The following is a 57,671-nucleotide window of genomic DNA, read 5'->3' as shown; positions in this document are numbered from 1 at the left end:
TGTCGGGCACCGAGAACATGGGGCTGGTCGGGCCGATCTGTGGGGATGCGCATTTGATGAATTTCGGTGGGTTTGCCACGCCGGAGCGCAATCTGCTGTTCAGCGTCAATGATTTCGACGAAGCGCATCCGGGCCCTTGGGAGTGGGATCTGAAGCGGCTGGCGGCAAGTTTTGTGGTGGCGGCGCGGGATTTGCGCCATGGAGAGTCGGTGGAGGAAGACGTTTGTCGGCAGATGGTCGGCGCCTATCAGGCGACGATGCTGGAGTGTGCCGAGCAGAGTGCGTTGGCAACCTGGTACGACTCGATCAAGTACGAAGACTTGCTCGATCAGGCACGCAAGAGTGCGCTGGAACATGTGCAGCGTGCGGTCGACAAAGCCGAGCGGCGTACCCATGCCGAGTTGCTGCCGAAAATCAGCGAGCGCGACGCCAACGGGCGGCTGGTCATTCGCGATGACTTGCCGGAGATCTTTCACCTGCACAACACCACCACGCTGCTCGACGCCGATGATGACTGGTTGCGGCTGGCGGACTGGCGGCCGTTGTTCGACACGTTCATGCGTGACTACCGGACCACGCTGCAAGCGGATCGCCGGGAATTGCTCTCGCGGTTTCAGGTGCAGGATCTGGCGTTCAAGGTGGTCGGCGTCGGCAGCGTTGGCACTCGCTGTCTGGTGGCGCTGCTGACCGACGATCAGGAGTCGCCGCTGTTCCTGCAATTCAAGGAAGCGCGGCGCTCGGTGTTGGCCGATTACGTGAAAGCCAAGTCTCGCATCCGTCATGAAGGTCAGCGCGTGGTCGAGGGTCAGCGCCTGATGCAATCGGCCAGCGATCTGTTCCTGGGCTGGGCCAGCGGTCCCAGCGGTCGGCATTTTTATGTGCGGCAACTGCGCGACATGAAGATCTCCGCCGAGCTGGAAAACTTCGACGCCGAGACCTTCGCCGCCTACGCGCGGGTCTGCGGTCGCGCATTGGCCCGCGCTCACGCCAAGGCCTCGGGCAATGCGGCGGTGATCAGCGGCTATATCGGCAAGGGCGATGCCTTGGCTGACGCCCTGTTCAAATACGCCCGCAGTTACACCGCGCAGAACGAGCGTGACTTCGAGCGTTTTCAGGAGGCCTGCCGCAAGGGTCGCTTGAGAGCACGGTCGGAAGCCGATTTCGCCGCCGACCACCTGCCCTGACGCATTGCAGAGCAGTCGCCGCCGAGATGAATTTTTCTTCACTGCCCCCGTTCGTACAACACGGTACAGTCCGCTCGCTCATTCAAGAAACTACGGTTCGCCCGCGCTCTCCCGCGGGCTTTTTTTTGTCTGGCGTTTGGTGTCGGGGCAACTCACCTGCGTGCGATGAGCCCGGCAACACGGTTTGTTTTTTTCGATCCCGTGGGCAATCCTGTCTTTCGACCCTGCCCATGGAGCGCCCGAATGTCACTGCTGAGCCTGCCCTGCGAACGTCTGACACTCGCGATCCTGACCCCGGAGCAGGCCGAGCTGGAAAGTGATTTCTACCTCCGCAACCAGCGCCATCTCGCGCCGTGGTCGCCGATTCGCACCCGCGAATACTTTTCCACCGAGCAGATTCGTCGCCGTCTGGGGATTCAGGCCAGTGCCTATGAGGCCGGGCTGGCTATGCATTTCGCCCTGCTGACGCCGGACGGCCAGCAGATGATCGGCGCGTGCAATTTCAGCGGGATCATTCGCGGTGCGTTCCAGGCCTGTTATCTGGGTTATCACATTGATCATGCGCATCAGGGCCAAGGGCTGATGCAGGAAGCTCTGGAGGCCGGTATCGGTTACATGTTCGATACGCAGAACCTGCACCGGATCATGGCCAACTACATGCCGGGTAACGAGCGCAGTGCGCGCTTGCTGGAGCGCCTGGGGTTCGAGCGCGAAGGTTACGCCAAGGCTTATCTGAATATCGCCGGGCGCTGGCAGGATCATGTGCTGACGGCGCTGGTCAATCCGCTGTTCGAGACGCCGGACAAGCGTTGGTCGCGACAACTGGCGTGAGTTTCACAATTTGTTAAGCATTGGCGAAGTATGCTCAGGGCTCCTGCCCTTTCCGGTTGCCTGAAAGCCATGCCGCGTGCCGCCACTTCGCTGTTTCTGCTTGCCGCCCTGCTGTTTTTTTTCGCTCTGGGTAATCACCAGTTGCAAGGCTCCACCGAGGCCCGGGTCGCCGGGATCGCCATGGAGATGCATCTGGACGATGACTGGGTGACGCCGCGTCTGTTTGGCGAGCCGTTTCTGGAAAAACCGCCGCTGAGCCTGTGGCTGGACGCCGGCGCCATGCGCGTGTTCGGTGTTTCGCCGTGGGCGGTGCGGCTGGCGTCGGCGGTGGCCGGGTTGCTCAGCGTGATGCTGCTGTATGGCATGTTGCGCCGTTTCGGACGGCCGAAAGCTGTGGCCTGGACGGCGGGGATTCTGCTGGCGACCATGGCCAGTTACTGGAGCAACGTGCGCGGGGTCGGTGAAGATGCGCTGCTGGCGCTTGGCGTGACCACGGCGCTGCTGGCGTTCTTTCAGGCGCAACGCACGCCGAGCACGGGTAACGCGCTGCTGTTTATTGTCGGGATCGCCATCGCCACGTTGAGCAAAGGCGTACTCGGACTGGCGATGCCGGGGGTGGTGATTTTCGCCTATCTGCTGGCGGATAACCTGCTCGACAGACGCCTGAAGCTCGGCGCCTGGCTGCGTCCCGGCCTGCTCACGGCGGTGGGGCTGATTCCGCTGTTGATCTGGCTTGCCGTGCTCTATCAGCGCGGTGGCTCGTCCGCTGTCGCCGAGGTGCTGCTGACCAACAGCGTCGGCCGGTTCAGCGGCTCGTTCGTCGAGGCCGGGCACTACGAGCCGTTCTATTACTATCTGGCCAAACTGCCGGAAGCCTTCCTGCCGTGGAATATTCTGGTGTATCTGGGGCTGTGGCATTTCCGCAAGCAACTGATAGCCAACCGTTACTTGCTGTTTTTCAGTCTGTGGATCGTCGCGCAGTTCATCATGCTGACATTGGCTTCCAGCAAGCGCACGGTGTACCTGATGTCGATGACCCCGGCTGCGGCGGTGATCGCCGCCGAGTATGCGCGGGTGCTGTTCGAACGCTTGCAGGCGCGGGAAACATCCAGTCGCCTGATCGGCAAAGTCGCTCGTCAGCGTCGGGCGCTTGCCGCCGGTCTGCTCACGGTGGTGATCGCCAGCTACCTCGGCGCGGCACAATGGGCTTTGCCCAACGCCGATAAGGAATTGTCGTTCCTGCCGCTGACCGAACACATTCAGACCCTGCAAGCCAACGGGCAGCAGGTCGCGCTGTTCCAGGCCAACGAACGCGTCGGCGGCGCCAGCGTGTTTTACACCCAGCGTGTGCTCAAGGGGCTGGATACCGATGCGCAACTACACGACTTCCTCAGCGCCTCGCCCGCCAACGTCGCGGTGATCTCGGCAGACAGCGAACCGCTCGCGCCGCTCAAAGTGCTGAAGACCATGATGGTTGGGCGGCAGGCGTACTACTTTGTGAGCTACTGAAGCCCTTGGTGCCAGACGAACAAAACCCGCCAGTACTGGTAATGCTGTTCACTTACTCTGTGGCGAGGGGATTTAGCGAACCGTCGCACCGCCCCGATCGGCTGCGAAGCAGTCGCCGCTTTTGACAGCTTTAGGGCCGCTTCGCGACCCATCGGGGATAAATCCCCTCGCCACAAGGTTCTGTAAAACTTAAGTGAACAGCATTAGCCATCACTGGCGGTTTTTGTTTGTGTGCAACTAGCGGGCATCAACTCAGCGGCTGGGCACCGAGCGCCAGTCCGAGGCTTCGATAAAGCCCAGCACCTGCGGGTCCGCCTTGTTCGTCGCTGACACGAACAGCGAAGAGCCATAGCCAGGGTCCGAAACCGGTGCATTCAAGTCCTTCTCCAGCTCCGCCACGCATTCACTGTGGGTCACCAGAATCAGATTGCGCCCCGGCATCTTGTGCGCCAGCGCTTCCTGCAAAATGTGGCCCCTGCAGCTGATCAGCCAGTCTTCACCAGTAGTCGCGCGGCTGAACATGTAACCGGCGGTCTGCACGGTGCGCAGCATTGGGCTGTTGTAGATATCGGCGTTCTTCAGGCCCAGATGCTCGAATTGCGCACCAACACTGACCGCGACACTGCGCGAGCGGTCGGTGATACCGTCATCGCCACTCAGGCACGGCGCCGGCGAGTGGTCGCAGCGCTCGACGTGACGCACCAGCACAATCATGTCGCCCTTGGCCCATCCGGCCGCCAGCGCCCGCGCGCCGGACACATTGCCGTGGGCCAGATCCGGCACCGTCGCCGGCGCAAGCAGCCACAGGGTCAGTGGAACCACCAGCAGCAAGGCGCCGAGCACCACCCAGGTGTTGCGATAGCGGGCCAGTCCGCCCAGAGCAATGGAGCGTTTGACCCCAAACAGACTCAGTCTCAATTCCACATCAGGCCGCCTCGTCGGCATGCATCACAGTCAATTCAATGCGACGAGGGTAAGCAAGCGGGCGTAAGTGGCGGGTGAAACGCATGTGAAAAAAGTCTTGAAGCGGCCCTTGTTACAAATTCCGTCGGACAAAATCCTTTCAGCTCTCGTGTTTGCGGCCGATACAACTCTGCTTACACCCTTGCTGGCTCAAAAGAACAACAATCTTCCAGCCTGACCGACGATCAAGTAGCTCTACGTTCCTGGAGGAATTGTGATGAATAGCTGGTTCGGCAACATCAGCGTGAACATGAAATTGGGCCTGGGCTTCGGCCTGGTCCTGGCCCTGACCTGCGTACTGGCCGTGACCGGCTGGACCAGCCTCGGCGGTCTGATCGACCGCAGCAACTGGATGAGCGACATCACCCAGCTCAACGCCGGCCTGACCAAGCTGCGCGTGGTTCGCCTGCAGTACATGCTGACCAACGGCGACGAAACCGCCGCGCAGAATGTGCAGACCACCCTCGAAAGCTTCGCCGCGCAACAACAGGCGTTGATCAACAAGTTCAAGAGCCCGGAAAACGTCAAACTGCTCAAGGAGCAGGCGGCGACCATCGCTGAATACCAGACCTCGCTGAACAAGATGCGCAACGCTTACCGCACCGGTAACAGCGCCCGCGACGTCATGGCCAGCAACGCCGAAACCGCTTACAACCTGATTCAGGCCATCAGCAAGCGCGTGCAGCAGATGGACATGAGCGAGCAGCGTTTCGAGCAGTTCCAGGCCATCACCGAAGCCAAGGAAGCGTTCATCCTGGCGCGCTACGAAGTGCGCGGCTACACCGCCAGCAGCAATGCCGAAACCGAGCAGAAAGCCGTCGGCCAACTGGACGTGGCGATTGCCAGCCTCAAGCAGTTGAACGTGCATTTCGCCGCGACCCAGCAAGATGCCCTGCGTCAGCTGGAAACCGCCCTGACCAATTACCGCAGCGCGTTGCAGGCGTACAAGAACGCCAACAGCGACGCGGTGCAGGCGCGTAAGGAAATGACCGATCAAGGCACCGCGATCGTCAACACCAGCGAGCAGCTGTACCAGATCCAGCTCGACCGTCGCGACATCGAAAGCGCCCAGGCCCGTACCTTCCAGCTGATCAGCACCCTGCTGGCGCTGTTGGTCGGTGTGATCGCCGCGGTGATCATCACCCGTCAGATCACCCGTCCGTTGCAGGAAACCCTGGCCGTGGTCGAGCGCATCGCCAGCGGCGACCTGACCCAGAACGTCACCGTGACCCGCCGCGACGAACTCGGCGTGCTGCAACAAGGCATCGCACGCATGGGCGTCACCCTGCGCGAGCTGATCAGCGGCATCCGCGACGGCGTCACCCAGATCGCCAGCGCCGCCGAAGAACTCTCGGCGGTGACCGAGCAGACCAGCGCCGGTGTGAACAGCCAGAAGGTCGAGACCGATCAGGTCGCCACCGCCATGCACGAGATGACTGCCACGGTGCAGGAAGTCGCGCGCAACGCCGAACAAGCCTCGCAAGCCGCTGCCGCCGCTGATGGCGAAGCCCGTGAAGGCGACAAGGTGGTCAACGAAGCCATCACCCAGATCGAGCGTCTGGCCAGCGAAGTGGTGCGTTCCACCGAAGCGATGAGCGTGCTGCAGCAGGAAAGCGACAAGATCGGCAGCGTCATGGACGTGATCAAGGCCGTGGCCGAACAGACCAACCTGCTCGCGCTCAACGCCGCAATTGAAGCGGCACGTGCCGGTGAAGCCGGTCGTGGTTTTGCCGTAGTTGCCGACGAAGTTCGTGGCCTGGCTCAGCGCACGCAGAAGTCCACCGAGGAAATCGAAGGCCTGGTCGCCGGTCTACAGAACGGCACCCAGCAAGTGGCGGCGGTGATGAACAACAGCCGCGCCCTGACCGACAGCAGCGTGGCCCTGACCCGCAAGGCTGGCGACTCCCTGGAAAACATCACCCGCACGGTGTCGAACATCCAGTCGATGAACCAGCAAATCGCCGCTGCCGCCGAACAGCAAAGCGCCGTGGCCGAAGAGATCAGCCGCAGCATCATCAACGTGCGCGACGTCTCGGAACAAACCGCCGCCGCCAGCGACGAGACCGCCGCGTCCAGCGTTGAACTGGCGCGCCTGGGTGGTCAGCTGCAGCAGATGGTCAGCCACTTCCGGGTCTGATCTTCGGTCAGCGCCAAAGCGTAAATCCAATCGCGGGCAAGCCCGCTCCCACAGGTAACGAGTCGAACACAACATTGTGAACGGCTCAAAAAACTGTGGGAGCGGGCTTGCCCGCGATGGCGTCAGCCCGAACACCTCGACGCCACTGCCCCCCGCCTCTTGTAGGAGCTGCCGCAGGCTGCGATCTTTTGACGTTGATTTTCAAAAACAGGATCAAAAGATCGCAGCCTGCGGCAGCTCCTACAGGGGATTTGTGGTGTCTGGTCAGGCGGGGTAACCGGTGATTTTGCGGATGCTCTGGTACAGCGGTTTGAGCTGGCGATACATGCGCAGGTACACCTCTTTGTATAAGCGTTCGTAGACTTGCTGCGCCTCGGGTTGTGGGGTGAATACCGTTCCGACGCGGGTCATTGCGGCGATTGCGCTGGGAAAGTCCGCATGCAATCCCAAGCCCACCGCACAGCAAATCGCCGCGCCCAGGCCGGATGCTTCGTACACATGCGGACGCTCCGCCGGCAGACCGAAAATATTCGCCGTGAGCTGCATCGCCGCATCGCTCTGCGAGCCACCGCCGGCCACACGCAGTCGCTTGATCGAAACCTTCGAGCGCTTCTCGATGTTCTCCATGCCCTGGCGCAAGGCATACGCCAGCCCTTCCAGAATCGCCCGGTAAATGTGCGCGCGGGTGTGCACATCGCCGAAGCCGATCATCGCGCCTTTGGCCTCGACGCCCGGCTCGCGAATCCCCGGTGACCAGTACGGTTGCAGCATCAGCCCCATCGACCCCGGCGGCACCGCGTTGACCAGTGCATCGAACAGTTGCTCCGGCTCGATGCCCTGCGCTTGCGCCTGCTGCATCTCACGCAGGCCGAATTCGTTCTTGAACCAGCTGACCATCCAGTAACCGCGATAAATCATCACCTCGCAGTTGTATTGATCCGGCACGGCTGAGGGGTATGGTGGAATCAACGGGACGATTTCCAGATAGCGCGCGCGGGTGCTGGTGATCGTCGCCGTGGTGCCGTAAGACAGGCACACCGTACTCGCATCGACCACGCCAGAACCGATCACCTCGCAGGCCTTGTCAGCCCCGGCAGCAATCAGCGGCAAGCCCTCGGGAATGCCGGTGTGGCGGCTCGCTTCAGCACTGATGTAGCCGAGGGTTTCACCGGGTTTGCGCAAGGTCGGCAATTGCTCGGGACGCACCGCCAGTGCCTGCCATTTCCAGTCACTGGACGCAGCCCATTGCAGTCGTTTGAAATCGAACGGCAGGTAGCCGACGCAGCAGCCGACCGAGTCGACAAAACGCCCGCACAAACGATGGGTGAGAAACCCCGAGAGCAGCAAAAACTTGTCGGTCGCCGCCCACACCTCAGGCTGGTGGCGGGCGATCCAGTTGGCCTCGGCCTGGGCGCGAAAATACGCCACGGTGGGCTGCGCGCCGACCAGTTTGAACAGCCAGCCCCACGGCCCCTTGATGCCGCCTTCGACTTCGCTCTGACGCTGGTCGAGCCACAGAATCGCCGGGCGCAGCGGCTTGCCCTCGGCATCGACGTTGATCACCGTGCCGCGCTGGGTGGTCAGTGAGACGCCCGCAATCTGCGAGCGATCAATCCCGGTTTGCGCCCACAGTTGCTGGCAGGCCTCGCCGAGTTTTGCCCAGTAATATTCCGGATCCTGCTCGGCCCAGCCTGGTTGCGTCGAGAAATAGGCCTGCAACTCGATCTTGCCTTTGCCGAGCAGATTGCCCTGCAGATCAAAGAGCAATGCGCGCACGCTCTGGGTGCCGTTGTCGATTGCCAACAGGTAACGCTTGCTCGATTGGTTATCCATGGCGCGCTCTTCAAGGGGCATCAGATGTGGCCTGCGGCAAACCATGATCGCGTTGCCACAATGCTTGGTAGCGCTGCAATTCTTGCTGCCAGTGGGCATCGTCCCAGCCCAGTCGCGATTGGCAGAGTTGGCGGATCGCGGTGAAATGTTCTTCACCACCGCGCGCCAACAGCAGGCCCACACGAGTGCGACGCAGCAGCAGATCATCGAGGTGCAGAACCATTTCCGCTTCACAGGCGAAAGCCAGTTCTGCCCACAGCGTGTCGGTGTTGCCGACGCTGCCGTGGCCCGACTCGGCGATCAGTTGCGCCAGCCTCGGCAGGTCGCGGCCATGGCGCCCGGCCAGACGTCGCCACTGCTGCGGGCTGAGACCGGGAATGCTCAGCGCCGGTACGCCAGCGAACACCGGCGCGGCGTCATCCTCGAAAGGGCGACCGAGCATGGCGGCACACGCCTTGAGCACTTCGATGGCTTGCGGGCGAAAAGTCGTCAGTTTGCCACCGGCCAGGGTCACGCAACCCGGCTCCTGCCACAGCACATGTTCACGGGTTTCATTCGACGGTTTGCCCTGATGCGCACTGGTGCTGCTCACCACCGGACGCACGCCCGACCAGGTCGACAGCACATCGTTCGCCGTCACGTCGGCAGCGGGAAATTGTTGCCCGCAAGCCGCCAGCAGATAGTCCAATTCTTCGCCGCTGATGCTCGCGCTCTGATCCAGATCCTCGCGATGATCAAGGTCGGTGGTGCCCACCACTGTCGCGCCCTCCCACGGGAAAACGAACACCGGGCGCCGATCCTGTTCATGCAGAAAAGTGAACGCCTGCGCCACCGGCAAACGCCAGCCCGGCAGCAATAAATGACTGCCACGCAGCGGGCGCAATTGCCTTGGTGCTTCTGTCGGTCGCAAGCGCTCCGCCCAGGCACCGGTCGCCACCGCCAGCACGCCGCAGCGCAATTGCAGCGACCCGCCCGCCTCGCAATCTTCCACCTGCACCCCACACACCCTGCCGTTTTCGCGCAGCAGATGCTCGATGCGCACCCCGTTCAGCGCCAGTGCGCCATCGGCCCTCGCTTCGCTTAACACGCGCATCACCAACCGTGCGTCATCGGTCAGTGCATCGACAAAACAGCTGCCGCCGAGCAGGTCCTTTTCCTTCAGCCCCGGCGCCAGAAAGCGCAGTTGCTGCGCGTCATGAAAACCATGACTGCGGCGTCCGGCCAGGGCGTCATAAACCGACAACAACCCACCGAACACGCGCGGTCCGGGAAAGCCGCCGCGATAGTGCGGCATCATGAAACTCATCGGCTCCACCAGCCCCGGCGCTTCGTCGAGCAGCCGCTGGCGCTCGCGCACCGAGTCGCGGGTCAGGCGCCATTGGCCCTTGGCGATGTAACGCAGTCCGCCGTGGACCATTTTCGACGATCGGCTGGAAGTGCCCCAGGCGAAATCCCGTTGCTCCAGCAGCAGGCAACGCCAGCCCCGCCGCGCCGCTTCGCGCAGAATTCCGGCACCACTGATGCCGCCGCCGATGACGATCAGGTCCCATGTTTCACCTGCCAACGTCGGCAGCACTTGCCGGCGCCATTCGGCGTTCCAGTGCGCGCTCATGGTCGTCACTCCGGCAACAACGTGCCGGGGTTGAGGCGCCCGGCCGGATCGAAGTGTTTGCTCAGCGCCTGCAAGGTGTCCATCGCCAGCGCGCCCTTTTCGCGCAACAGGTACGGCGCGTGGTCTTTGCCGACGCCGTGCTGGTGGCTGATGGTGCCGTGGTTGTCGACGATGGTCTGGCTGGCGGCGTGCTTGAGTCGCTGCCAGCGCGCCAGCGTCGCCGGGTAATCCGCCGCCGGACGAAATACGTAGGTGGTGTAGATGCTCGAACCTTCGCCGTAAACGTGGGACAGATGAGTGAACACATGCACCCGCTCGCCCTCCGCCGCCAGGGCATCGCGCAGGCTGGTTTCGATCAGGTTGAGCAGGTGATCGACGTTGCTCCAGTCGGTGGCGGTTTCCAGGGTGTCGACCACATAACCGGCGTTCCACAGGTTCTCGCGCAGGTAAGGGAAACGGAAGCGGTTCTGCGCCCACTTCTTGCCCAGCAGGGTCCCGGTGAACACCCCGCCGAAAGCTTTCAGATGCTGCCGCGCCTGGCTCAATGACAAGGCGTTCTGCCGACGATTGCCGGTCACGCCGAAGGTCAGCAGGCACTTGCCCTCGCCCGCCCCGCGCAGGCTCAGGTATTTTTCCAGCCAGGCGATCTGCTGCGGATGCCCGGCCAGCGCCAATTGCGTTTCGGTCTCCACTGCATTGGATAAGCGCAGCATCGACAGCGGTATCCGCGCCTGCGCCAACTGGCGGATCGCTTGCAGCGCCTTGCTCCAACTGGGCAGGAACACGCCGTAAAAACGCTCGTCGGCCGGTAGCGGACTGACCCGCACCTGGACTTCGGAAATGATCCCGAAACGGCCCTCGCAACCGAGCACCACTTCACGCAAATCCGGCCCCGCCGCCGAGGCTGGGAAAGTCGGAATCGCCAACGGTCCGGCAAAGGTTTCCAGAGTGCCGCCGGCGAACAACTGCTCGATGCGCCCGTAGCGTAACGACTGCTGACCGCTGGAACGACTGGCGACCCAACCGCCCAGCGTCGACAGCTCCCACGACTGCGGAAAATGCCCCAGTGTGTAGCCTCGGGCGCGCAGCTGACTTTCCACCTGCGGGCCACTGGCGCCGGGGCCGAAGGTCGCCAATTGGCTGGCCTCGTCGAGGTCGCTCAGACGATTCATCCGCGCCAGCGACACCGTCAGCACCGGCCGCGCCGAGTCCGGCGGGTTGATGTGCCCGGCCACCGAGGTGCCGCCGCCGTAGGCAATCAGGCACAGCTCCTGTTCATCGGCCAGCGCCAGCAATTGGCGAATCTGCTGCGCGGTTTCGGGAAACGCCACGGCGTCGGGATAGTTGCCCAAGGTGCCTTCGCGCAGCGCCAGCCAGTCCGGCAGGCTCTGGCCCCGCGCGTGCAGCAAACGATCATGCGTGTCGACGCTGTACAACGCGTGCGGCGCCAGTCGCGAGACCGGCACCCGCGCCAATGCCGACTCCAGCGTGGCATCCGGCAGCACGCGCCCGGCGCCCAGCCGTTCATGGAGAAAACTCGCGCCCTGGGCCGGCAGTTCGACCACCGTGCCTGCCTCTCCCCAGCCGTTCCAGCGTCGCATGCGTGTGTCCTTTTTCTGCAGTCTGATCGGTGATGTGCCAAGCCTCCATACTAGCCAGCAACCGAAAAGTGTCACGGTCGCATCCGGCCAGTTCGAGTAGCCAATTGAGTCAAACGTCGCGCAACGGCCAGTCATTTACTTTAGCCGGGGTTTCAAACTACCTTGCAGGCACTCATTCGCCCACGCAGACCTTGATCAAGGGTTCCGGCTCATGCAATCGCTCGGCTTCACCTCCGTTCCGCCGCTGCTCAAATACGTGCGCCATGCCGAGCAACTGGGCATGGCCATCGAGCCGGCGTTGGCGGCGGCCGGGTTGCAGGCGCAGCAATTGAGCGACAACAGCCTGCGCCTGCCGGGTGAGGTGCATGAGCGTCTGCTGGATTACTTTTGCGCACATTCGGGCGATCCGCTGTTCGGCCTCAACGCGGCGAAGTTCGTCCTGCCCAACTCCTGGAGCGTGCTGGGTTACATCACCATGAACTGCGCGACGCTGGGCGAGGCGATGAGCCGGATCATGCCGTTCGAAAAACTGGTGGGCGACATGGGCGTCAGCCGCGCTGAGGTGCAGGACGGCCATGTACATCTGATCTGGAACTGCCGCTACGAGCGCCCACGAATTCGTCGGCATCTGGTGGAAAACGTCCTCGGTTCTTGGCTGCACTACGCGCGCTGGATCGCCGACACGCAGCTGTCACCGGCCGCCGTGTGGCTGGAACATCCGCGCCCGGCGGACACCACGCAAGCGCAGTACGAGCAGTTCTTCGCCTGCCCGGTGTTGTTCGATAAGCCCTATTCAGCGCTGATCGTGCCGCTACCGTATCTGCAATTACCGTTGCGCCAGGCCGACGCGCAACTGCTGCGAACCCTGGAAGAACATGCGCTGGGGCTGATGGCGACGCTGGAGGATGCGACGCTTGCGCAGCAGGTCAAAAGCATCCTGCGCCAGTTGCTCAAGGAAGGTCTGCCGCGCAAGGAACAAGTGGCCGAGCAACTGGCGGTGTCGGTGCGCACGTTGCAGCGTCAATTGCAACAGGCGGGGACGTCGTATCAGCAGATTCTCGATGAGCTGCGCCAGGAGCTGGCCGAGCATTATTTGCTCAACAGCACATTGCCGATTCAGGACATCGCGCAGTACCTGGGGTTTACCGAGCCGCGCTCGTTTCACCGCACGTTCAAGAGCTGGCGCGGGATGCCGCCGGGGGAGTTTCGGCAAATGCATCGGGGGTGATTGGCCGGCCCTCATCGCTGGCAAGCCAGCTCCCACAGGTTTTGCGCAAGTCAGCGATTTTATGCACGACACGGATATTGTGGGAGCTGGCTTGCCAGCGAAGGCGGCAGCGGCAACACCAAAAAACCTACAGACAAATCCTCAATGTCCGCAGCCCGATAAACCCACCGCAACCACCGTGTTTAAAGACACTCAGTGTTACGCCCCGCTGCCTACAAATCCTTGCGCCACTGCCTACGGCTACGCCAGAATCCGCCGGCTTGTGCGCCCTGGAGCCCATCGGTAACTTGATTCCGTCACTGATTTCCAGTGATCGAGCTTAGCGGCTCGGCCACATTCGCTCCCGATTGCACATGCACATCCAGTCAGGCATTTGCCTGCGCTTGATGGTGGCTGTGCGCATGGCACCTTCGGGTGCGCCGGGGTGGGATGCGACCGGTCCGCTAACTTGCGCACAGCTGCCTCCCTTTTGCTTAGCGGCGAAATGGATGCGGCCTTGAAAGGTACGCTCCCATGTTCAAAGTTACGCCAAACCCACCGGACACCGATCCGGCCTCCCCCTACACATCCCCCGAATCAAAGAAATTCCACGAAGCCGCCGAGCGCGCCCTCGACCACTATCTGGGCCCACCGACACCCGCGATCATGGCCGCCCCCTGCCAGGCCAATCGCCTCTACATGGCCCGTCCTGACAGCGGCACCGAACCGTTGCTGGCCGACGCCTGCGAGACGCTGGGCTCGGCCACCGTCATGCTCAACGACTTCGCCGGTCTGCTTGAAGGCTCGCATCGCAAAACCCTGCAAGGCATCGCGCAAGTGGTGATGGTGGCGGAAATCGCCGTCAATCGTGTGCTGGATCAGTTAGTGCCGACCGAATAACGCAAAAGCCCGCGACTCCAACTGTGATGGTTGGGTGGCGGGCTTCTTTTTGCGGTGTGCCATCTCCCCTCACCCCAGCCCTCTCCCGGAGGGAGAGGGGGCCGATCGTGGTGTCTGGCGTCAGACATCGACCTGAAAGACCGAGTCGATTATGGATTCGGCCGAGCAGGCTCAGGTCGGTGATCTCTCAAGCATCCCCGGATCGGTTCCCTCTCCCCGAGGGAGAGAGGCCGACCGAGGTGTCTGGCGCTATACATCGACCTGAATGACCGAGTCGATTATGGATTCGACCGAGCAGGTTCAGGTCGGTGTATCTCTCAAGCATCCCCGGATCGGTCCCCTCTCCCTCCGGGAGAGGGCTAGGGTGAGGGGCTTTTGGTTTTTGGCGTTTCCGCCTCAAACACTGATCGCATTGGTAAACACCAACCGATTGCCAAACGGATCGGCAATCGTCATGTCCTGACTGCCCCACGGCATCGCCTGAATCTGTGGGTGCGAGAACTTGTAATCCTTGGCCAGCAACTGCTGCTGAAACGCCTCCAGCTCATCGGTCTCGATACGCAGCGCAGCACCCGGCGTCGCATCGCCATGGTGTTCGGACAGGTGCAGCACGCACTCGCCACGGGACACCTGCAGATACAACGGGAAGTTGGCCTCGAAACGGTGCTGCCAGTCGATCTTGAAGCCGAGGAAGTTGACGTAGAACTCGATGGCCCTGGCTTCATCGAAAATCCGCAGGATCGGGGTGGTTTTGCCGAAGCTCATGGGCATGCTCTCGCGTGTAGGGTGCGCCCGCGTGTGGCGGGCGAGTAGGACTCAAACCGCTGGCTCAGCGCACGGTCTTGAGCGTGAGGTCATGGTAGTAGAAGCGGTTCTTGTCGGTTCGGGCAAAGAAGAAGTACCCGTAGTCCTGCAAGTAATAATACGTATCGACTCGCTCATACTCGTCATTGTCCCGCCGGCAGGACAGCTCTTTGGCCCCGCCGCTCAACGTGGCATTGAGTTCACTGGCGAAAAGGTCTCGCACGACCGTGCATTCGTTGCTGCGGCTGATCTCGCTGGACTTGCCGATCAGCGAGTTGAACGAGGTTGACCGAGTGGTGTAACCGAGTTTGCCGTTGACCGGCATGTGCCGCCAGTCGCCAGTAAAGGTGAGCGCTTCCAGGCTGGAGCTGTCCTTCATCGACGAAGCCTGGCCCGCACCGTACTGGCTTTGTCGAACCAGATCGAACAGTCCTCGGAAAGTCACGCTATTGCCCTCGTAACTCTTGCCCGTCAGGCGCTGGGAAGACTGACCGCTGGCAGCGTCGACACTCAGGAAACGCTCTTCGCGCATATCCGAGGTGGTGGATTTGAACGTGGATTTGCCCACAACCTCCACGTAGCTCAGGGGTTTGCTGACCGAGGGCATGTTCAGGCTCTTGATGGCAGAGAGTGCCGCCTCGGAGACCTTCGGCAGGGTCACCGGCAGAGTCTTCTTGGCACGCGGTACGAATACCGGTAGTTGTGCGATGGATTGCGGGTTTTCGCACGCCAGTTTGAACAGCATTTCGTAATCGGCATTGCTGCCGGCGATTGCTGTGGATGTCAGGGAAATACGGTCCTGACCATCGGTCACGCTATTGTCGGCATTGAGGTCATACCCGGCGACCTGACGGAAAACCTGCTTCGCGCAATTGACTGCGTAGTGCTCACGCTTCTGTGCGTAAGGTGCGTCGTAGGGCATATCGAAGGCTACAAACGGATTGTCGTAGGCCGCCCAGAACTTTAATTCGCCACCCTCGTTCTTGAAGCTGTTGCGATCAATCAATACCCACTGCTCTTCGCCACTGCCCTTGACCACCCGCCAGTCCGGCTGCGGTGTTTGTGCGCAGGCACGGACAAAGTCCGGGTTGCGCTTGAGCGCTGGATAAGCTGCGGCAGGTATCGGCAGGCCCACACTGTACTGGCGGCCATTGGCACCCAGATAGCGACGAACAGTACTGGTCAGGTAAAGCAGTTTTCCCTGATCCGCCGTGCACGACGCTTCAAGTTGCGCGAGCATCCCCGAACCCGCCTGATTTTCGCCTGATTCACTGACTTGAAAGCTCAGGACATCGCCTTCGCGAACAATCGAATCCGTCACGATCGGGCGCTGAAGCATCCCGGTGGTTTCAGCCCGGGCAGCAGTCCGATTGGCCTGAGGACCGACGCAGCCCGTCAACAGCGTGGCGGCTACAAACAAACAAACGCGGTACATGAAACTCCCTGGGCGACAGACGCCAAATCCACTGAATGTCAGCGATTCGGCTTGGCTGAAGGAATCTTTAATTCCAATGTGCCATCACTGCACCAAAATCCAGATCACGTCGCAAACTCGCAGCTGCAGTTATACAAAACCTTTGCGCAGGTCATCTTCACGGGCGAGGAACCGTCCGGCGTGACGTCCTGAAGCCTGCCCCTCCTGGTAGCTCAACACCCCGTTGATCCACACTCCATCAATGCCTTGGGCAGCCCGCTGCGGGTCATGGAAATCCGCGACATCGCGCACCGTCGCCGGATCGAACAACACCAGATCCGCCCAATAGCCTTCACGAATCTCGCCGCGCTCGTGCAAACCAAACCGTGCCGCCGACAGGCCGGTCATCTTGTGTACCGCGGTGTGCAGCGGAAACAGCCCGACATCGCGACTGAAATGGCCGAGCACCCGTGGGAAAGCGCCCCACAGGCGTGGGTGCGGGAATGGGTCTTCCGGCAGGCCGTCAGAACCGACCATCGACATCGGATGAGCAAGGATTTTTCGTACGTCCGCCTCATCCATCCCGTAGTACACAGCGCCCGCCGGTTGCAGACGCTTGGCCGTGTCGAGCAGCGGCACGTTCCATTCGGCGGCGATGTCGATCAGGTCGCGACCGCTGACTTCAGGATGCGGCGTCGACCAGGTGATGGTGATGCGATGGGCATCGGTCACCTGCTTCAGATCCAGCGTCGAAGAACTCGCCGCGTAGGGATAGCAATCGCAGCCTACGTGCTGGGTTTTCGCCGCGTCTTCCAGCGCCGCGAGCAACTGCGGACTGCGCCCCCAGTTACCGACGCCAGCGCACTTGAGGTGAGAAATGATCACCGGTGATTGCGAGTGACGGCCGATGCCGAACGCTTCCTCCATCGCCTCCAGCACCGGCTCGAATTCGCTGCGCAGGTGCGTGGTGTACACCGCGCCGAAGGCCGTCAGTTCTTCGCTCAGTTGCTGCACTTCATCAGTCGAGGCGTTGAAGGCACTGGCGTAGGCCAGGCCTGTGGATAAGCCCAAAGCGCCATGCTCCAGACTGTCGCGCAGTTGCTCGCGCATGGCGCTGATTTCTGCTGGTGTCGCGCTGCGGAACAGGTCGTCGAGGTGATTGCTGCGCAACGCGGTGTGTCCGACCAGTGCGGCGACGTTCAGCGTGGTGTTCGCCGCTTCGACAGCGGCGCGGTAGTCGCTGAAACGCGGGTAAACGAACGCGGCTGCCGTCCCCAGCAGGTTCATCGGATCGGGTGGATTGCCCTTGAGGCTGACCGGCGCCGCGCTGATCCCGCAGTTGCCGACGATCACCGTGGTCACACCCTGGCTGAGTTTGGGCAGCATGTCCGGTTGGCGAATGACCACGGTGTCGTCGTGGGTGTGCACGTCGATGAAACCCGGTGCGAGCACGCGGCCAGCGGCGTCGATTTGTTCGCTGGCGCGGGCGTCGTGCAGGTCGCCAATGCGTTCGATGCGGCCGTTGAGAATCGCCACATCGGCGCGATAGCCAGGCGTGTTGCTGCCATCGATAACCAAGGCGTTGCGAATCAGCGTGTCGTACTGCATGTCAGTCTCCCAGCGGCAGGTGATCGTCGCCGCCACGGTATTCGTCGAGGGCCAGTTTGATCCGCCGCAGACGTTCTTGATTGTCTTCAGGGCTGGCCAGCGCCAGCTCGGTGGCGAGCACGTCGATGGCCAGCAGCATGCCGTAGCGCGCCGCCGTCGGTTTGTAGATAAATGAAGTTTCCGCGCCTTGCAGCGGCAGGACAACGTCAGCCAGTTCGGCCAGCGCCGAGTCGGCGCGGGTGATGGCGAGGATGCGTGCGCCGTAGTTGCGCGCCAGCTCGACGGTTTCCAGCAACTCCGGGGTGATGCCGGTCAGCGAGCAGACGATCAGCACCTGTTCGGGATTCAGGCTGGCGGCGGTGACGCGCATCATCACCGCGTCATGACACACCGCAATCGGGTAGCCGAGACGCACGAGGCGCACCTGCAATTCATCGCTGCACAGGGTCGAGCAACCGCCCATGCCGAACGCATGAATCATCCGCGCCCGGCCGAGCATGTTCACCGCATCGGCGAAGCGTGATTCATCGAATCCGGCCAGATGCTGGCGCAGGGTGGTTTCGATATCGCCAACGATCTGCCCGTAGAACGCCGACTGTTCAGGCGTGCCTGCCGGGTCGAGAAAACGACTGCCAACGCCGCTGGCCTGAGCCAGTTGCAGGCGCAGATCACGCAGGTCGCGGCAACCCACCGTGCGGGCGAAACGCGACAGCGTCGCGGTGCTGACTTCGGCAAGTTGCGCCAGGTCTTCGAGGCTGGCGCTCGCGGCAAAGCCGACGTCGTCGAGCATCAGCCGGGCGATGCGGCCCTCGCCGGCACTGAAGGAATCCTGACGGGCGCGGATCTGGTAAAGGATGTCCATGACGGCTGGCTCCGGTTACAGCAGGTAGGAAAGGCCGACGGTCAGAGCGAAAGCGACCAGCGAGATCAGGGTCTCGAGCACGGTCCAGGTCTTGAACGTCTGCGCGACCGTCATGTTGAAGTATTCCTTGATCAACCAGAAGCCGCCGTCGTTGACGTGGGAAAAGATCACCGAGCCAGCGCCGGTCGCCAGCACCAACAACTCCGGGTGTGGATAACCCAGGCCGATGGCCACCGGCGCGACCACGCCGGACGCGGTGGTCATGGCCACGGTCGCCGAGCCGGTGGCGACCCTCATCAACGCGGCGAACAGCCAGCCCATGATCAACGGCGACAGATGGAATTCGTGAGCCAGACCGACGATCTGATCGGTGACGCCGGCGTCGACCAGAATCCGGTTCAAGCCGCCGCCAGCGCCGACCAGCAAGGTAATGCTGGCAGTCGGCGCCAGGCACTCGTTGGTGAATCTGAGGATCGATTCACGGTTGAAACCCTGAGCGATGCCCAGCGTCCAGAAACTCAGCAAGGTCGCCAGCAACAACGCGATTACCGAGTTACCGATGAACAACAGGAACTGATTGAAGCTGCTTCCCGGTGTGGAAATCAGGTTGGCCCAGCCACCGATCAGCATCAGCACCACCGGCAACAGAATAGTCGCCATGGTGATGCCGAACCCCGGCAGTTTGTCGCGCGGTTCGCGGTCGAGGAATTGCCGCTCCAGCGGGTTATTCGCCGGCAGTTGAATGCGCGGCACGATGAACTTGGCGTACAGCGGGCCGGCGATGATCGCGGTCGGAATGCCGATGGCAATCGCGTACAGCAAGGTCTGCCCGACCGACGCCTGATACGCCTGTACCGCCAGCATCGCCGCCGGGTGCGGCGGCACCAGGGCATGCACCACCGACAGGCCGGCAACCATCGGCAGACCGACCATCAAAATCGACACACCGACCCGCCGCGCCACGGTGAAGGCGATCGGTACCAGCAAGACAAAACCGACCTCGAAGAACAGCGGCAAACCAACCAGAAACGCGATACAAACCATCGCCCAGTGCGCATTCTTCTCGCCGAACCTTGCGATCAGCGTACGGGCCATCTGCTCCGCACCGCCGGACTCGGCCATCATCTTGCCGAGCATCGTCCCCAGCGCCACCACCAGCGCAATGTGCCCCAGCGTCTTGCCCACCCCGGCCTCATACGCCCCCACCACAGCCGACGGCGGCATCCCCGCCACCAGCGCCAGGCCGATGGAGATCAGGGTGATGACAATGAACGGATTGAGCCGGTAACGCGCGATCAACACGATCAACGCGATGATGGCGACGGCGGCATAGATCAGCAGCCAATAGCCGAAGGAAGGCGTCATGCGGTACTCCTCGAAAGGGTCACGTTCGAATGGGTTGTGAAACTCATAAATCATTTCGAGATCGAGTTTTCAAACCGCATGAAAGTAATTTTCGTGGAGAGGTAAGGGGTGTCGCTGGAAGGTACGTATTGTCGCGATGAATGAAAATTCCGGGGTGGGATTTACATCATCTCCAAAGGAACACAAGGTCCTGTGGGAGCTGGCTTGCCAGCGATGATGGCTGCACATTCAATATAGATGCTGACTGGTCGAGCGCTATCGCTGGCAAGCCAGCTCCCACAGGGTTGGCGGCGTTTACACCACCTCGTGACGAATCCATTCCACCACCGACGTACGCTTCGGCGCCCAGCCCAGCATTTCGCGCGCGTGTTTGCCGCGTACCCGGCTGTTGGAGCCCAGGCCGTAGTTGGCCATTTCGTAACCCCATTCAGCCTCGGCGTCTTTCAGCGGCCAGTCCTGTGGCTCGCCGAGGTTCAGGGCCTGGGCCATGGCAGTGGTCATGTCGCGGAACGAGGCTTCGCCGCTTTCGACGAAGTAGAAGGTGCCCGGTACGTTCTTGGTCAGCGCCAGCAGGTACAGGTCGACGACGTCTTCGATGTGCACGTTGGACCAGATGTTCTGCCCGGTGCCGACATGGCGCACCACACCGCTTTTGCGGGCCTGTTTGAGCAGTCGCGGCAATTGCACGCTGTCGCGTTTGACGCCCAGGCTGTGGCCGTAGATCAGCGTGTTGCAGATTACCGCCGAGTTCACGCCATCGTTGGCTGCCGCGAGGATCAGGTTGTCGATGGCCACACGCGCCGCTTTGTCGACAGTCGGCTCCGGCAGGTTGTCTTCGTAGTAGATAACGTCGCTGGATTTGCCGCCCGAAGCATCGCCGACGATGCTCGAACCGCTGGTGTGCAGGAACACTTTGTTCGACCCGCGCAAAGCATCGAGCAAGGCTTCGACGGCGCCGCGATGGTCGCTGCTGGCGGCGTTGATCACCGCATCGGCGGCGCGGGCCTGTTCGGCGAGCAACGCGCTGTCTTCGAGGGTGCCGATCACCGGGGTGATGCCCAGTGCTTTCAGTTCATCGGCCTGCTCGGCGCTGCGCACCAGACCGGTGACTTGATGCCCGGCCTGGACCAGACCGGTAGCGATGGAGCCGCCGATAAAACCGGCGGCGCCGGTGATGAATACGTTCATGGAGAAACTCCCTGCGTGAATAAGTGATGCAGCGAGTATCGACCGGTCTACCTGATGGAAAAACCCGCCCTCGGCCAAATCACTGTTGCGCAGAGGTCACGAATCAGCCTTGAAGTCGGCGCTGGCGTACGCAGCAAGTTTGCTCTGGATAAAGTCGAGGAAGCACTGAATGCGCAGCGCCAGTTGCGAGTTGCGGTAGTACACCGCGTTGATTGGCTGGCGATAACCGCTGTTGAACTCACCGAGCAAGACTTTCAAGCGCCCGGCGCGGATGTCGTCGATGGTCATGAAGTGCGACAGGCAGGCGATGCCCTGCCCTTCCAGCGCCAGCTGGCGCACGGTCTCGCCGCTGGAGGCGCTGATCGCCGGGGTGATTGGCCAGCGGTCGCCGTGCACGTAGCGCAGCGGCCACTGGTTGAGGCCTTCGTTGTGGGTGAAGCCGAGCAGGCTGTGCTCGCTCAAGTCGGCGACTTGCAGCGGCGCGCCGTGCTGCTCCAGGTACGCCGGACTGGCAACGATCAACAGCGGACTGCAGCCCAGCGAACGCGCATGCAAGGTGGAATCGGCCAAGGTGCCGATGCGGATGGCGACGTCGGTGCTTTGTTCCAGCAGGTCAATGATCAGGTCATTGCTGTTGAGTTCGAGCTGGATGTCCGGGTACAGCCGGCGGAACTCGTCGATGTACGGCACGATGGCGTGCAGCATGAACGGCGATGCGGCATTGATCCGCAGGCGTCCGGACGGGGTTTGCTGGCGGGACGACAGGCGCTCTTCGAGGGCGTCCATCTGGTCGAGAATCAGCTTGGCCTGTTCGAAGAAATACTTGCCCTCTTCGGTCAGATCCATGCGCCGCGTGGTGCGGTTGATCAGCGTGGTGTCGAGTTTGGCTTCCAGCCGCGACAAGGTGCGGCTGACCGCCGACGGCGTCTGCCCGACCTGCTCGGCAGCGGCGGAAATCGAACCGCACTCGATCACGCAGACGAAAATCTGCAACTCATCGGATCTGGCTTTCACGGGGGTCCCTTTGAATAGTCCTCACCTTCGTATTGTGGTGAAGGTCACCGATTGTGGCGAGGGGATTTATCCCCGATGGGCGCGTAGCGCCCACGCTTTTCTAGAAAGGCGGGGCTGCTGCGCAGCCCATCGGGGATAAATCCCCTCGCCACAGATAAATCCCCTCACCACAGATAAATCCCCCAACACAGATACCCCCCCCCGAACACAGACAATCTCCTCACCACAGTTGAAGTCGCTTTCGCCGCAAAGCACTTCAAGCCTTGAGACCAAACACTTCCTTCAAATGCTGCTCATAACGCGCCACATCATTCTCGATGTTCGGCCGCTTCATCACGTCCACACAAAGGAACGTCGGCAAAGCTGTCATGCCGAGGAACTGGTTAGCCTTGTGGAACGGGAAATACACCGCGTCGACACCCTTGGCTTCGAAGAAATCAGTCGGGTCATCGAACGCCTGTTGCGGTGCATTCCAGGTCAGCGACAACATGTATTGCTTGCCCTGGATCAGGCCGCCGCTGCCGTACTTCTGCGAGGCATCGGAACGGGTGCGACCGTCACTGGCATACAGGCTGCCGTGGCCTTCGGTGAAGACTTCATCGAGGTACTTTTTCACGGTCCACGGCGCGCCCATCCACCAGCCCGGCATCTGATAAATGATCACGTCGGCCCAGAGGAATTTGGCCACTTCTTCGGCGATGTCGTAGCCCTCGTCGATGAACGTGGTTTTGACATCCAGACCGCCGCGATCCAGCACGCTGATCGCGGTTTCGTGCAGGGTGGCGTTGTAACGACCGTCGGAGTGGGCGAATTTCTTGCCGCCATTGAGCAACAACACTTTTTTCATCAGAACGCCTCGCGCAGCCCATGGGCTGGAGAAAGATGGGAAAACCAATGGCGGCAGGTTAACCATCCCTCTCGCGCGGAATAAGCCGCGTTGGCGCAAAATACATTTGATCAAAAAGCACGAATCGAGCGCCGATTGTTGCAATAGCATTTGCAGCCATCAGCCTTTGAGGAGTTGTTTCGATGAGTGAACACCACGGTTTCATCCTGCATGCCAAGACCCGCCCGGAAAAAGCCGAGGCCTTCGAAGCGCTGTTTCGCGCCTATGTCGAACCGAGCCGCGCCGAGCCCGGTTGCATCGAATACCACATGCTGCGCGACCAGCAGGACCCGACGCTGTTCATCTTCTACGAGATTTGGGAGAGCCAGGCGCACCTCGACGTGCACTCGAACCTGCCGCACATGCGCGAGTTTTTCGACAATCGCATGCAGTACCTGGAGCGCGACTTCGAGATCCGCCGGATCGACATGCTCAGCGCCTCGTCGGCTAAGCGCTGATCAGCAGATGGGCGCCGAGCGCGCCCATCCCGAGAAAAAATACCCGCTTGAACACCGCAGCGCTGATCCGCTGGCGCAGCCATTGGCCGAGCCACATGCCCAGCAGCGCCGGAATCAGCGCCAGCAGCGAGGCGCTCAACTCGCCTGCGCCCAGCGCGCCGCGCCAGAACAATCCGGCGGCTAGTGCCAGGGTCGACACGGTAAACGACAGGCCCAGCGCCTGCACCAGTTGATCGCGGTTCAAGCCCAGCGCCTGCAGATACGGCACCGCCGGGATCACGAACACCCCGGTGGCCGCAGTGATGACGCCGGTGATCAGCCCGCAGACTGGGCCGAGCCAGCACTCATGCCGGCGATGGACCTGCAGCGTCGGTAGCAGCAACCCGCTCAACGCATACAGCAACAACGCCGCGCCCAGCCCGCGCACCACCCAATGCCCACCCGCCATGCCGATCCACAATGTGCCGATAGCGGTGCCGAGAACGATCATCAGCAGCATCGGCCACAGGCGTTTGATCAGCGCTTGCAAGTGCCCGCCGAATGCCAGTTGCCAGACATTGGTCAGCGTCGCCGGAATGATCAGCAATGCGGCAGCCTGCGCTGGTACCATAGCCAGACCGAGCAGGCCCATGGCGACCGTGGGCAGGCCGAGGCCGATCACGCCTTTGACCAGACCGGCGAGGATGAAAGTGGCGAGGACCAGCAAAGACAAGGCCGGGCCGAGGTTTTGGTAGAAGTCTGTGAGTGTGATCATGGCGCTACTGTGCGCCTCGGGTGAAGGGTTGAAAATCTGCCATATACTGAGGGTGCCTCTGGCCATGCAAGAGGCTGAGAATTTGTTTTGCGGCTGATGGCCTCTTCGCTGGCAAGCCAGCTCCCACAGGTTTCAGCGTGGATCACAGAATTTGTGCACAACACAAATCCTGTGGGAGCTGGCTTGCCAGCGATAGGGCCAGTCCAGACACCACAAAAACCACAGGCTACCCATGCACTTCGACCTCACCGACCTGCGCCTCTACCTGCACACCCTCGACAGCGGCAACATCACCGCCGGCGCCGCCCGCAGCCATCTGTCGCTCGCCGCCGCCAGCGCGCGGATCCGCGCCATGGAAGCCTCGCTGGGCATTGAGCTGCTGCAACGCGGGCGACGTGGCATCACCCCGACGCCTGCCGGCAAGGCGCTGGCCCGGCATGCGCGGATCCTTCTGCAACAGGCCGAACGCCTGCAGCAGGATCTGGCCGACTACGCCAACGGCGCCAAAGGTCAGGTACGGCTGTTGTGCAACACCACGGCGATCAGCGAATACCTGCCGGAAGTGCTCGCCGACTTTTTGCGCGATCACCCCAACCTCGACATCGATCTGCAGGAATTGCCCAGCGCCCGCATCACCCACGCCCTGCGCCAAGGCACGGCCGACTTGGGGATCGTCTCCGACGCGGTCGATACCCACGACTTGCAGACCCTGGCGTTTCGCGCCGATCCGCTGCTGCTGATCATGCCCCATGGTCATCCGCTGGCAAACAAAGCCTCGCTGAGCTTCGCCGAAACCCTGGCCCATGACTACGTGGCCCTGGGCAGCACCAGTGCGCTGGCGATTCATCTGGAAGAACAGGCGCTGCATGTCGGCCAGCGCATGGCCATTCGGATTCGCGCCGACGGCTTCGACGGCCTCACGCGCATGGTCGCGCGCGGGGCGGGACTGGCGATCGTGCCCAAGATCGCCGTCGAGCGCTGGCCCTCGGCGGACTCGTTTGCCTGTGTACCGCTGGAAGACGCCTGGGCCAATCGCACCTTGCATCTGTGCGCACGCAATTTTGCGCAACTGCCGGCCTATGCCCAGGCCCTTTTGCAGGCGTTGACGCCTTGACTCTACCGCTAGGGGCAGACTCTATGCTGTGAGCTTCTTTTCAGGAGTACACACGATGAGCAAACGAATGCTCGTGATTCTCGGTCACCCCTCCAACGACAGTTTTTGCGGAGCATTGAGCGATACCTACGTCCAGGCGGCCAAGGACGCCGGGCATGAAGTGCGCCTGATGCGTCTGGATGCGCTGGAGTTCGATCCGGTCCTGCACGAGGGCTACAACAAGATCCAGCCGCTGGAGCCGGATCTGCTGCAGGCGCAGGCCGACATCACTTGGGCCGAGCACCTGACTTTCGTTTATCCGATCTGGTGGGGCGGGATTCCGGCGCTGATGAAGGGCTTTCTCGACCGCATCTTCCTGCCCGGCTTCGCCTTCAAGTACCGCGAGGGCAAAGCCTTCCCGGACAAGCTGCTCAAGGGCCGCACCGCGCATTTGCTGGTGACCATGGACACGCCGTTCTGGTATTACAAATGGGTCTACGGCATGCCGGGACTGCATCAGGTGCGCAAGACCACCCTGGAGTTCTGCGGGGTCAAGCCGATCAAGACCCTGACCTTCGGCCCGATGCTCGGCTCCAAGCCGAACCAGCGCGACACCTGGCTGCAACAGGCCCGGGCCTGCGCCGCGTTCTGAGCCTGTATCCGCTGCTCAACTGACGGCGCAGTCGCCGCCGTCAGTCCCCCTTTCCCGGGCCCCTGCCGAGTCCGTCCGTCAGCTGCGCGCGTCATTTGCGCACAGTTGCAACCTGCCGATGGTATTCCCCCTATAATCGCCCGCCGATCAGGCCCCAACCTGGTCGCGCTACGCCTTTGTTTTGCTCATCGAGACGGATCTTTATGTATATCGGCAAAGCCGCCCAGCTGTCGGGCACCACAGTCAAAAGCATTCGCCATTACGAGGAAATCGGCCTGCTGCCGCAGCCCAAGCGTGAAGGCAAATACCGGATCTACAGCCAGGAAAGCGTCGAAGTACTGACGTTTATCAAGTGCGCCCAGCAACTGGGTTTCAAGCTCAAAGAGCTGCAGGTCATCCTCAACAACTACCGCGGCGAAGAATTCCCTTGGGACATGGCCGAGCATGCCATCGCCCGGAAAAAAGCCGAGCTGGTGGCCCAGATCGGCGATTTGCAGCAGTTGTACGATGGTCTGGAAGCGTTCGAAAAAAATCTTCACGAAGCGCGGCTGGAATGTCAGTTCGAGCGCAACGCCCGGCAGGGGGAAAAAACCCCAGGCGCTACGCTGAACTGAAAACCCTGTTGCGACGCCTGACCCGCTTTGCCTGGCGTATCAGGGCAAGCGAACCCGGCGGATCGACACTCAGCCCGCCACAGCCTCGCCGACTACAGGTTGCCCCGGAGCAGGTCGGGCAACCGGCGCAATCGCCGCAAAGAACCACGGCGACACCAGCGTCACCAGAACAATGGTCATGACGCCGCTGGAGAACAGGGCCATGGCCACCAGCGCGCCGAGGTCGACAATCGGCTTGAAGTCGGAAAACAGCAGCGCCATGAAACCGACGGAAAAGATCACCACGTTGATCACCGTAGAGCGACCGACGCTGTGCATGGCTTGCAGGATTGCCGCATCGATCTCGATGCCCTGCTGCACCAGCAGCTTGATCCGCGACAGCAGGTGCACCGCGTAATCGACCACGCCGACCACCAGGAACGTCACCAGCGTGGTGCCGATGTTCAGCTCGATGTTGAACAGGAACATGAAGCCGTAGACCGTCACCGAAGTGGTCAGCAGGGTCAACATGCCGAGGATGCCGAGGCGCACCGACTTGAGCCAGTACATCATCATCAGCGTGACGACCAGCAGCGCCAGGGAAAAGCTCAGCACCTGGCCCTGAGTGATTTCCTGCAACACGCCGGTCCAGATCAACGGCGTGCCGGCGTGGGTCACTTCGAGGTTGGCCGGTTTGTTCACCAGCAGCCAGGCATCGAGGCGATCGAGCATGCCCTGATAGTCGCTGGCGACCGACGAGGTCATGGTGTACAGGGTCAAGGCCTTGGAGAAGTCGGCGTTGAGTACGTTGTTCAGGTCTGAACCGCCGCCGTTTTCGAACAGCATCACATGCTGCTCGATCAACGAATTGCCCGGCACTTCAAAGCGCTCGACCTGACCCTCGTCATTGACTGAGGTGACCTGTTCCATGGCGTTGGGCACGCGCAGGTAATCAGGGTTCATGTCGTTAAGCACCAGGTTCATGCGCTTGACGTAGGTCGCCAGCGAGTAGCCGTAACTGACGTTCGGCTGCTGCTTGATGAAGTGGTCGAGCTTGTCGATGAACTGCACCACTTCGGTGGTCAGCACCCCGCGCGGTTCCTTGCTGTCGATGGCGATCCAGCCCGGCGCCGTGCCCGCGACTTTGGCGTGGTTGATGAACTGGTCCGACACGCGGATATGGCTTTCCGGTTTGAAGTAGGCGATGCCCGAATCTTCGATATCGACGCGGAAGGTGAACACCGTGGCCAGCGCCAGCAACGGCAGCACGACCAGCAGAATCGGTTTGCGAAAGCGGATCATCCACGCGCAGAACGCCACCAGATAACGCGAGATGATCGATTCCTTGTGCGCCTCGACCTTGGCCTGCGGCGCCTGATCCTTGCCCCAGATGGAGATCCACGCCGGAATCAGCAGCAGCGAAATGATCAGCGCCGCCGTCAGGCCGATGGACATGAACACGCCGAAATTGCGGATGCTGACGATGTTGTTGGTAGTGGAAATCATGAACGTGGCAATGGTCGTCACCGTGGTCAGCACCACCGGCACCACCATCAGACGCTGGGTTTCGCGGTTGGCTTCGCGGTTGCTCTTGCCGGCGTTTTTCTGCTCGTAATATTCGGCCATCACATGGATCGCGTCCGAACAGCAGATGGTGAACAGGAACACCGGCAACACGCTGGTCAACAGGTCGAACGGCACCCGCAACAGCGCCATCAGACCCAGGGTCCAAATGGTGCAGAACAGGATGTTGAACAGCGGCAACAGCACGCCCAGCGGTTTGCGGAAGAAGAACATCAGCAACAGCGTGATCAGCGCAAACACGATCGGAAACAGCACCGCCAGGTCATGGTCGATGATTTCCTGCTGGGCGGCGATGAAGATCGGCATGCCGGCAATGAAGATCTCGTCCTTGTACTCCGGATGCTCGGCCTGATACTGCGCGACGATGCCGCGCACGATCTGATAGGCACGCAATTGCGCCTGCGCGTCGTCCTGTTTGGTGCCGAGTTCGGCCACCAGCATCGCGACTTTCTTGTCCTTCGACACCACGCCGTCGACCATCAACTCGTTGCCCATGATCTGTGACTCGACCACGGCCGGGTCCATGTCGTAGGCGTTGAGAGTCTTGTGGATCAACAGTTCGCCGTCGTCGGTGAGGACGATGTTTTCCAGGTCGCCCATCGAGGCCATTTCGCGGATCGGGTTGATCCGCTCGGCGAGGAAGGTCAGGAACAGTTGATCGTGCGAATCCCAGTTCTGACTCTGCGCATGGTCACGCAGGGCCTTGGCCTGGGCGTAGTCGTTCTGGGAAAAACCGTCTTGCAGAATGTCGCGGGTCAACAGTTGCGCGCGACTGTCATTCGGGTACTTGGCGACGATTTGCGCCAGTTGCTCCTTGTCGGCGTCGTTGGCCAGAATCATCTTGCGCACCGACTGCGACATCGAAAACAGCGCATTCAGCGTCTGCTTGTTGAACACCGTCTGCGGGTTGTTCAGCGCCACCATCACCGAGTCGAAGGTGCCGGTGAATTCACCCTGCAGATCGATGATGGTCTTGCGCGCCGGGTGGCTTTCCTTGAGCAGATAAGGGTTGGTGTCCGAGACCAGCGCGCCCAGCGTATAGGTGAAATACGCGGTAATCGCCACCAGCAGGAAAACAATCGCCCGCGCATGGCGCTCGACGAAATTCAGATATCTTTCCATGATCATGTGTTCCAGGGTCGTCGGGGGCGGCGCTTAGCGGGCAGACACGGAAAATTCCGGCAGGTCGCCGGTTTTCAGGCCGCGCTTGATCGCGGTCTGGGTAAACAGGCGGTCTTCCAGCGCAACGTTGTACTGCAACTGGTTGAAACGCATTTCCGAGCGGGTGCCGTCGATGAAGTGCTCGGTTTCACTGAGCACGATGCTGTCGATCGAATCGATGGTCTCGACCTTCTGCGTGCGCATCTGCTTGATCAGCACACCTTTGACGTCGAAGAAGTCCTGACGCATGACCAGGAAATTCTGCTTGTCGATCCACACCTTGAGTTTGTTGTAGCCGGTCTTGGCCAGCACTTCCGGAGACGCCGGTTCACGCTCGATCACGTAGCAGTCGCGGCCCTTGATCTGCTCTTCGCCCACCAGCTTCTGCGAGTAATCCTTGACCCGGATCTTGTCCAGATCGGCATAGGAATATTCACTGCCCATGAACGAGCCGCGCTTGTCGGTGGTGGAGATGCGGCGGGTCTGGCGGCTGACCGGCAGGTACATCCACTGGCTGTCTTCCAGACCGAGGGTTTCGTGGGGGTTTTCGATGTGGAACGCAACATCGCGCACGTCGGTCGGCGCGGAGAAATACATGCTGAATTTGTCGCTGTCCGGGTAATCCTTTTGCAGGTAGGTGAATTCACGAACACGGGTATTGCCCTTCTTGTCGTGAAGAATCAGCGAGACCTGGGACATGAAGCTTTTCCCGTCATTGCGATCGCGCACCTGACGGATGATTTCATCGGCGTTGCTGCCGTCGGCAGCATGGGCGCTGACGCCACTGAGGATCAACGCGGTGACGGTCAGACTTTTCAAAAGCGGCAACATCGCAATTCCCTTTTCGTTGGATAAATACTTGGATTGGCGCCCGCGCCACCGGCGGCAGGCAGGCGTCACGGGTTAAAACAGATAGCCGGCGGACAGCCGCACTTGATCGCGTTTGCTGTACTCGCCGAAGGCCCGGTCGGGTTTGCCGAAGAACACGTCCACTTCCAGCCCCAGCTTGATGTAGTCCACCGGTTTGTAGGTGAAGATGCCCTGCAACAAGGCGTTGTCCTTGAGCGGCGGCGAAGCGGCCGCCACCAGTCGGCTCTTGAGTCGATCCTGCAAATGGGTGCCCTCGGCCGACAGGGTGAACAGCGGCTCGCGCTTGTCCTGCAGCATCCCTTCCTGCCAGTCGAGCAACACTTGCTCCTGCCATTGCGCGGAGATCAGCCAGTCACGCCACAGGTAATCGACGCCCAGCAACGACTTGACCATCGAGGTGCTGTCGGCGCCGTAGGCGCGGGTCGGGTTGGTCACGCGCCAGTTGTCGAACCAGGCCACCTCGCTGCGCACCACGATGCTGTGTCCGGCATCGATCGCCAGCCCGGCACCGCCCATGGTGTAGCGCGGAAACTGCCTTTCGAGGCGCGTGCGACCGTCATCGGCCAGGCCTTCGACGGCGTACACCGGGTCCTGCTGACGCGCACTCAGCGCGACGAAACTGGTGTCCACCGCGCCGATCCGGCCATTGGCACTCAAGCCGTAGCCATAGCCGTCGTCGCCGTCGTAACCGGGTTTCGAGTCGAGCAGGAAATACTCCGGATCCGGTGCCGCAAACAGCGGCGCGGCAAACTCGCTGCCCGCCACCGGAGGCTGGTTCTTGACGAAATCGGTGATCCACAGCGCTTCCAGTTCCCACTCGCCCACCGGCTGCGCCACGCGCACCATCGGCACGGCGATGCGGCTGTCTTCGAGCAGCGGGGTCAGGCCGTCGCGGTAGTCCAGCGGGTTGATCTGGTCGAGCACGCGCAACTCGTCGGCACGGCCCCAGACCACTTGTTGCCAGCCGACCGTCACTTCACCGTCGCCCAACGAATGGCCGACATACAGATGCCGCCAATCGGCGTCGAAGCGGTACTTTTCCCGGGCGCGCTCGCTGTACGGATTGTTGCCGTCGTAGCGCGCGTCGTAACGCACCCGGCCCTTGGCCTTGTAATAGCCGCCGTCCCAGTTGTCCTCCAGATTGGCCTTGAAATACATGGCCTGCTGCGTGACCTGATCGTCACCGTGCAGGCGCAGGGCGGTGGCCACGCCGATTTCGGCGTCGGCGTAATCGGGCTTGAGGTCGTCGATTTCCAGTGCCGCGAGGGCCGCCGGCGCGGCCATGCAGGCCCACACCGTGCAGGCGATGCGCTTGAGAGATCCTGGCATCGCTACATTCCCAACCCGACGCCGCCATCGATCACCAGGCTCTGGGCCGTGACCCCTCCTGCTTCAGGACTGGCCAGATAACGCACCATCGCCGCCACCTCTTCGCTCTGGATGAAGCGGCGCATCGGCAGTTTTTTCTTCGCGTTGCGCACGATCTGTTCCTGGGTCAGCCCGGCTATCGCCGCCTGCGTCGCCAGTTCGCCCTGAAGCATCGGCGTGTCGATCCACGCCGGCAGAATCGCGTTGACCGTGATCTGCCGCGGCGCCAGGTCCAGCGCCAGCGCCTTGGTCATGCCGACGATGCCGTGCTTGGAGGCACAATACGCGGTATTGCGCACCTTGCCGGCCCGCCCGAGGATCGAGGACATGTTGATGATCCGTCCGCGATCCGGCATCAGCGCCAGACACAACGAGGTGACATAGAACGTGCCGTGGAGGTTGACCGAAATCACCTTGTGCCAGTTCTGCAGATCCTCGGGCTCGTTTTCGTTGCAGATGCCAGCGCTGTTGACCAGCACATCGACCTGCCGAACCTGGGTGCTGAGCTGCTTGAAGAACGCCTGCATGGCCGGCAGGTCTGCGATGTTCGCCGCGTGGGTCTCGACCCGTGCCTTGATCCGCTCCTGCTGCTCATCGACCCAGGCCTGCAATTGCGGCAAGTCGAGGTCGAGCAGGATCAGGTGATTGTCGCCATTGGCCGCGAAGTCCTCAGCCACAGCACGCCCGATGCCCTTGGCCGCACCGGTAATCAGAATGGTGCGGCTCATGGCATTTTCAACCCGCCGTTCACCGGCAGGACCTCCCCGGTCAGGTACAGGCCACGGTCAGCGAGGTACAACACCGCTTCGGCGATTTCCTCAGGTTCGGCGTAACGCTTGATCAGCAGCCGCGACTGAATCTGCTCCTCCTGACTGCCGATCAGCGCGGTACTCATCTCGGTCTTGACGATGCCCGGGGCCACCGCATTGACGCGGATGTTGCGCGGTGCCAGTTCGACCGCCAGCGCGCGGGTCATGGCCTCGACCCCGCCCTTGGCAGCGGCATAGTTGCTCTGGCCCTTGCCGGGCTTTTGCGCCGCCACCGAGCTGATGTTGACGATGCAGCCACTGCGCTGGCGCAACATGCCCGGCAGCACCTGCTGACAGCAGAGCAAGGTGCCGATCAGGTTGGTCTGGATCACCTCGACGATGTCACGGGCCGGCATCGTCGCCAGCAAACCGTCACGGGTAATGCCGGCGTTGTTGACCAGCAGGTCGATACGCTGGAAATGCGCCTCGGCCCGGCCGAAGAACGACTGGATGCTGTCGCCGCTGCTGATGTCGCATTGCAGCGCCAGGCAATCCACACCCGACGCCTGCACCTCATCACGCAAGGCCATCGCCGCCACTTCATCGCGCACATAACTGAACGCGAGGTGATAACCCGCCCCCGCCAACGCCAGGACAATTGCCCGGCCGATGCCACGGCTGCCGCCGGTGACTACTGCTACTTTGTTCGGCATGAGCGTTCCTTACAGCGAGTTGGCGGTTTTGAACTGAGCGAGGCTGAAGCCATGGGTCGCGGCCAGCGCACGGATCTGCTGCACCTGCTCGCGGCTGATGTCGCCGAACGAGTAGTGCTGCTTCATCCCGGACAGGCCCATCAACACCGACTCCGCCATGCAGGCATACAACTGCCCTTGTTTGAGGTAGGCGCGCACGTTGGTCGCCAGACCGTCGCCCAGCGGCGTCTGGACAATCCCGCCGTGCATGTACAGCACGTCGGAACGCTGACTCGCGAGGTTCTGGTCGACGTTCAGCGGTACCGCGATGTCGCAGATCACGCTGTTTTCGGCGAAGTGTTCGGCGCCCAGAAACGCCTGCGGCGCATTCGCTGCGCAGAGCACGATGCGCGCCTGTTTCAGCACATCGAGATCATTGCTGACGGTGATGAATGCGTTTGCGCCCAGGCGTTCTTCAACCAGTTTCGCCACGCGCTGACCGAGATCGGCACTGCTGCCATGGCTCTGCAACAGCGCATCGATGCCGTCGATCTGCTGCAGGCGACGGGCGAGACGATCGTGTTCGGCGACACCCTTGAGAATCGCGCGGGCGGCTTCGGCGTAGATCTGCTGCGCGGTTTTCTCCAGGCGGCGCAGCGAGCCGTCGCGGCCACTGCCGATCAGGATCAGATGCGCGACGCTGGTCGACAGCAATGAGGCGTAGGTCGAGGCAATGTTGCCGGCAGCGCCGACCACGGCGGCGGTCTGCTCGCTCAACTCCAGGCCCTGCTGTTTGCAGCCCTGCTCGATGGCTTCCAGGCCCATGCCGATGGTCAGGGCGTTGCCCGAGGTCAGCGCCATGTCCGGAATTTTCAGCGCCTGGCAGTTGTTGGTGACGATCGAGGTGTACATGCCCAGGCCGGCCACGCTGTAGCCATCGGCGCGGGCGTCCTTGATGCGATTGCCGACTTCCTCGCGGATGGTGTCCAGATCGCCGCTGGCGATATAGGCCGCCATCGCATCGGAATCCATGCACAGCGGATACAGGGTGAACTCCACGGCAGTGCCCAGTTTCGAGCGGATCTGCACCGGGCCGATTGGCGCGGCGCGGCGCTCCGGGGCCATGCGCTTGATGAACTCGCGCTTCTGCTCGGCGCTGAGGCTCGACAGCGAAGGATCGACGTCGCTGAGCATGTCTGCGTCAATCAGGTGGTTGATGAACGCCACGCGGGCCACCACGCGCACGTTCTCGTCAGACTTTGGGAGGCTTTCGCTCCCCTTGAAGCTGACCTCGCGCGCCGGCACTTGGGGGATGCTGTCGGCACACACACCGGCGGCCAGCGGGAACGCATCGCGACGGCGCAGCATGTCGCAGACCTTTTGCAGCGACGCGATCAGGCCATCGATTTCCGCAAAGGTGATGCACACCGGTGGCTCCAGACGAATCACATTGGCGTTGCTGCCCGACGGCGCGACGCGCAGCGATTCGAACTGCAACAGGTAGCCGGCGATGATGTAGCCCAGCGCATCGTTGTACTGCGCCGACGCCTGCACCAGCGAACTGCTGCCGGTCAGATCGTGCAGTTCGAAACCCAGCAGCAGACCGCGCCCGCGCACATCGGCGATCACGTCCGGATACGCCGCCTTGAGTTCCAGCAGCGAGGCCTTGAGGTATTCGCCCTTCTTGTTTACGTCCTTGAGCATCGCGCTGTCGTTTTCGAACAGCCGGCGCAGGGCCGCCAGGGCGATATGGCAGGAGGCATCGTCTTCGGCGAAGGTCGAGCTGTGGATGTAGCTGAAATCGTTTTCGTAATGGCTGGCGCGAATCACCGTGGCGGCGATTTTCATCAGGCCGCCGCCCAGCGCTTTCGACAGGCAGTAGTAGTCGCCCTGCAGATTGAAATGGCTGGCGCCGAGCAAGGTGCCGGTGCGGCCGAAACCCGATTGCACTTCGTCGATGACCAACGGGCATTGCTGCTCGTTGCACAGGCGACGCAGGCCCAGGTAGAACTCCTTGGCAAACTCGTTGATCCCGCCTTCGCCCTGGATCGGCTCCAGCAGCACGGCGGTGATGGCGCTGAACGCTTCACGACGCACCTGCAGGGTTTCACCGCTCCATTCCAGGCTCAGCCAATGATGCTGATGACGGGCCGGCAGGTCTTGCAGCTGTTGCGGTTGCTGCGGGTCGATGAACTCGACATTCAGCCCGAACCGGGCAAACGGCTTGCGGTATTGCTTGCCGTAAGTCAGCTGCACGGTGTTCACCAACTTGCCGTGAAAGCTGCCGCGCACGGCGAGGAACACCGGCTCGACATGCAGCAGCGCCAGGTTGTGCTGACGCACGGCTTCGACCAGTTGGCGCACGGTTACGCAGGACAGGTTCGGCGGTAGCAGCCCGGCCGGCAGGTCGAGATCATCGATCTCCAGTTCGACATACGCCTTGTCGCTGGCGACCAGATTGGCCAGCTCGAAATCACGCTCGTCGAACTGCTTCTGCAGGTTTTTCTGACGACGGTATTCGGCGTGCTTGACGGCGACTTCCACCGACTCGGCGCCGCTATTGGAGAAGGTGGAAATGTAGCGCTCGGTGTTGTTCAGCTCGCGGTTGAACGCTTCACTCAGCTCGCGCCCCAGCTGCCCCGCCGCGCCGCGCACCGACATCTGCGCGTTGAACGGCACGTCGGCACGCAACAGGCCGCAGAGCTGATCGACAAATTGCGGATCGTTGTGACCGTACAGCGCGGCACCGTAGCCACCGAGAAAATCGGTCACGGTAACTTCATCACCCTGCTGGTCGCGGTAAAACAGTTTGCTGCCCTGCGCCCGGTGGAACTGGCACTCGAGGCCGAGGGCCTGCATCAGCTCAACGAATTTCGGCCGAACGTAATCGCGGTAATCCATGACAGTCATATCCTTGAGAAAAAAATCAGAAGCGATGGGGTGCTTTCAGGCGGTCAGTCGGCCGCCTGAAAGTCGAGTTGGTAACAGGCGCTGAAGCCGTTGTCGTCGCGGTTGATCACCAGGCAATCGTGCAGCACAGCATCCCGTGGCTCGCCCAGGACAAACGGCAGGTGCGTATCCACCGGCTGCGCCAGTCCGGCGATCGGCGGGATGCTTTGCGCCTGCAAGGTTTGCCGGGCCAGAATTAGATCGACCAGGCTTGGCGCGCCGCTGAGGATCCCGGTCAGTGCGGTGCTGCTGGTGATGTGCGCGGCGCCGGTGCGGGCCAGCGTGCGCGCCAGATCGGCGTCCTTGTGCGGATCGCCGCTGGCGCTGCCGATCAGCAGATCGGTCTGTTGATCCGGCAGGCTCAGCGAGTCCAGCCGCGGGTGGGCGAACAGCGCCGATAGACAAGTCTGCGGTCCTGACGGCAGGTCATCGGCACGCCGCAGCACCAGCGCGGCGGCGCCTTCGCCGGCAATCCCGCCGGTGCCCTGACGATCGAAGGCGCGCATCTGCTGCGAACCATCGCTGCTGATCACCCCCGCTTCAGCCAGGGTGGCCAACGCCAGCGGATCGAGTTCACTGCCGGCGCCGACCACAATCGCCACATCGATGCGCCCGCTCTGCAGCGCGCTGTGCGCCTGACGCAATGCCGCCAGATTGCCGGCCACGCCTTGCATGTAGGCGTTGCACTCACACTCCAGTTTCAGCGCCAGACTGACCACGCCGAGCAACCCGTTGCTCAGGCTTTTGAGCACCAGAAACGGGTCGAGCGCCCGCTCCTGCAGCACCCGCTGGGCGAGGCGACGCATGTCGGCGCCGTTGTCGGTCTGGCACTCATGCAGCAGTTCGCCATAAGACGCCACCGACGGATGGGTGTACCCGCCCTGGCAGCAATAGAGGCCATAACGCAAGCCGTCCTGACCCGGGGTCACCCCGGCTTCTGCCAGTGCCTGCCGCGCCGCACTCACACCCCAGATCACCGCCGGCGGGCAGTAACGCTGCAGGTTTTGCGCAACGTCCTGACGGCTGCGCTGATGCGTGGCGTCATCGATCTGGCCGAACGCGGCGATGCGTTCACTGCGAAACAGCTGCGATTGCAGAGGCGCAATCGCGCTGCGACCTTCACGGGCCGCCGACCAGAAACGCTCGACGCCCCAACCGCTGGGCAACACACAACCACTGCCAACAATGGCTATCCGCACGTTGGCATTGGTCATTGTCCGTGCTCCCGATATTTGCCAAGGGCCAGCGAGGTGTTCAAGCCACCGAAGCCGAAAGAGTTGCTGAGGGCGTAATCCACACGCCGGCTGACCGCCTGACCGGGGCAATAATTCAGGTCGCAGCGCTCATCGGCTTCGTGCAGATTCACCGTCGGCGTGACCAGATCATTCAGGCAGGCCAGCGCCGTGACGATGCACTCCGGTGCGCCGGCGGCGGCAATCAGATGGCCGAATTGCGATTTGTTGGCACTGACCGCCAGCGCCTGACAATGCTTGTGCTGCGCGAACACCTGCTTGATCGCCAGGGTCTCCGCCACATCATTGAGCGGGGTCGAGGTGCCGTGGGCATTGATCAGGTCGATCTGCTGCGGTTGCAGGCCGGCATCGTCGAGCGCCGCTTGCATGGCGAGCGCGGCGCCTCGGCCTTCAGGCTGCGGCGCGGTGACCTTGTAGGCATCCAGACTGCTGCCATAGCCGAGCACTTCGGCATACGGCGTCGCGCCGCGCGCCAAGGCGTGTTCAAGACTTTCCAGGACTACGAAACCACCGCCCTCGCCGGCGATCAGACCGCTGCGATCGCGATCGAACGGGCGGCACAGATCGGCGCCCCAACGCTGCTCGCCGGAAGCGGCACCCAGCAGATACAACGCGGCCATGGTGTCGAGGTTGAGCACCGAGTCGGCGCCACCGGCCACGGCGACACTGACTTCGCCGCGACGGATCATCTGGAACGCATTGCCGATCGCCTGCGAGGCGCCGGCACAGGCGCTGCTGATATTGATCACCGGCCCCTCACAACCGAGGTCATCGGCAATCACCCGCGCCAGCCGATCATTACCCTGACGCAGCGAACCTTCGGCGCTGACCTGCGCAGCACGCGCCATCAGGTGCTGCCAGTCCGGTGCGCCGCCGTCAGGTGCCTGAGTCAGCAGCATGTCGGCGAGCATGTGTTGCGGTGCCCCGGAGGCACACAGCACGGCGGCATCACGCAGTTGCTCAGGCGCCAGACCACTGTCGGCGACGGCCTGAGTGGCCGCCACCCAGCCGAAACGACTGCGCTTTTCCAGCGGCACAGTCCAGGCCGGATGGCCCTGCAACTGCGCGGGCAACAGCGCCATGTCCACCGGCGCCGCGTAGCGCACCGGGAACGCTGCGTCCTGCAGGTCTTCCGGTTGCCACGGGCGCACGCAATGTTCGCCGCCAAGCATCTTTTCCCAGAGGGTCTGCCATTCGAAACCGAAGCCGGTGACCGCGCCCATGCCGGTGATTACAATCCGTGTCGCACTCATGCGTACTTCTCCTGGGTTTCACTGGCCAACAGCAAGGCGCCCCAGTGACCGGCGCGGGCGTGGCTGACGAGCAGCGTGTAACCGGGCAGCGCGTCCACTTCACGAATGTGGTGCAAGCTCAGCGCGACCTCGGTCAGCAAGGCGCTGGCGCCCAGTTCGCCGGTCAGCGCGCGGACGCTGCGCAGGCTGTGCGACGTCGATGCAAACAGGCTGGTCAGTTGCGGGTCGGCGGGATTACCCAGCACTTGCGCGACATCACCCACCTGCAGTTTTTCCTGGCTCAGCGCCTGGTCAATCACGCGTTGGCCGACGGCCAGCGAGCGCTGCGGATCGGCGCTGTAACCGCGGGCAAACCCGGCGATACGCAACACCTGCGCAGCGTCCGGAGCCGCTGTAGAGCTGAGCAACAACGCGGCGGCGCCTTCACCGTAGACCGGCTCGTCGGCCAGCTCAGGTTCACGCAGGTACAGGGCCGGCGTCAGGTTCGGACTGCTGCTGACCACCAGCGCCGCGTCGGCGTGCTGTTCAGCGATTTGCTGACAGGCTTCGATCAGCGCGTCGAGCCCGGCGTTGTCCTGAGAGCAGAAGCCGCCCATCGGTCCGTGGCAGTTCAGCGCTTCGGCCACGTAAGCCATGACGCTGCTGTTGAGCAACGTCAGCGCGTGCAGCGGCGGCGTGTTGGCCAGCAGTTGCGCGAGCTGTTTTTGCGGCTGTTCGAGGATCGCCTGCACCGCATCCCAACACGGGCTGGGGGCGTCGACTTCCGGAATCGCCGCAGTCAAAGCGATGCGTGCGGCGGGTAATTGCAGTGCCGCCAAGGCAGGCGCCAGACGCGCAGCGCAGTGCAGCAGACGCAACCCCTGCGGTTCGACGCTGCGCTGGATCTTGCGATCGAACAGATCGCTGGTCAGGCGCGGCGTTGGCAGTGCGAAGGCCTTACGGGTCGGGTCGAATGCCAACGCAGAAGGCGACGATGGCGTACCGAGCAGGTCGGCACATTCACTGCCGGCGGCGTTCAGCACGGCAGCGGCATTGATGTAGATGGCTCTGTTCATCTCATGCCCTCCCCAGAACCAGCGAGCTGTTGACGCCGCCAAAGCCGAAGGAGTTGGACATCACCACATTGACCGACTGCCGCAAGGGTTCGCTGAGGAATTTCAGCGACGGGTATTCGGCGCGCTCGGGGTCATAATTCAAGGTCGGCAACAGTACGCCGTCGCGCAAGGTCATCAACGACAACACCGCTTCAATCGCGCCGCTGCCCGCCAGCGAATGGCCGATGGCCGACTTGTTGGCGGTGAAGGTCATGAAGTCCTGGCATTCGCCGAACAGCCGTTGCAGGGCCAGGGCCTCGCAACTGTCATTGGCTTGGGTGGAAGTCCCGTGGGTGTTCACATGTTGCACGGCACTGCGCAGCAGTCCGGCATCTTCGATGGCAGCGTCCATGCATTCCTCATACTTGCTGCCATCCCGGCTGCTGGAGGTCATCTTCTGCGCTTCGCAGACATTGGCGTAACCGAGCACGCGTCCCAACGGTTTGGCTTTGCGCCGCTGGGCATGTTCGGCGGATTCGAGAATCACCAGCGCCGCGCCTTCGCTCAGGACAAAGCCACTGCGGTCCGGCATGAACGGGCGACTCTGCTCGTCTGCCGGCAGGTCGGCCTGGCACAACGCGCCCAGGCTGTTGAACATGAAATACGGCAACTCGTTGGCCATCAGCTCGACCGCACCGCAAATCGCCAGATCCACTTCGCCGCGCTCGATCGCCCGGTAAGCGCTGCCGATCGCCATGGTGCCGGCGGCGCAGGCATCGGAGTGGGTCGAAATGCAGTCGCGAATACCGAGCCAGTCCGCCAGGTGTTGCGTCTGTTGATCGACCCGCCGCGAGAAGGCCGTACCCGTCGGCGCCGGATGCTCCAGCAGGCGATCCAGATCGACGCGCCCTTCTGCATCCATGCAACGACTGACCCGCTGTAGATCGTGACTGTCGGCACAGTATTTATTGGCCCCCAGAAACAGGCCGCTGCGGCTGTGGGCAAAGTCGGCCGGCGTCAGCCCGGCGTGGTGCAATGCCTGGCGCGCGACGTATTCGGCCAGCACGCTTTGCCGCGGATGCAGCGCCGCATTGCCGCCGAAACCGGCAGCGATCTGCTGCCACTGCGCCTCGTCGATAAACCCGGCCGCACTGTTGCGAAACCCCAACGCCTGGAACCTTGGATGTTCGCGGACACAGGACTGCTTCCGGCAGATGCGCTCGAACAACGTGGCAGCGTCCAGCGCTATCGGCGCGACCAGGCCGAACCCGCTCACATAGACTTCTCGTGCCCGCATGGGAGCTCCTACACCGTCTCTTTGACGTGAGTGGCGACAAACTGCTCGACCAGTTGACGGGACACTTCGTCACCATCGGCCGGCACCAGGCGTGCGCTGCAGGCACCGCACACCACTTGCTGACGCTCGTTGAGCACCGCTTGCTGGGCGTTGCAGTCCGGGCAGCTCGACGGCAGGTAATTGAACAAGTTGCGGCACTGCTGTGCCCAGTTGAGCACCGTGGTGGCGGCGAACACCTGCGCCGGTTGCATGCCGGCCTTGAGCTGATCCGGCGCATAGGCGCTCAGGCTTTGTTCAAGCAGAGCCTTGCCGTTCTCGGTAATGCGGCCATTGGCGAGAAATTCGCTGGCGTCGCCGCAGACAGCAACGGCGTGATCGAGCACGCTGGTCTTGGGCAGGGTGCAGCCGTATTGGCGGCCCAACTGGAAGCTGAGGTCGACGATATCCAGCGAATCCGCCCCAAGGTCTTCAACGATGCTGCTGTGTTGATCAATGTCATCAGCACCCATCACCAATAATTGCGCGAGGATCGCGCGGGTGCTGGCAACGACTTGTTCCAAGTCCAGTGGATTGTTCATCTTTTATCTCCCTATAAGTCGTGACTGAGTCATATTTTCCGTATGCGAGAAGTAACTTTTCCCACAGCAACTTCTCAGGCGGCGGGAATCTAAACTCTGCCCTTAAGGGGAGAGTCAACGAACTATTTGCGCTTTTCGATTATTTGAGACGAACGTGCACGAGCCCCGTAAACACTGCACTCGATTGGTGCGAACGAATTGTCGCGGAGACATATTTATTTAACAAAGACTGCGTAGGGTGAGGCGCGCGGTGGCGTGTCGCTGATAAATACCCAGAACAACTTGGCAAGGGTTATCCGGGCCAAGTTAATCCAAGTAATTTTGTTATAAGTTCATAACCGTTGTTCCAGATCAGTACAAACCTTTAAATATGTTGCGGTGCTAAACGTTAAACATCTTGGGCAACGGTCGCTGCGTTTATGAGCAAATGAATGTCGAGTCCAGACATCCGGCACAATGCCCGGCGCTATACGGTGCAGCTTCCGTTTGAAGGCCTGCCTGGAGCTCAGCCATGACTGCACCCATCACCGTTTTGCGCGACACCCAACCGCTGCCGGTACTCGATGCCTGCAAATGGGAAAAACTCGAAGGCGACCCGCACACCGTCAACCTCAACGCCTACACCAGCGAAGACGGCAGCAAGATCATGGGCACCTGGATCTGCACCCCGGGCAAGTGGCGGGTCGATTATGTGAAGTGGGAGTACTGCCACTTCCAGGAAGGCTATTGCATCATCACCCCGGACGGCATGGTGCCGATTCACCTGCGCGCCGGCGATATCTTCGTGGTTGAACCGGGGATGAAAGGCACCTGGGAAGTGGTCGAGACCGTGCGTAAATATTTCGTCTTTGCCTGACAAGCAAAAGATCGCAACCTGCGGCAGCTCCTACAGAGGTACACCCTTGTAGGAGCTGCCGCAGGCTGCGATCTTTTTTTGCCACATATAAAAAAGCCGGGCAATCACCTGTGGCGAGGGGATTTATCGAAACGTCGCACCGCCCCGATCGGCTGCGTAGCAGTCGCCGCTTTTGACGTTTATAGGGCCGCTTCGCGCCCCATCGGGGATAAATCCCCTCACCACAAATTGCCGCCTATTGCAGACTGAAGTTACTGCGGCTTGCGATAGCTGTTGATGATCGCCGAAAAATCCTTGCCGCCATCCCCGCGTTGGCTCATCGCCTGATACAACTGCTGCGCCACCGCGCCGAGTACCACCGGTTGGTGCGCCTGCCGCGCCGCTTCGGTGGCCAGGCCCAGATCCTTGAGCATCAGTTCAGCACCGAAACCGCCGGTGTAGCCGCGTGAGGCCGGCGCCGTTTCGACGATGCCCGGCCACGGGTTGTACATTTCCGAACTCCAGCAGCGCCCGGTCGAGCTGTTGATGATCCCGGCCAGCACCGAGGTGTCGATGCCCAGTGCATCGCCCAGCGCCATGGCTTCACTGACACCAACCATCGAGATTGCCAGCAGCAGGTTGTTGCAGATCTTGGCGATCTGCCCGGTGCCGACTTCACCGCAATGCACGATGTTGCGGCCCATCTGCGCCAGCACCGGTTGCAGGATGGCGAACAGTTCTGGCGTCGCGCCGACCATAAAGGTCAGGGTGCCCGCCGTCGCGCCGCCAGTGCCGCCGGAAACCGGTGCATCGGCCATGGCCACGCCTTGTTTGGCCGCTGCCGCCGCGACATCACGCGCAGTCTGTGGATCGATGGTGCTGCAATCCACCGCCGGCACGCCTTTGCCGATGCCCGCCAGCACGCCGTCCTCACCGAGCCAGACGCTGCGCACATGCACCGCCGCCGGGAGCATTGTGATCACCAGTTCGGCGTCTTCGGCCGCTTCACGGGCCGAGGCGCGAATAGTGCCGCCCAGTTGCTCCAGCTCGGCCAGCACGGTTTTGTTCAGGTCCACCAGATTCAGCGAGTGGCCGGCCTTGATCAGGTTGCGCGCCATCGGCGCGCCCATGTTGCCCAGACCGATAAATGCGATTTTCATGGCCATTCCTCAGCGCAGGTTGATGGTGGTGTTCACGCCGTCGTTGACGCTGTCGTCATCGAACCAGCGCGCCGTGACCGTTTTGGTCTGGGTGTAGAACTGCACCACTTGCTTGCCGTACGGGCCGAGGTCGCCGAGTTTTGAACCACGCGAACCGGTGAAGCTGAAGAACGGCACCGGCACCGGAATCGGGATGTTGATGCCGACCTGACCGACGTCGATTTCGCTCTGGAATTTGCGCGCCGCTGCACCGCTCTGGGTGAACAGGCCGGTGCCGTTGCCGAATGGGTTGGCGTTGACCAGTGCGATGGCCTGGTCGAGGGTGTCGACTTCCAGCACCACCAGCACCGGGCCGAATATTTCCTGGGTGTAGATCTGCATGTCGGTCGTCACGCCCGAGAACAGGGTCGGACCGACGAAGTTGCCTTGCTCGTAGCCCGGCACCTTGATGTCGCGGCCATCGAGTTCCAGCTTGGCGCCTTCCTTGATGCCGCTTTCGATCAGATCGAGAATCCGCGCCTTGGCTTCCTTCGAAATAACCGGGCCGACATCGGTGCCCGGCTCGCTGCCGGCATTGACCTTGAGTTTCTGCGCCAGCGCTTTCAGATCCGGCAGCCATTGTTTCGCCGCCCCGACCAGCACCACCACCGAAGTGGCCATGCAGCGTTGCCCGGCCGCACCGAAACCAGCGCCGACCAGCGCATTCAGCGCCTGCTCGCGATTGGCGTCCGGCAGCACCACGGCGTGGTTCTTCGCGCCCATCATCGATTGCACGCGTTTGCCGTGCTTGCCGGCCAGGTCATAGACGTGGGTGCCGACCGCTGTCGAACCGACGAACGACACGGCTTTGATGTCCTTGTGGATGCACAGGCCGTCCACCACTTCTTTGCCGCCATGCACCACGTTAAGCACACCTGCCGGAACGCCAGCCTCGATCGCCAGCTCAACCAGGAGCATGGTTGACAGCGGGTCTTGCTCCGACGGTTTCAAGACGAAGGTGTTGCCGCAGGCGATGGCCATCGGGAACATCCACAGCGGGATCATCGCTGGGAAGTTGAACGGGGTGATGCCGGCGCAGACGCCGATCGGCTGGCGCAGGGTGTAGGTATCGACACCGCCGGCAACGTTTTCGGCGAATTCGCCCATTTGCAGGGTGCCGATGGAGCAGGCGTGCTCGACCACTTCCAGACCACGGAAAATATCGCCCTCGGCGTCGGCAATGGTCTTGCCCTGTTCCGCGCTCAGGACCACGGCGATGCGTTTGGAGTGCTCGCGGATCAGCGCCTGCAACTTGAGCATGATGCGCATGCGTGCGCCGATCGGGGTCAGTTTCCAGGTCTGGAAAGCACGATGGGCGGCAGCGATGGCAGCGTCGACTTCAGCGGCGGTGGCGAATGGCACCTTGGCCAGCACTTGCTGGGTCGCCGGGTTGACGATGTCGTGCCACTCGGTGGTCTGCGATTCGACCCACTCGCCGTCGATCAGCAGCTTGACCTTCTGGACCGTGGTTTCGTTGGGCGTAAGCGATGCGTTCATGCTGGTCTCCGAAACTTGTTTTTATCGTAGGAGCCAAGGCGAAGGGGTTCGCCTTGAGATGAGGCGTGTGTCACGAATTGGTTGTCGGACTGTTTTTGGAGTATAGATGTGCAAACTTCTAATAAGAACGCACATATAAGCCCGTCCATCATGCAAAAAAACATCACCTCACTCGGTTCGCTGAACTGGGACGACCTCAAGTTTTTCCTCGAAGTCGCCCGCACCCGCAAGGCCAGCACCGCAGCCAAACGACTCGCCGTCGACTACACCACGGTGTCGCGGCGCATCAGTTCACTGGAGGCGGCATTGGGGACGCTGCTGTTCGAGAAGTCGCGCACCAGCGGCTTCGTCCTGACCAGCGAAGGCCAGCGCCTGCTGGGTTATGCCGAGTCGATCGAAAGCACGCTGCACATGGCCTGCGAGCAAGTCTCGGGGTCTGGCGTAGCCCTCTCCGGCCATGTACGCATGGGCTGCACCGAAGGCTTCGGCAGTTTTTTCATCACCCCGCAACTGAGCCATTTCGTCGACGCCTACCCGGCCATCTCGGTGGACATCCTGCCGCTGCCGCATTTCATCAGCCTGTCGAAACGCGAAGCCGATATCGTCATCGCCCTTGAGCGTCCGGAACACGGTCCGTACGTGTGCTGCAAACTCTGCGACTACCGCCTGCAGCTGTACGCGACCCAGGACTATCTGGACCAACACCCAGCGATCCGCCGCCCGGCAGATTTGAGCAAGCATCAATTCATCAGTTATGTGGATGACCTGGCGTTCAGTTCGGAGCTGCTGTACCTGGCAAACGTGCTGCCCGGCGCCAACGCCCATCTGCGCAGCACCAGCGTGATCGCGCAATTCGTCGCGGCGCAGCAAGGGCGTTCACTGGCGATTCTGCCGTGCTTCCTCGCCGCGCAGGATCCGCGTCTGCTGCCGGTGCTGCCGAAGGAAATCGACATCACCCGGCAGTTCTGGATGTACTGCCGGGAGGATCTCAGGAAGTTGAAGCGGATCACCCTGTTGTGGGATTACATCAGGGAAGTGACCGAGCGTAATCAGGGGCTTTTGATGGGGCAGACGCGGGAGATGCGCTTCGCCGATTAATCGGCGCTGACCACAATCGACACCCGACGATTTTCGGTGCGTCCAGCAGGGGTGCTGTTGGACGCCACCGGCTCGCTGCTGCCCAAGCCACGCAGCTGAATGTTTTCTTCTTTCATGCCGACGGTGGTCAGGACCTTAGCCACACTCTTGGCCCGGCGCAATGACAGTTGCTGGTTGTACGCCTCTTTGCCCGAGCCGTCGGTGTGACCGTCGACCCGCACCCGCTCGATGCCGATCCTCACCAGCGCCTTGCCGATCCGTTCAACGATTTCCGTGCTCTGGCTGTTCAGGCTTTCGATATCGCTGCCAAACAGCACTTTGCCGGACAGGCCAAATTCCCAGCCTTCGTCGGTCGCCTCGAAGCCCTGCTGTTTGAGTACGGCAATCTGCGCCGGGGTCAGGCCTTTTGGCGGAGCGGTCTGGCAACCGGTCAACGCCAGGACGGCGATCATCAGCAAGGCAGAAAACAATCGAGCGGGAAATGTGAACACGGAATCAGCTCCTGGTTTGAAGATTGACGACCGGGCTCTCCGACCCGGCAGTGAATTGCGCGCCACGCGACAGGCGCTTGGCCTGATACATCGCGGCGTCGGCGGCATCGAGCAAGGCACCCGGGGTGACGCCATGATCGGGGAAAACCGCAATGCCGATACTGAGCGACGTCACCACGCGGGTGTCGCCCGGCAGCGCGATGGGCATGTCCATGCTGGCGAGAATCTTGTCGGCAATGCGCTCGGCGTCGTCGACTTTGTGCAGTGGCGTAAGCAGCACGGCGAACTCATCGCCGCCGAGACGCGCCACCAGATCTTCCTCGCGCAGTTGCGCCCGCACCCGTTCGGCGACCGCCACCAGCACTGCATCGCCAGCGGCGTGACCGAAGTTGTCATTGATGCCTTTGAAGCGATCGCTGTCGAGAAACAGCACCGCCACTCGCTCGTTGAGCTTGCCGGCATTACGCAAGGCACGAATCAGGCGGCCCTCGAAAAAGGCCCGGTTCGGCAAACCGGTCAGGCTGTCGTGGCTGGCCTGATGGGCGAGGCTTTCGTTCTCGTTTTGCAAATGGTTTTGCCAGGACTCGAGTTCGTCGAGCAAGGCGTTGAAGTCGCTGCCGAGGCTATCCAGTTCGGCAATCCGCGCCGGCGGCACCCGTCGATCCAGTGCGCGTTCACTGCGGGCGGCGTGGGCCACTGCGGCAAGACTGCGAAGCGGGCCGGTAATCCCACGCAACTGGCGGCGCGCCAGATACAGCGCGACCCACGCACTGACCGCGGTACAGAGGATGATTCCCGCCAGACCACTGAGCAAAAAGCGCATCAGGCTGCCGCCGTGGCCGACCAGCAGAACGTGGCCGACTTCGCGGTCCTGATGCACGATCGGCAAGCTGACCGGCTTTTCCAGAATGCTGCGCGCGATCTGCATTTCCAGCTCGGAGAACAACCCGTTCTCCGGTCGCTGCCAACGCGCCAGCAACTGGCCCTGGGCGTCGAGCACCTGAGCGTCCGCCACTTCTTCGGTGGACGCGATCAAGGCCAGCGTTTCGGTAGCGACGGCTTTGTCGTTGAACACCACCGCCGCTTCCACGGTGTAGCTGATCGAGCGCGCAATCAGCTGCAGGTTGTGATCGGCGTAGACCCGCAGCGCGAGAACCCCGAGCAGGGTCAGTGACACGCTGGCCATTGCCACGGCCACCAGCGCGACAATCAAATGTCCGCGGCCGATGACCGAGCCCAGTGTCGGGCGGTTTCTGGAGCGAAACAGGTTCATGGCGCCGCCTGTTTGCGGCGCGACAACTGCAGCACACTCGGATGGATACGCACCCCGCTGCGGGCGACGGAATCGAGATTGACCTCGAAGGAGACTTGCTCATCGCCGACCCGCAGGCAGAACAGGCTGCCAACGGTGCATTGATCGCCCCCTTCGCTGATGCTCAGCACCGGATGACCGATCAAGGATGCGAACAGTCGGCTGCGCTCATCCGCCGTGAGCTTGCCGATGTACACCGCATCGCAGTCGCTGACGATCGCCGGGTTGTCCGCCAGCAACCGACGGACGGCGACGGGCCGACCAGTGGCTTGCGTGGTGCCCTTGACCAGATCATCGGTGTATTCGGTAGGGCCAACAATGCACAGTCGCAGTTGTGCAGGTTCCACTGGCCAGCGGGCGTAACTGAGAATACCAAGGACAACTTGCGTCACCGCTTTGGCCCGCTGCTCGGCCAGGCCAGGCGATATTGAGGATTGGGCGACAGCCACACCCGCCAGCAACCAGAGCAGTCCGACCAGCAACGCCTGCTTGCAGCCAACTACGCGCTCTGTCGCCCAGACAGCCACCTTCATGCAGGGATTCTCTTCGATCGTAGCCAAATGATGCCGCAACGATAGCACAGCGCAATAAGGCTCGCGAAACTGCAGCCCCTGACCGGTTGGTCAGTAATGGGCGTTAATCGCCCGTCTTCTCACCCTTGAACCAAGCTCCCCTCCTCCAGTTCCAGCATCAGTCCGCTCAAGCGCTTGACCTTGCGTTGCACCGCCTCTTCAAACACGCCGGCTCGAGGTTCAATCAAGGTGAACCAGTGCTTGGCCCGGGTAATACCGGTATAGATCAATTCCTTGGTCAACACCGGATTCAGCGCATCCGGCAGGATCAGTGCGGTATGGGCAAACTCCGAGCCCTGGGACTTGTGCACGGTCATCGCGTACACCGTTTCCACATCGTTGAGTCGGCTCGGCAGCACAAAACGCACACCGCCTTGACCATCGTTACGCGGAAAGGCGACGCGCAGCACCGGTTTCCCAGCGTCGGGCCCTTCGCGTTCGGGCAAGCTGAGGGCGATGCCTATATCGCCGTTCATGAGACCCAGACCGTAATCATTGCGGGTCATCAGTACCGGCCGGCCTTCATACCATTGCTGGTTATGTTCGATCAGGCGCGCCTTGAGCAAGGCTTCGGTGATCCGCAGGTTAAGCCCTTCAACGCCCCACGGCCCCTTGCGCACGGCACACAGCAACTGGAAGGTGTCGAACGCCTGCAGCACCTCCCGCGCCCAGTTGACCCAGTCCGGATGCTCCAGCGGTCTGCCAGCCGGCGGGCGCTGTTGACGCAGTACGGTCAGATAGTGGCGATAACCTTGCGGCCCGTCGCCATGGCCTTCGAGGAACAGGCGCTCGAGCTTGTGGTCATGTTCACCCTTGAGCGGCAGCGAGAACACGTCGTCGTAATGACCAGCCGTCAGCAACTGGCGCGCCTCTTCCGGCAACTGTTGATTGACCCGACGCGCAAGCTGGCCGATGCCGCTGCCTTCACCGAAACGGCGGGAATGACGCAACATCACCAGTTGCTGGGCCAGCGGATGCGAACCATCGTGGTCCTCGTGCAGGCCACTGTCCTGCAACGACTCTCCGCTCACCGACTCCAGCCACTGGCGGGTCTGCGGGTTGTACCAGCCAGCCTCGGCATCGCGGCACAGATCGCCCAGCACCGCTCCGGCTTCCACTGACGCGAGCTGATCCTTGTCGCCGAGCAACACCAGACGCGCATGCGCCGGCAATGCGTCGAGTAGATTGGCCATCATCTCCAGGTCGATCATCGAGGCCTCATCGACTACCAGCACGTCCAGCGGCAAGCGGTTGCCGGCATGGTGGCGGAAGTGCCGGGTGCCGGGACGGCTACCGAGCAGACGATGCACGGTGGTCACATCGCAAGGGATTTTCTCGCGCACGGCCTCGGCGACTTTCAGCGACTGCACTTGCTGGCTGATGGACTCGGTCAAGCGCGCCGCTGCCTTGCCCGTCGGTGCCGCCAGACGAATGCGCAACGGCTGACCGGCCTCCACCGCCGGGGCCTGCAGCAGCGCGAGCAGGCGCACCACCGTGGTGGTCTTGCCGGTGCCCGGGCCACCCGTGATGATGCTGAAGGCACCGCGAGTGGCAAGAGCGCAGGCGAGTTTCTGCCAGTCGATCGCGGCATCCGGCCGGGCCGGGCCAAACAACTCGTCGAGGCGTTGGGGCAAGTCATCGGGTGGGATTTCAGCCTGATCCAGACGTGCTCGCAAAGCCGAATCGATACGCCGCTCATACGCCCAGTAGCGGCGTAGATACAAGCGTTTGCCGGACAACACCAACGGACGCTGTTGCGCCGCGGCGCTGGCATCCGCTGCCAGCGCGACCAGCGCACTGCTTGCCAACGCCTTGCACCAATGGGCACCGTCCAGGGTTTCCAGCAACTGCGACGGCAGCAGCAACGCACCGCCCAACACATCGCCTTCGGGTGGCAGAGACAGGGCGAAATCCGGGGCCTTGAGGGTTTCGTACAGGTCCAGACAGACATGCCCGTGACCCAGTTGATGACTGGTCAGTGCCGCAGCGAGCAGCACCAGCGGATCGGACTCGGGCGCGAGCTCATGCAGAAAGCTGACAAACGCCTTGTCCAGCGCGCGCAGCCAGTTGCGTTCGACCCAATGACCGAGCAACAGCAGCAGATCGGCGGCACTCGTCAGCGGCGAAAGGCTCGACGGGTTGTCGATCACTGCTGACAGATCGGCAAAAGTACGGTTCATAGCAGCACTCCCTGTTCCCAGGCAGGTTCGGCCTTGGGTTCCGGCTTGCCTTGAAACAGGCGATCCAGTCGTTCGATCAGCTCACGCGGCGGACGCGCGAAATATACACCGCGACTATCAGCGCGGGTCCCGCGCAGGAACACATACAACGCACCACCGACATGCCGATCGTAATCGTAGTCAGGCAGGCGCGCCTTCAACTGTCGATGCAACGCCAACAGGTACAGCACGTATTGCAGGTCGTAACGGTTGTCGAGGATCGAACGTTCCATGGCCTGCTCGGTATAGGCCGCATCATCGACGCCTAGCCAGTTGGATTTGTAGTCAGCCACGTAATAACGACCCTCGTGCTCGAAGGTCAGGTCGATGAAGCCTTTGAACATGCCGTTGAGTTGCACCGGCTCGGCGGCCACTCGCGCCACGCCATTGTGGGTGTACTGGCGCACCCATTCATCGAGTTTGAGCACGTCGACTTTGTGACTGGCGAACCAGAACTCCATCTCGACGCGGTACTGCTTCAGTTGCTCAAGTACCACCGGAGGTCGTCCGGCACCTGTCGGCAATGGAGACTTGAGCAGGTGATGCAGCCAGTCACTCAAGGTGCTGATCCAGCCCTCCCAGCCACGCAGGTTACAGCGCCGACCAATCGCATCCTTGAGCGTCTCAAAGGGAACCGCAAAACCTTCGTCTCCCGCCCATTCCAGCAAACCATGGAGAAAGGTCCCAGGGTTAGGCCCACGGGGGAATCGATGGATATCGGCACCACCGACGGCGACCTCTCGCGGCGCGTCCGGGTCGAGACGTTCATCATCAAACAGTTTCTGCGCTTGCGGACTGTCCGGCGCCTCATCGCTAGCGACACTCAACACGTCACTGATGCGCAAGGCGCTGTAGGAGGCAATCCACCAGTTCTCACTGGCTTTGCGCTTGGGCACCAAGGTCGCACTGAGCACCGCTTCATTGCGCTCGGGGCGATAAAGTTCGTGAGTGGCTTGCGGCATTTCACCAATGCAAATGGCCGAGCAGTCCTGCTGCAGATCCAGCAGCCAACGGCTCAGATCGGTCGATTCAGTCAGTCTTTCACCGCCACCCAGCAGATAACCGAGCGCCGAAAGATGGAGCACCGAGCCGTTGTTACTACCGCGTTTGAGATCGGTGACACCCAGCCAGCAGGCATGTTGCGCGCGAGTCAGGGCGACGTAGAGCAGACGCAGATCTTCGGCCAGACGCTCGTCGTCGGCGAGGGCGATCAACTCGGGTGTCGGCTTCAACGTCACCTGAGCCTTGCCGTTTGCATCGTGGTAATGCAGCGGCAGGCGGCTGCCGTCCACCGGTTTTGCAGAGCAGATGAAAGGCAGGAACACCAGCGGATACTCGAGCCCTTTCGACTTGTGAATGGTCACCACCTTGACCAACTGCTCGTCACTTTCCAGACGTAGTATCTGTTCTTCACCGGCCTGCCCGGACAACGCCAGCAACTCGGCCAGATGGCGAATCAGCGCTTGTTCGCCATCAAGCTCCGCTGCAGCCTGTTGCATCAATTCTGACAGATGCAACAGATTGGTCAGCACCCGCTCGCCATCACTGCGGGCGATCAGGGTCTGCGGTAAATGGAAGTCGTGCAGCAAACGCCGCAACATCGGCAGCACACCTTGTTTGCGCCACAGCTCACGATAACCGCGGAACTGCATGACCCGCGCTTCCCAGACCAACTCATCCTGATTCAGCCGCTCCAGCTCGGTCAACGGTAGATTGAGCGTGATGCAGGCCAGTGCCGCCTTCAGCGAACGATCGACATCCGGCTCGGCACAGGCCTTGAGCCAGGACAGCAGATCGTGCGCTTCCTGGGCGGCGAACACCGAATCCTTGTCCGACAGATAAACGCTGCGCACCCCACGGGCGGCGAGCTCTGTGCGTACGGTTTGAGCCTCTTTGCCGTCGCGCACCAGAATGGCGATATCGGAAGGCCGCAAGCCTCTGAAGTCTTTTCCGTCCTCGACGAATCCCACTGCAGCGGTTTGCCCGCCATTGAGCAGCGCAGTGATTTCGCTGGCGCAGGCCGCCGCCAACTGCTGGCGATAGACTGCGCCTGACAGCGGCTGATCCGTCGACAGCTGCCAGATATTGAGTGCCGCGACATCCTGGCCGGCGATCTGCAGCCGCTCTTTGCGTCCCTGCGAATCAACCGGCTGGAACGGCACCGGGTTATCGCCGTTCTGTTCCCGAAACAAAAACGCGCCGCGTCCCTGTTCACGGGACTCGGCGCGTTCGAATACATGGTTTACCGCGTTGACCATGCCGTGGCTGGAGCGGAAGTTGGTGCCCAATGTATGCAGGCGGCCGGTGGTGGCCTGACGTGCACGCAGGTAGGTGTAGATATCGGCGCCACGGAACGCATAGATCGCCTGTTTGGGGTCGCCAATCAGAAACAGGCCGGTGTCCGGACTGTTGTCTTCAATGCGATAGATGCTCTCGAAGATCCGGTATTGCACCGGGTCGGTGTCCTGAAACTCGTCGATCAACGCCACCGGGAACTGCTCGCGGATCACTGCCGCCAGGCGCTCGCCTGTGTCGGATTGCAACGCCGCATCGAGGCGCAACAACATGTCGTCGAAACCCATTTCCGCGCGACGGCGCTTCTCTTCTTCGAAACGCGCGCCTACCCATCTGGCCGCGTGCTGCAATACAGCGGCGTCGGGAGTTGGCAATGCGTCGAGGCTCGACTTGAGCCCCAGCATGGCGTCCAGACCTGGATGATTCGGCGCTTGCCCTTTCCAGGCTTCGGCCATCCCGTCAGGGGTCAATCGGGTGAAACCGGTGCCGATATCCAGTTGCGCAATGGCCTCGTCTTCGGCCCAGGCCTTGAGCTTTTCGAACCAAGGCTCGAAGTAGCGTGCCTGCATCTTGCGACCGTCGACAGCTTTACTCGCAACGCCTTCATGACAGATCAGCAGCAGTTCATCGGCCCACTGACGCCATGGCATTTTCAGTTCGAGCAACGCGGCGCGTCGTTCCTGCAGGCACTCGTCGATCAACTCGGCGGGCACCTTGCCTTCTTCGCTGTCGCGTTCACTGCCAAACAGACCGCGCACCCGTGGCAACAAGGCGGCAGGCCCGCCCCAGTTATTCCTCACCCAGTTCAGTGCATCGCCCTGCATCGGATAACAGAACAATCGCCAGTAATCACGCAGCACTTCGCCGAGCAGATCGCTGTGATCGGTCTCCAGGGATTGGGTAAACAGGCTGCCACTGTCGAACGCATGCTCGCGCAGCATGCGCTGACACCAACTGTGGATCGTGGATACTGCCGCTTCGTCCATCCACTGCGCGGCGATGTCCAGTCGATTCGCGCAGCCGGGCCATTGTGTCGGATTAAACTGCTCGCGCAATTCGGCAATCAATCCATCCGGGGCCGGGGTTTCCTCGCGAAAAAAACGCGCGGCCTCAGCCAATCGCGTACGAATTCGTTCACGCAGCTCTTTGGTGGCGGCATCGGTAAAGGTCACCACGAGAATCTGCGGAGGCAACAGCTCACGGCCGAAGCCTCTCGATTCGCCGCCGTGTCCGAGGATCAGCCGCAGATATAGCGCAGAAATGGTAAAGGTCTTGCCGGTACCGGCACTGGCCTCGATCAGCTGACTGCCGTGCAGCGGGAACGCCAGGGCCAGAGGAGTTTTGGTACTCATGCGTGCGCGCCCTCATTGGTCCATGAACGCCAGGGCGCTTCGTACAGAGGGCGATACAACGCGTCGCACCAACCGGAGAATGTTTCGTCCGCCATCAAGGCGTCAAAGTCAGCGAACTGACGAGACAGCGCAGGGCTTTCACGGCGTTCGCCTTCGCTGTTCTGGCCGTCGCCTTCGTAGGCCTTTCTGGCCGCAGCCTCAGCCTTGAGCGGGTCAGTCTGAGTGAGCCAGGCGAAGGCTGTCTTGACTGCAATCGGCAATGGCTGACGCATGCCAGCCTGCCAGGCGAGCAGCAGATCACCGAGGAAACGCACGGCTCTATCTTGCTCCATCGGCTCCAGCAACAGCGTATCGTCACTGGCCACCAACGCCGTGGTCAGCGTGAGACCGCTGGCACAAGCCACAAGATGGTTGACCCAGGGTTTGGTCAATCGATGCCATTTCCGGCTTTTGATCGAGCCGATACTGTTGGGAATGGTCGTGGCCGACAGCACTCCGCCGTCGGCGCGCTGGTGCAACCCGGCGAGCCAGCCTTCCACCCGCACGCCCTGCAAATCAAGATTGATCGGAATCGCACTGGTCACCGGTGTCGGCCACAACGCCAGTAGCTGTTGATAACGGTGCAGCAGGCCTGGCAAAGGCTCGATCAGCTCTCTCTGCAGGCACTCACCGAAACCGGCCATGGGCAACAAGCCGCTGTTTTGCAAGCGCCGGGCCTGATCCTCAAGTGCCCGATCAACATTGTCCGGCTGCCTGAGCGCGGCTTCGAGCAGACTGTCGCTCAGCGTGTAGCGCTGCAACGCGTCCAGTACGAAAGGTTCTTCGTCCGCCAGGGGCGCCTCGGCTGCCTCGAAATAAACCTTGAGCCGCTGAGTGAAAAAGTGCCGGACCGGATTCCGCAGGAAGTCCTGCAGCAAGGCCAGGCTCAATGGCTCTTCCTGGACATGAGGTGTCAGTAATTCTGCTTCGTGTTGCGGCACATGGCTTTGGTGCAAAACCTGCCATTCACGGGCGTAGCTGAAGAGCTGATCGCCTTCATGGAAGTAGCGTGAGCTGAACGGTTGCAGCGGATGCTCCTCGGTCATGGCGCTCAACAAATCCTGCTGCTCATCGACCAGCCGCCAGCCGCTGGCGAGGTGGTCGCGCAACTGGCCGATCAGTACCGATGCAGGTCGCTCACTGTTGTCGCGAATGCTGCGCCCGACCCAACTGATGTACAGCTGCTCGCGTGCAGACAGCAGCGCTTCAAGCAACAGATAGCGATCATCCTCTCGGCGCGAGCGGTCTCCTGGTCGGTAATCGCTACCCATGAGGTCGAAGTCCAGGGGCGGTTGCGCTCGCGGGTAATCGCCATCATTCATTCCCAGCAGACACACAAGCTTGAACGGGATCGCGCGCATGGGCATCAGCGTGCAGAAATTTACCGCGCCGGCGAGAAAGCGCTGAGACAGACGGCCCTGATCCAGTCCTGCGAGCCAGGCTTCGCGAACCACCGTCAACGGCAACTCATCGAGCAATCCTACGGACTCGCAAGTCTGTAGCCAGGTCTCGCGCAGCTCTTCAAGTTGCGTCAGCAGGTAATCGTCATGCTCGTTACTGGCCTTGAAAAACAATTGCATCAGGACCTGCAAACGCTGGCCCCATATCTTGGGCTGAGCAGCCTGAGTGAGCTCATGATGGGCCAGTTCGAGTGCGTCGAGCAAAGCCACCAATGGCCCGATCAACGCTGCGTCGAGACCGCCGATCTCATCGTAAGGCTCGATACCTGCGCAGGCGTTGGAACTGCCGACGGCGTATCCCAACAACATCCGCCGCAGACCGAAATGCCAGCTGTTCTGCTCAAGTTCTTCAGGTAAGCCCAGGCCGGCACGTTGCTCGGCATTCATTCCCCAACGCACGCCCGCTCCTTCAATCCAGCGATGCAGGGTTGGCAGATCACGCTCTTGCACGCCAAACCGGGCGCGCAGAGCAGGAACATCAAGCAGGTCGAGAATTTCACTGACCGGGAAACGACTGTCCGGCAGTTTGAGCAGGTGCTCGACGGCAATCAGCAACGGGTCCCGGCCGCGCTGGCCCTGGTCGGCCAAGGTGAATGGAATGAAACGTGGATCATGCCGATCCAGTTGCCCAAATACCGCGCGGATATGCGGTGCATAGCTGTCGATGTCCGGCACCATCACGATCACATCGCGTGGACGCAGATGTGGATTGGCGCTGAAACGCGCGAGTAACTGATCGTGGAGAATTTCCACTTCGCGCTGAGCGCTATGGGCGATGTGAAAGCGGATGGAGTTGTCGTGTTCAAGATCGATGGCGGGCCAGTGCTCACGGGTTTCGCTGAGCGGTCGCAACTCGAGGATATCGTCCTGAAGTTGATTGAGCAGGTTCTGCGGCTGGTTATCGCTGAACAGGTCGATGCGCCCATCGCGAAAGGCAGCTCGATAGCTGTTGGGATCGTCATAGCTGTCGAGCAGGTTGATGTAATCGCGACCTTGCTTGCCCCACGCGGCAAGCAGCGGGTGAGCATGTTGATGCAATGCCTCGGGGTCGAGTACGACAGGCATTCCAGTCTTGCGGCTCTGGCGCTTGTATTGATGTCGCAGCAAGTCCTTGTCGGCAACGATATCGGTCCAGTGATGCCGGCAAGGGTTGTGTACACACAGCAACACCTGGCTGAAACGCGCGAGTCCGGCCAACGCTTCCAGCACTTGGGCCGGCAGCGAAGATATGCCGAATACGATTACTCGCGAGGGTAGTCCAGCAGGCGCCTCCTCAAGAGAATTGATGCGCTCGATAAAACGCTGGTGAACACCGGCCCGACTTTGGGCCATGCCTTGCTCACCGACGTCTTCCAGCAGCGCACGCCACAGTTCAGCCTGCCAGCAACTGACAGGAGGCAGTGGCTTGACCTCACCTCTGACATTACGTAATTGGTGTCGGCCTTCGGCCCAATCCTCAAGCCAATCGGCCCGATATACCTGGTATTGGTCAAAGAGATCTGCAAGGCGTTCGGACAACTGGTAGCGCTTGCGCAAATCGGTGTCATGGATAAGGAAGCGTTGCAGCGGCTCGAAATGCGGACGATCGATAACCTGCGGTAACAGGCGCATCAGTCGCCAGGTCAAGGGAGCCTTGTCGAGCAGGGATGTTGCCGGGATCTCGTCTCGCCCCAGCACCATACGGTAGAGCTGCCACATGAAACTGCCGGGGAGCTGGACATCAATGGCAGCGGCTATTCCGCAGCCTCCGAGGTCATCCTCTGCAGGATCTTCCGCCAAGGCCAGTTTGAGCCATTGGGCGATACCGTTGCTCTGCACCAGAGCGATTTCATTTTCCAGGGGCGCCAAAGGGTAACGTCGCATGATGCCGACCACCAGGCTGCGCAGCTCGTCCAGGCTATTGCTCTGAACCACCATGAATGCAGCGTTGAGGGACGAGGCGTCCGGCATAAAAGCTTCCTTGGAAAATTACAAAAGCCAAGGCAGAACCTTAGCACTGTCAGCAAGTTGTGACAGCCGGAAGGGGTCGTTGCATGCCGTAGGAAT

At 61.6% G+C, this 57,671-nt stretch carries 44 protein-coding genes and 1 pseudogene (1 of these 45 running past the window's edge); 13 read left to right on the top strand and 32 right to left on the bottom strand.

Annotated features, from left to right (window positions below; translation table 11 throughout):
- The 3 genes from ACXR0M_RS03435 to ACXR0M_RS03425 form a co-directional block, all read left to right on the top strand.
- Nucleotides 1–1,184, top strand: the 3' portion of a protein-coding gene (locus ACXR0M_RS03435; RefSeq protein WP_458829947.1) for a DUF2252 domain-containing protein. It extends 223 nt beyond the left edge of the window; 1,184 of the gene's 1,407 nt are visible here — the last part of the coding sequence; the start codon falls outside the window, past its left edge; its stop codon occupies nt 1,182–1,184.
- Nucleotides 1,185–1,427: 243 nt separating this feature from the next.
- Nucleotides 1,428–2,015, top strand: a complete 588-nt coding sequence (rimJ, locus tag ACXR0M_RS03430; RefSeq protein ID WP_458829945.1) for a ribosomal protein S5-alanine N-acetyltransferase — start codon at nt 1,428–1,430, stop codon at nt 2,013–2,015.
- A gap of 30 nt (nt 2,016–2,045) precedes the next feature.
- Entirely contained in the window at nt 2,046–3,524 is a 1,479-nt protein-coding gene (locus tag ACXR0M_RS03425; RefSeq protein WP_458829943.1) for an ArnT family glycosyltransferase, read from the top strand.
- A 252-nt stretch (nt 3,525–3,776) separates the two neighbouring features.
- Here the strand turns inward: ACXR0M_RS03425 and pmrG are convergent, their stop codons facing one another.
- Complete coding sequence (gene pmrG, locus ACXR0M_RS03420; RefSeq protein ID WP_458829941.1) at nt 3,777–4,448, bottom strand: lipopolysaccharide core heptose(II)-phosphate phosphatase PmrG; 672 nt, start codon at nt 4,446–4,448, stop codon at nt 3,777–3,779.
- Nucleotides 4,449–4,704: 256 nt separating this feature from the next.
- On the opposite strand from pmrG, the pseudogene ACXR0M_RS03415 reads away from it, so the two are divergent.
- Nucleotides 4,705–5,766: pseudogene (locus ACXR0M_RS03415) on the top strand (methyl-accepting chemotaxis protein); the annotation flags it as partial.
- Nucleotides 5,761–6,624 (top strand): methyl-accepting chemotaxis protein, encoded by an 864-nt coding sequence (locus tag ACXR0M_RS03410; protein WP_458830804.1) that lies wholly within the window; start codon nt 5,761–5,763, stop codon nt 6,622–6,624. The pseudogene ACXR0M_RS03415 and the gene ACXR0M_RS03410, both read left to right, overlap by 6 nt.
- Before the next feature lie 264 nt (nt 6,625–6,888).
- Here the strand turns inward: ACXR0M_RS03410 and ACXR0M_RS03405 are convergent, their stop codons facing one another.
- The 3 genes from ACXR0M_RS03405 to ACXR0M_RS03395 are packed head-to-tail and all read right to left on the bottom strand — an operon-like array spanning nt 6,889 to nt 11,670.
- A complete protein-coding gene (locus ACXR0M_RS03405) occupies nt 6,889–8,457 on the bottom strand; it encodes an FGGY-family carbohydrate kinase (protein WP_458829939.1) in 1,569 nt (522 codons plus the stop codon).
- Nucleotides 8,458–8,467: 10 nt separating this feature from the next.
- Complete coding sequence (locus ACXR0M_RS03400) at nt 8,468–10,069, bottom strand: glycerol-3-phosphate dehydrogenase/oxidase (RefSeq protein WP_458829937.1); 1,602 nt, start codon at nt 10,067–10,069, stop codon at nt 8,468–8,470.
- A 5-nt stretch (nt 10,070–10,074) separates the two neighbouring features.
- Nucleotides 10,075–11,670 (bottom strand): FAD-binding oxidoreductase, encoded by a 1,596-nt coding sequence (locus ACXR0M_RS03395; RefSeq protein WP_458829935.1) that lies wholly within the window; start codon nt 11,668–11,670, stop codon nt 10,075–10,077.
- Nucleotides 11,671–11,881: 211 nt separating this feature from the next.
- Between ACXR0M_RS03395 and gliR the strand changes: the two genes are divergently transcribed.
- Nucleotides 11,882–12,898 carry an AraC family transcriptional regulator GliR gene (gene gliR, locus ACXR0M_RS03390; RefSeq protein WP_458829933.1) on the top strand — a complete coding sequence of 339 codons (1,017 nt, stop codon included), beginning with the start codon at nt 11,882–11,884 and terminating at the stop codon, nt 12,896–12,898.
- A 513-nt stretch (nt 12,899–13,411) separates the two neighbouring features.
- On the top strand, nt 13,412–13,777 hold the full coding sequence (locus tag ACXR0M_RS03385; protein ID WP_458829931.1) for a DUF6124 family protein: 366 nt from the start codon (nt 13,412–13,414) through the stop codon (nt 13,775–13,777).
- 396 nt (nt 13,778–14,173) lie between these two features.
- On the opposite strand, the gene ACXR0M_RS03380 is transcribed toward ACXR0M_RS03385, so the two are convergent.
- The 8 genes from ACXR0M_RS03380 to ACXR0M_RS03345 all read right to left on the bottom strand — a co-directional run bounded on the left by ACXR0M_RS03380 (nt 14,174) and on the right by ACXR0M_RS03345 (nt 22,879).
- A complete protein-coding gene (locus ACXR0M_RS03380) occupies nt 14,174–14,542 on the bottom strand; it encodes a glyoxalase superfamily protein (RefSeq protein ID WP_458829929.1) in 369 nt (122 codons plus the stop codon).
- A 64-nt stretch (nt 14,543–14,606) separates the two neighbouring features.
- Nucleotides 14,607–15,821, bottom strand: a complete 1,215-nt coding sequence (locus ACXR0M_RS03375; RefSeq protein WP_458829928.1) for a hypothetical protein — start codon at nt 15,819–15,821, stop codon at nt 14,607–14,609.
- A gap of 324 nt (nt 15,822–16,145) precedes the next feature.
- The gene (locus ACXR0M_RS03370) at nt 16,146–17,603 is read right to left on the bottom strand and encodes an N-acyl-D-amino-acid deacylase family protein (protein ID WP_458829926.1); all 1,458 of its coding nucleotides are present in this window, start codon (nt 17,601–17,603) and stop codon (nt 16,146–16,148) included.
- A 1-nt stretch (nt 17,604) separates the two neighbouring features.
- The gene (locus ACXR0M_RS03365) at nt 17,605–18,465 is read right to left on the bottom strand and encodes a MurR/RpiR family transcriptional regulator (protein WP_458829924.1); all 861 of its coding nucleotides are present in this window, start codon (nt 18,463–18,465) and stop codon (nt 17,605–17,607) included.
- A gap of 15 nt (nt 18,466–18,480) precedes the next feature.
- A complete protein-coding gene (locus ACXR0M_RS03360) occupies nt 18,481–19,830 on the bottom strand; it encodes a GntP family permease (protein ID WP_458829922.1) in 1,350 nt (449 codons plus the stop codon).
- A 294-nt stretch (nt 19,831–20,124) separates the two neighbouring features.
- Nucleotides 20,125–21,018, bottom strand: coding sequence for an NAD-dependent epimerase/dehydratase family protein (locus tag ACXR0M_RS03355; RefSeq protein WP_458829920.1), 894 nt, complete (start codon nt 21,016–21,018; stop codon nt 20,125–20,127).
- A gap of 96 nt (nt 21,019–21,114) precedes the next feature.
- Complete coding sequence (locus tag ACXR0M_RS03350; RefSeq protein ID WP_458829918.1) at nt 21,115–22,032, bottom strand: LysR substrate-binding domain-containing protein; 918 nt, start codon at nt 22,030–22,032, stop codon at nt 21,115–21,117.
- A 256-nt stretch (nt 22,033–22,288) separates the two neighbouring features.
- Nucleotides 22,289–22,879 (bottom strand): NAD(P)H-dependent oxidoreductase, encoded by a 591-nt coding sequence (locus ACXR0M_RS03345; protein ID WP_458829916.1) that lies wholly within the window; start codon nt 22,877–22,879, stop codon nt 22,289–22,291.
- Between the two features lie 182 nt (nt 22,880–23,061).
- Between ACXR0M_RS03345 and ACXR0M_RS03340 the strand changes: the two genes are divergently transcribed.
- Nucleotides 23,062–23,376 (top strand): putative quinol monooxygenase, encoded by a 315-nt coding sequence (locus tag ACXR0M_RS03340; RefSeq protein WP_458829915.1) that lies wholly within the window; start codon nt 23,062–23,064, stop codon nt 23,374–23,376.
- On the opposite strand, the gene ACXR0M_RS03335 is transcribed toward ACXR0M_RS03340, so the two are convergent.
- A complete protein-coding gene (locus ACXR0M_RS03335) occupies nt 23,366–24,130 on the bottom strand; it encodes a sulfite exporter TauE/SafE family protein (RefSeq protein WP_458829914.1) in 765 nt (254 codons plus the stop codon). The genes ACXR0M_RS03340 and ACXR0M_RS03335 overlap by 11 nt on opposite strands.
- A gap of 232 nt (nt 24,131–24,362) precedes the next feature.
- Between ACXR0M_RS03335 and ACXR0M_RS03330 the strand changes: the two genes are divergently transcribed.
- From ACXR0M_RS03330 to ACXR0M_RS03320, 3 genes are all read left to right on the top strand, one after another.
- Complete coding sequence (locus tag ACXR0M_RS03330) at nt 24,363–25,244, top strand: LysR family transcriptional regulator (protein ID WP_458829912.1); 882 nt, start codon at nt 24,363–24,365, stop codon at nt 25,242–25,244.
- 55 nt (nt 25,245–25,299) lie between these two features.
- Nucleotides 25,300–25,875 carry an NAD(P)H-dependent oxidoreductase gene (locus ACXR0M_RS03325; RefSeq protein WP_458829910.1) on the top strand — a complete coding sequence of 192 codons (576 nt, stop codon included), beginning with the start codon at nt 25,300–25,302 and terminating at the stop codon, nt 25,873–25,875.
- Between the two features lie 203 nt (nt 25,876–26,078).
- Nucleotides 26,079–26,489, top strand: a complete 411-nt coding sequence (locus tag ACXR0M_RS03320; RefSeq protein WP_458829909.1) for a MerR family transcriptional regulator — start codon at nt 26,079–26,081, stop codon at nt 26,487–26,489.
- A gap of 69 nt (nt 26,490–26,558) precedes the next feature.
- Here the strand turns inward: ACXR0M_RS03320 and ACXR0M_RS03315 are convergent, their stop codons facing one another.
- The 11 genes from ACXR0M_RS03315 to ACXR0M_RS03265 form a co-directional block, all read right to left on the bottom strand.
- Nucleotides 26,559–29,174 (bottom strand): efflux RND transporter permease subunit, encoded by a 2,616-nt coding sequence (locus ACXR0M_RS03315; RefSeq protein WP_458829907.1) that lies wholly within the window; start codon nt 29,172–29,174, stop codon nt 26,559–26,561.
- A gap of 33 nt (nt 29,175–29,207) precedes the next feature.
- Nucleotides 29,208–30,044, bottom strand: a complete 837-nt coding sequence (locus ACXR0M_RS03310; protein ID WP_458829905.1) for an outer membrane lipoprotein-sorting protein — start codon at nt 30,042–30,044, stop codon at nt 29,208–29,210.
- Between the two features lie 72 nt (nt 30,045–30,116).
- The gene (locus ACXR0M_RS03305; RefSeq protein ID WP_458829903.1) at nt 30,117–31,412 is read right to left on the bottom strand and encodes a DUF1302 family protein; all 1,296 of its coding nucleotides are present in this window, start codon (nt 31,410–31,412) and stop codon (nt 30,117–30,119) included.
- A gap of 2 nt (nt 31,413–31,414) precedes the next feature.
- On the bottom strand, nt 31,415–32,179 hold the full coding sequence (locus ACXR0M_RS03300) for an SDR family NAD(P)-dependent oxidoreductase (RefSeq protein WP_458829901.1): 765 nt from the start codon (nt 32,177–32,179) through the stop codon (nt 31,415–31,417).
- The gene (locus ACXR0M_RS03295; protein ID WP_458829899.1) at nt 32,176–32,913 is read right to left on the bottom strand and encodes a 3-oxoacyl-ACP reductase family protein; all 738 of its coding nucleotides are present in this window, start codon (nt 32,911–32,913) and stop codon (nt 32,176–32,178) included. Before ACXR0M_RS03295 ends, ACXR0M_RS03300 begins: the two co-directional genes overlap by 4 nt.
- A 9-nt stretch (nt 32,914–32,922) precedes the next feature.
- Nucleotides 32,923–35,793: an aminotransferase class III-fold pyridoxal phosphate-dependent enzyme gene (locus ACXR0M_RS03290; RefSeq protein ID WP_458829897.1), complete on the bottom strand. Its 2,871-nt coding sequence runs from the start codon at nt 35,791–35,793 to the stop codon at nt 32,923–32,925.
- Between the two features lie 53 nt (nt 35,794–35,846).
- Nucleotides 35,847–37,055 (bottom strand): beta-ketoacyl synthase N-terminal-like domain-containing protein, encoded by a 1,209-nt coding sequence (locus ACXR0M_RS03285; RefSeq protein WP_458829895.1) that lies wholly within the window; start codon nt 37,053–37,055, stop codon nt 35,847–35,849.
- Entirely contained in the window at nt 37,052–38,347 is a 1,296-nt protein-coding gene (locus ACXR0M_RS03280) for a beta-ketoacyl-[acyl-carrier-protein] synthase family protein (RefSeq protein ID WP_458829893.1), read from the bottom strand. The genes ACXR0M_RS03285 and ACXR0M_RS03280 overlap by 4 nt, the downstream gene beginning before the upstream one ends.
- Complete coding sequence (locus ACXR0M_RS03275; RefSeq protein WP_458829891.1) at nt 38,344–39,402, bottom strand: beta-ketoacyl synthase; 1,059 nt, start codon at nt 39,400–39,402, stop codon at nt 38,344–38,346. The genes ACXR0M_RS03280 and ACXR0M_RS03275 overlap by 4 nt, the downstream gene beginning before the upstream one ends.
- Nucleotide 39,403: 1 nt before the next feature.
- Nucleotides 39,404–40,678 (bottom strand): beta-ketoacyl-[acyl-carrier-protein] synthase family protein, encoded by a 1,275-nt coding sequence (locus ACXR0M_RS03270; RefSeq protein ID WP_458829889.1) that lies wholly within the window; start codon nt 40,676–40,678, stop codon nt 39,404–39,406.
- 8 nt (nt 40,679–40,686) lie between these two features.
- Complete coding sequence (locus tag ACXR0M_RS03265; protein WP_458829887.1) at nt 40,687–41,256, bottom strand: acyl carrier protein; 570 nt, start codon at nt 41,254–41,256, stop codon at nt 40,687–40,689.
- A gap of 511 nt (nt 41,257–41,767) precedes the next feature.
- Between ACXR0M_RS03265 and ACXR0M_RS03260 the strand changes: the two genes are divergently transcribed.
- The gene (locus ACXR0M_RS03260) at nt 41,768–42,112 is read left to right on the top strand and encodes a cupin domain-containing protein (RefSeq protein WP_458829885.1); all 345 of its coding nucleotides are present in this window, start codon (nt 41,768–41,770) and stop codon (nt 42,110–42,112) included.
- A 251-nt stretch (nt 42,113–42,363) separates the two neighbouring features.
- On the opposite strand, the gene mmsB is transcribed toward ACXR0M_RS03260, so the two are convergent.
- Nucleotides 42,364–43,251 carry a 3-hydroxyisobutyrate dehydrogenase gene (mmsB, locus tag ACXR0M_RS03255; RefSeq protein WP_458829883.1) on the bottom strand — a complete coding sequence of 296 codons (888 nt, stop codon included), beginning with the start codon at nt 43,249–43,251 and terminating at the stop codon, nt 42,364–42,366.
- A gap of 9 nt (nt 43,252–43,260) precedes the next feature.
- Nucleotides 43,261–44,787, bottom strand: coding sequence for a CoA-acylating methylmalonate-semialdehyde dehydrogenase (locus ACXR0M_RS03250; protein WP_458829881.1), 1,527 nt, complete (start codon nt 44,785–44,787; stop codon nt 43,261–43,263).
- Between the two features lie 150 nt (nt 44,788–44,937).
- Here ACXR0M_RS03250 and ACXR0M_RS03245 point away from each other — a divergent pair, with 150 nt between their 5' ends.
- Nucleotides 44,938–45,885, top strand: a complete 948-nt coding sequence (locus ACXR0M_RS03245) for a LysR family transcriptional regulator (RefSeq protein WP_458829879.1) — start codon at nt 44,938–44,940, stop codon at nt 45,883–45,885.
- On the opposite strand, the gene ACXR0M_RS03240 is transcribed toward ACXR0M_RS03245, so the two are convergent.
- From ACXR0M_RS03240 to recC, 6 genes are all read right to left on the bottom strand, one after another.
- Complete coding sequence (locus ACXR0M_RS03240; RefSeq protein WP_458830802.1) at nt 45,882–46,337, bottom strand: OmpA family protein; 456 nt, start codon at nt 46,335–46,337, stop codon at nt 45,882–45,884. The two genes, ACXR0M_RS03245 and ACXR0M_RS03240, sit on opposite strands and share 4 nt — an antisense overlap.
- A gap of 43 nt (nt 46,338–46,380) precedes the next feature.
- The gene (locus tag ACXR0M_RS03235; protein ID WP_458829877.1) at nt 46,381–47,649 is read right to left on the bottom strand and encodes a diguanylate cyclase domain-containing protein; all 1,269 of its coding nucleotides are present in this window, start codon (nt 47,647–47,649) and stop codon (nt 46,381–46,383) included.
- Complete coding sequence (locus ACXR0M_RS03230) at nt 47,646–48,221, bottom strand: YfiR family protein (RefSeq protein WP_458829875.1); 576 nt, start codon at nt 48,219–48,221, stop codon at nt 47,646–47,648. The genes ACXR0M_RS03235 and ACXR0M_RS03230 overlap by 4 nt, the downstream gene beginning before the upstream one ends.
- A 119-nt stretch (nt 48,222–48,340) precedes the next feature.
- Nucleotides 48,341–50,440 carry an exodeoxyribonuclease V subunit alpha gene (recD, locus tag ACXR0M_RS03225; RefSeq protein WP_458829873.1) on the bottom strand — a complete coding sequence of 700 codons (2,100 nt, stop codon included), beginning with the start codon at nt 50,438–50,440 and terminating at the stop codon, nt 48,341–48,343.
- Entirely contained in the window at nt 50,437–54,126 is a 3,690-nt protein-coding gene (gene recB, locus ACXR0M_RS03220; RefSeq protein ID WP_458829871.1) for an exodeoxyribonuclease V subunit beta, read from the bottom strand. The genes recD and recB overlap by 4 nt, the downstream gene beginning before the upstream one ends.
- Nucleotides 54,123–57,575: an exodeoxyribonuclease V subunit gamma gene (recC, locus tag ACXR0M_RS03215; RefSeq protein WP_458829869.1), complete on the bottom strand. Its 3,453-nt coding sequence runs from the start codon at nt 57,573–57,575 to the stop codon at nt 54,123–54,125. Before recC ends, recB begins: the two co-directional genes overlap by 4 nt.
- Nucleotides 57,576–57,671 lie beyond the last annotated feature (96 nt).

The sequence above is a fragment of the Pseudomonas sp. Eth.TT006 genome, from assembly GCF_054456575.1.
Note: the sequence above shows the minus strand (reverse complement) of the source record. Positions and strands in the feature narration are given on the sequence as shown.

What these genes read in the sequence shown, in the direction of transcription:
- rimJ (WP_458829945.1), top strand. Translation starts at nt 1,428, where the DNA reads ATGTCACTGCTGAGCCTGCCCTGCGAACGTCTGACACTCGCGATCCTG.
- ACXR0M_RS03425 (WP_458829943.1), top strand. Translation starts at nt 2,046, where the DNA reads ATGCTCAGGGCTCCTGCCCTTTCCGGTTGCCTGAAAGCCATGCCGCGT.
- ACXR0M_RS03410 (WP_458830804.1), top strand. Translation starts at nt 5,761, where the DNA reads ATGGGCGTCACCCTGCGCGAGCTGATCAGCGGCATCCGCGACGGCGTC.
- ACXR0M_RS03405 (WP_458829939.1), bottom strand. Translation starts at nt 8,457, where the DNA reads ATGGATAACCAATCGAGCAAGCGTTACCTGTTGGCAATCGACAACGGC.
- ACXR0M_RS03400 (WP_458829937.1), bottom strand. Translation starts at nt 10,069, where the DNA reads ATGAGCGCGCACTGGAACGCCGAATGGCGCCGGCAAGTGCTGCCGACG.
- ACXR0M_RS03395 (WP_458829935.1), bottom strand. Translation starts at nt 11,670, where the DNA reads ATGCGACGCTGGAACGGCTGGGGAGAGGCAGGCACGGTGGTCGAACTG.
- gliR (WP_458829933.1), top strand. Translation starts at nt 11,882, where the DNA reads ATGCAATCGCTCGGCTTCACCTCCGTTCCGCCGCTGCTCAAATACGTG.
- ACXR0M_RS03385 (WP_458829931.1), top strand. Translation starts at nt 13,412, where the DNA reads ATGTTCAAAGTTACGCCAAACCCACCGGACACCGATCCGGCCTCCCCC.
- ACXR0M_RS03380 (WP_458829929.1), bottom strand. Translation starts at nt 14,542, where the DNA reads ATGAGCTTCGGCAAAACCACCCCGATCCTGCGGATTTTCGATGAAGCC.
- ACXR0M_RS03375 (WP_458829928.1), bottom strand. Translation starts at nt 15,821, where the DNA reads ATGCTCGCGCAACTTGAAGCGTCGTGCACGGCGGATCAGGGAAAACTG.
- ACXR0M_RS03370 (WP_458829926.1), bottom strand. Translation starts at nt 17,603, where the DNA reads ATGCAGTACGACACGCTGATTCGCAACGCCTTGGTTATCGATGGCAGC.
- ACXR0M_RS03365 (WP_458829924.1), bottom strand. Translation starts at nt 18,465, where the DNA reads ATGGACATCCTTTACCAGATCCGCGCCCGTCAGGATTCCTTCAGTGCC.
- ACXR0M_RS03360 (WP_458829922.1), bottom strand. Translation starts at nt 19,830, where the DNA reads ATGACGCCTTCCTTCGGCTATTGGCTGCTGATCTATGCCGCCGTCGCC.
- ACXR0M_RS03355 (WP_458829920.1), bottom strand. Translation starts at nt 21,018, where the DNA reads ATGAACGTATTCATCACCGGCGCCGCCGGTTTTATCGGCGGCTCCATC.
- ACXR0M_RS03345 (WP_458829916.1), bottom strand. Translation starts at nt 22,879, where the DNA reads ATGAAAAAAGTGTTGTTGCTCAATGGCGGCAAGAAATTCGCCCACTCC.
- ACXR0M_RS03340 (WP_458829915.1), top strand. Translation starts at nt 23,062, where the DNA reads ATGAGTGAACACCACGGTTTCATCCTGCATGCCAAGACCCGCCCGGAA.
- ACXR0M_RS03335 (WP_458829914.1), bottom strand. Translation starts at nt 24,130, where the DNA reads ATGATCACACTCACAGACTTCTACCAAAACCTCGGCCCGGCCTTGTCT.
- ACXR0M_RS03330 (WP_458829912.1), top strand. Translation starts at nt 24,363, where the DNA reads ATGCACTTCGACCTCACCGACCTGCGCCTCTACCTGCACACCCTCGAC.
- ACXR0M_RS03325 (WP_458829910.1), top strand. Translation starts at nt 25,300, where the DNA reads ATGAGCAAACGAATGCTCGTGATTCTCGGTCACCCCTCCAACGACAGT.
- ACXR0M_RS03320 (WP_458829909.1), top strand. Translation starts at nt 26,079, where the DNA reads ATGTATATCGGCAAAGCCGCCCAGCTGTCGGGCACCACAGTCAAAAGC.
- ACXR0M_RS03315 (WP_458829907.1), bottom strand. Translation starts at nt 29,174, where the DNA reads ATGGAAAGATATCTGAATTTCGTCGAGCGCCATGCGCGGGCGATTGTT.
- ACXR0M_RS03310 (WP_458829905.1), bottom strand. Translation starts at nt 30,044, where the DNA reads ATGTTGCCGCTTTTGAAAAGTCTGACCGTCACCGCGTTGATCCTCAGT.
- ACXR0M_RS03305 (WP_458829903.1), bottom strand. Translation starts at nt 31,412, where the DNA reads ATGCCAGGATCTCTCAAGCGCATCGCCTGCACGGTGTGGGCCTGCATG.
- ACXR0M_RS03300 (WP_458829901.1), bottom strand. Translation starts at nt 32,179, where the DNA reads ATGAGCCGCACCATTCTGATTACCGGTGCGGCCAAGGGCATCGGGCGT.
- ACXR0M_RS03295 (WP_458829899.1), bottom strand. Translation starts at nt 32,913, where the DNA reads ATGCCGAACAAAGTAGCAGTAGTCACCGGCGGCAGCCGTGGCATCGGC.
- ACXR0M_RS03290 (WP_458829897.1), bottom strand. Translation starts at nt 35,793, where the DNA reads ATGGATTACCGCGATTACGTTCGGCCGAAATTCGTTGAGCTGATGCAG.
- ACXR0M_RS03285 (WP_458829895.1), bottom strand. Translation starts at nt 37,055, where the DNA reads ATGACCAATGCCAACGTGCGGATAGCCATTGTTGGCAGTGGTTGTGTG.
- ACXR0M_RS03280 (WP_458829893.1), bottom strand. Translation starts at nt 38,347, where the DNA reads ATGAGTGCGACACGGATTGTAATCACCGGCATGGGCGCGGTCACCGGC.
- ACXR0M_RS03275 (WP_458829891.1), bottom strand. Translation starts at nt 39,402, where the DNA reads ATGAACAGAGCCATCTACATCAATGCCGCTGCCGTGCTGAACGCCGCC.
- ACXR0M_RS03270 (WP_458829889.1), bottom strand. Translation starts at nt 40,678, where the DNA reads ATGCGGGCACGAGAAGTCTATGTGAGCGGGTTCGGCCTGGTCGCGCCG.
- ACXR0M_RS03265 (WP_458829887.1), bottom strand. Translation starts at nt 41,256, where the DNA reads ATGAACAATCCACTGGACTTGGAACAAGTCGTTGCCAGCACCCGCGCG.
- ACXR0M_RS03260 (WP_458829885.1), top strand. Translation starts at nt 41,768, where the DNA reads ATGACTGCACCCATCACCGTTTTGCGCGACACCCAACCGCTGCCGGTA.
- mmsB (WP_458829883.1), bottom strand. Translation starts at nt 43,251, where the DNA reads ATGAAAATCGCATTTATCGGTCTGGGCAACATGGGCGCGCCGATGGCG.
- ACXR0M_RS03250 (WP_458829881.1), bottom strand. Translation starts at nt 44,787, where the DNA reads ATGAACGCATCGCTTACGCCCAACGAAACCACGGTCCAGAAGGTCAAG.
- ACXR0M_RS03245 (WP_458829879.1), top strand. Translation starts at nt 44,938, where the DNA reads ATGCAAAAAAACATCACCTCACTCGGTTCGCTGAACTGGGACGACCTC.
- ACXR0M_RS03240 (WP_458830802.1), bottom strand. Translation starts at nt 46,337, where the DNA reads ATGATCGCCGTCCTGGCGTTGACCGGTTGCCAGACCGCTCCGCCAAAA.
- ACXR0M_RS03235 (WP_458829877.1), bottom strand. Translation starts at nt 47,649, where the DNA reads ATGAACCTGTTTCGCTCCAGAAACCGCCCGACACTGGGCTCGGTCATC.
- ACXR0M_RS03230 (WP_458829875.1), bottom strand. Translation starts at nt 48,221, where the DNA reads ATGAAGGTGGCTGTCTGGGCGACAGAGCGCGTAGTTGGCTGCAAGCAG.
- recD (WP_458829873.1), bottom strand. Translation starts at nt 50,440, where the DNA reads ATGAACCGTACTTTTGCCGATCTGTCAGCAGTGATCGACAACCCGTCG.
- recB (WP_458829871.1), bottom strand. Translation starts at nt 54,126, where the DNA reads ATGAGTACCAAAACTCCTCTGGCCCTGGCGTTCCCGCTGCACGGCAGT.
- recC (WP_458829869.1), bottom strand. Translation starts at nt 57,575, where the DNA reads ATGCCGGACGCCTCGTCCCTCAACGCTGCATTCATGGTGGTTCAGAGC.